This is a genomic window from Streptomyces sp. NPDC096323, assembly GCF_040302845.1.
Lineage (GTDB): Bacteria > Actinomycetota > Actinomycetes > Streptomycetales > Streptomycetaceae > Streptomyces.
Window position 1 is genome coordinate 1 of sequence record NZ_JBEOSI010000019.1, and the last position, 56285, is coordinate 56285.

Annotated in this window: 41 protein-coding genes and 5 pseudogenes; 30 read left to right on the forward strand and 16 right to left on the reverse strand. The window is 70.2% G+C overall.

All coding sequences use genetic code 11. The annotated features are described in order from the left end of the window. Positions 1–1128: 1128 nt before the first annotated feature. From ABTX18_RS34920 to ABTX18_RS34930, 3 genes and pseudogenes are all read right to left on the reverse strand, one after another. Positions 1129–1593 (reverse strand): annotated as a pseudogene (locus tag ABTX18_RS34920) (SDR family oxidoreductase); the annotation flags it as partial. A gap of 42 nt (positions 1594–1635) precedes the next feature. Next, positions 1636–2892, reverse strand: a complete 1257-nt coding sequence (locus ABTX18_RS34925) for an MFS transporter (protein ID WP_352126820.1) — start codon at positions 2890–2892, stop codon at positions 1636–1638. 43 nt (positions 2893–2935) lie between these two features. Further along, the gene (locus ABTX18_RS34930; protein ID WP_352126821.1) at positions 2936–3472 is read right to left on the reverse strand and encodes a cyclophilin-like fold protein; all 537 of its coding nucleotides are present in this window, start codon (positions 3470–3472) and stop codon (positions 2936–2938) included. A 622-nt stretch (positions 3473–4094) separates the two neighbouring features. On the opposite strand from ABTX18_RS34930, the gene ABTX18_RS34935 reads away from it, so the two are divergent. Both ABTX18_RS34935 and ABTX18_RS34940 read left to right on the forward strand, forming a co-directional pair. After that, the gene (locus ABTX18_RS34935) at positions 4095–4433 is read left to right on the forward strand and encodes an alpha/beta fold hydrolase (RefSeq protein ID WP_352126822.1); all 339 of its coding nucleotides are present in this window, start codon (positions 4095–4097) and stop codon (positions 4431–4433) included. Between the two features lie 552 nt (positions 4434–4985). Then, positions 4986–7145: a cellulose binding domain-containing protein gene (locus ABTX18_RS34940; protein ID WP_352126823.1), complete on the forward strand. Its 2160-nt coding sequence runs from the start codon at positions 4986–4988 to the stop codon at positions 7143–7145. Positions 7146–7442: 297 nt separating this feature from the next. On the opposite strand, the gene ABTX18_RS34945 is transcribed toward ABTX18_RS34940, so the two are convergent. Next, a complete protein-coding gene (locus ABTX18_RS34945; protein ID WP_352126824.1) occupies positions 7443–8303 on the reverse strand; it encodes an SDR family oxidoreductase in 861 nt (286 codons plus the stop codon). Between the two features lie 59 nt (positions 8304–8362). Between ABTX18_RS34945 and ABTX18_RS34950 the strand changes: the two are divergent. Next, positions 8363–8778, forward strand: a pseudogene (locus ABTX18_RS34950) (TetR/AcrR family transcriptional regulator); the annotation flags it as partial. 386 nt (positions 8779–9164) lie between these two features. Here ABTX18_RS34950 and ABTX18_RS34955 read toward each other — a convergent pair. The 3 genes from ABTX18_RS34955 to ABTX18_RS34965 form a co-directional block, all read right to left on the reverse strand. Next, on the reverse strand, positions 9165–9755 hold the full coding sequence (locus ABTX18_RS34955) for an N-acetylmuramoyl-L-alanine amidase (protein WP_352126826.1): 591 nt from the start codon (positions 9753–9755) through the stop codon (positions 9165–9167). Between the two features lie 119 nt (positions 9756–9874). Next, a complete protein-coding gene (locus ABTX18_RS34960; RefSeq protein WP_352126827.1) occupies positions 9875–10720 on the reverse strand; it encodes a GH25 family lysozyme in 846 nt (281 codons plus the stop codon). 403 nt (positions 10721–11123) lie between these two features. Then, positions 11124–11729 carry a class I SAM-dependent methyltransferase gene (locus tag ABTX18_RS34965; protein ID WP_352126828.1) on the reverse strand — a complete coding sequence of 202 codons (606 nt, stop codon included), beginning with the start codon at positions 11727–11729 and terminating at the stop codon, positions 11124–11126. Between the two features lie 636 nt (positions 11730–12365). Here ABTX18_RS34965 and ABTX18_RS34970 point away from each other — a divergent pair. Then, entirely contained in the window at positions 12366–12851 is a 486-nt protein-coding gene (locus ABTX18_RS34970; RefSeq protein WP_352126829.1) for a potassium channel family protein, read from the forward strand. Positions 12852–13568: 717 nt separating this feature from the next. Here ABTX18_RS34970 and ABTX18_RS34975 read toward each other — a convergent pair. Further along, positions 13569–13793, reverse strand: a pseudogene (locus ABTX18_RS34975) (helix-turn-helix domain-containing protein); the annotation flags it as partial. 1 nt (position 13794) lies between these two features. On the opposite strand from ABTX18_RS34975, the pseudogene ABTX18_RS34980 reads away from it, so the two are divergent. Further along, positions 13795–14022, forward strand: a pseudogene (locus ABTX18_RS34980) (MBL fold metallo-hydrolase); the annotation flags it as partial. 100 nt (positions 14023–14122) lie between these two features. Beyond that, on the forward strand, positions 14123–16777 hold the full coding sequence (locus tag ABTX18_RS34985; RefSeq protein ID WP_352126830.1) for a SpoIIE family protein phosphatase: 2655 nt from the start codon (positions 14123–14125) through the stop codon (positions 16775–16777). Between the two features lie 664 nt (positions 16778–17441). Here the strand turns inward: ABTX18_RS34985 and ABTX18_RS34990 are convergent. Beyond that, the gene (locus ABTX18_RS34990) at positions 17442–17906 is read right to left on the reverse strand and encodes a hypothetical protein (RefSeq protein ID WP_352126831.1); all 465 of its coding nucleotides are present in this window, start codon (positions 17904–17906) and stop codon (positions 17442–17444) included. Between the two features lie 58 nt (positions 17907–17964). Next, positions 17965–19203: a phage baseplate protein gene (locus tag ABTX18_RS34995; protein WP_352126832.1), complete on the reverse strand. Its 1239-nt coding sequence runs from the start codon at positions 19201–19203 to the stop codon at positions 17965–17967. Positions 19204–19259: 56 nt separating this feature from the next. On the opposite strand from ABTX18_RS34995, the gene ABTX18_RS35000 reads away from it, so the two are divergent. Further along, a complete protein-coding gene (locus tag ABTX18_RS35000; RefSeq protein WP_352126833.1) occupies positions 19260–19694 on the forward strand; it encodes an SUKH-4 family immunity protein in 435 nt (144 codons plus the stop codon). 290 nt (positions 19695–19984) lie between these two features. On the opposite strand, the gene ABTX18_RS35005 is transcribed toward ABTX18_RS35000, so the two are convergent. Continuing rightward, positions 19985–20779 (reverse strand): TIGR03084 family metal-binding protein, encoded by a 795-nt coding sequence (locus ABTX18_RS35005; RefSeq protein WP_352126834.1) that lies wholly within the window; start codon positions 20777–20779, stop codon positions 19985–19987. 253 nt (positions 20780–21032) lie between these two features. Between ABTX18_RS35005 and ABTX18_RS35010 the strand changes: the two genes are divergently transcribed. The 6 genes from ABTX18_RS35010 (at position 21033) to ABTX18_RS35035 (ending at position 27892) form a co-directional block, all read left to right on the forward strand. Beyond that, positions 21033–21593, forward strand: coding sequence for a DUF5987 family protein (locus ABTX18_RS35010; protein WP_352126835.1), 561 nt, complete (start codon positions 21033–21035; stop codon positions 21591–21593). Next, positions 21590–23242: an FAD-dependent oxidoreductase gene (locus tag ABTX18_RS35015; protein WP_352126836.1), complete on the forward strand. Its 1653-nt coding sequence runs from the start codon at positions 21590–21592 to the stop codon at positions 23240–23242. The genes ABTX18_RS35010 and ABTX18_RS35015 overlap by 4 nt, the downstream gene beginning before the upstream one ends. A 5-nt stretch (positions 23243–23247) precedes the next feature. Continuing rightward, positions 23248–24342, forward strand: coding sequence for a carboxymuconolactone decarboxylase family protein (locus ABTX18_RS35020; RefSeq protein ID WP_352126837.1), 1095 nt, complete (start codon positions 23248–23250; stop codon positions 24340–24342). Between the two features lie 864 nt (positions 24343–25206). Beyond that, positions 25207–26190: a ParB/RepB/Spo0J family partition protein gene (locus ABTX18_RS35025; protein WP_352126838.1), complete on the forward strand. Its 984-nt coding sequence runs from the start codon at positions 25207–25209 to the stop codon at positions 26188–26190. Positions 26191–26209: 19 nt separating this feature from the next. Further along, entirely contained in the window at positions 26210–27055 is an 846-nt protein-coding gene (locus ABTX18_RS35030) for a helix-turn-helix domain-containing protein (protein WP_352126839.1), read from the forward strand. Between the two features lie 87 nt (positions 27056–27142). Further along, a complete protein-coding gene (locus ABTX18_RS35035; protein WP_352126840.1) occupies positions 27143–27892 on the forward strand; it encodes a helix-turn-helix domain-containing protein in 750 nt (249 codons plus the stop codon). A 377-nt stretch (positions 27893–28269) separates the two neighbouring features. Here ABTX18_RS35035 and ABTX18_RS35040 read toward each other — a convergent pair whose 3' ends face one another. After that, a complete protein-coding gene (locus tag ABTX18_RS35040; protein WP_352126841.1) occupies positions 28270–29628 on the reverse strand; it encodes a carotenoid oxygenase family protein in 1359 nt (452 codons plus the stop codon). A 67-nt stretch (positions 29629–29695) separates the two neighbouring features. Here ABTX18_RS35040 and ABTX18_RS35045 point away from each other — a divergent pair. The 12 genes and pseudogenes from ABTX18_RS35045 to ABTX18_RS35100 form a co-directional block, all read left to right on the forward strand. Further along, positions 29696–29872: pseudogene (locus ABTX18_RS35045) on the forward strand (TetR/AcrR family transcriptional regulator); the annotation flags it as partial. A 9-nt stretch (positions 29873–29881) separates the two neighbouring features. Continuing rightward, the gene (locus tag ABTX18_RS35050) at positions 29882–30349 is read left to right on the forward strand and encodes a TetR-like C-terminal domain-containing protein (RefSeq protein WP_352126861.1); all 468 of its coding nucleotides are present in this window, start codon (positions 29882–29884) and stop codon (positions 30347–30349) included. Positions 30350–30580: 231 nt separating this feature from the next. Further along, entirely contained in the window at positions 30581–32539 is a 1959-nt protein-coding gene (locus tag ABTX18_RS35055; protein WP_352126842.1) for a CRTAC1 family protein, read from the forward strand. After that, complete coding sequence (locus ABTX18_RS35060; RefSeq protein WP_352126843.1) at positions 32536–33531, forward strand: enediyne biosynthesis protein; 996 nt, start codon at positions 32536–32538, stop codon at positions 33529–33531. Before ABTX18_RS35055 ends, ABTX18_RS35060 begins: the two co-directional genes overlap by 4 nt. Then, the gene (locus ABTX18_RS35065; protein ID WP_352126844.1) at positions 33528–39416 is read left to right on the forward strand and encodes a type I polyketide synthase; all 5889 of its coding nucleotides are present in this window, start codon (positions 33528–33530) and stop codon (positions 39414–39416) included. Before ABTX18_RS35060 ends, ABTX18_RS35065 begins: the two co-directional genes overlap by 4 nt. Positions 39417–39418: 2 nt before the next feature. Continuing rightward, positions 39419–39892, forward strand: a complete 474-nt coding sequence (locus ABTX18_RS35070; RefSeq protein ID WP_352126845.1) for an acyl-CoA thioesterase — start codon at positions 39419–39421, stop codon at positions 39890–39892. After that, positions 39889–40437, forward strand: coding sequence for a flavin reductase family protein (locus tag ABTX18_RS35075; protein WP_352126846.1), 549 nt, complete (start codon positions 39889–39891; stop codon positions 40435–40437). The genes ABTX18_RS35070 and ABTX18_RS35075 overlap by 4 nt, the downstream gene beginning before the upstream one ends. A 205-nt stretch (positions 40438–40642) precedes the next feature. Next, positions 40643–41641 carry a DUF1702 family protein gene (locus ABTX18_RS35080; RefSeq protein WP_352126847.1) on the forward strand — a complete coding sequence of 333 codons (999 nt, stop codon included), beginning with the start codon at positions 40643–40645 and terminating at the stop codon, positions 41639–41641. Between the two features lie 2 nt (positions 41642–41643). Continuing rightward, positions 41644–42630: a DUF1702 family protein gene (locus ABTX18_RS35085; protein WP_352126848.1), complete on the forward strand. Its 987-nt coding sequence runs from the start codon at positions 41644–41646 to the stop codon at positions 42628–42630. Further along, positions 42627–43997 carry a cytochrome P450 gene (locus tag ABTX18_RS35090; protein ID WP_352126849.1) on the forward strand — a complete coding sequence of 457 codons (1371 nt, stop codon included), beginning with the start codon at positions 42627–42629 and terminating at the stop codon, positions 43995–43997. The genes ABTX18_RS35085 and ABTX18_RS35090 overlap by 4 nt, the downstream gene beginning before the upstream one ends. A gap of 321 nt (positions 43998–44318) precedes the next feature. Then, the gene (locus tag ABTX18_RS35095) at positions 44319–45593 is read left to right on the forward strand and encodes a cation:proton antiporter (RefSeq protein ID WP_352126850.1); all 1275 of its coding nucleotides are present in this window, start codon (positions 44319–44321) and stop codon (positions 45591–45593) included. Positions 45594–45838: 245 nt separating this feature from the next. Next, positions 45839–46615 carry a DUF6008 family protein gene (locus ABTX18_RS35100; RefSeq protein WP_352126851.1) on the forward strand — a complete coding sequence of 259 codons (777 nt, stop codon included), beginning with the start codon at positions 45839–45841 and terminating at the stop codon, positions 46613–46615. A gap of 113 nt (positions 46616–46728) precedes the next feature. On the opposite strand, the gene ABTX18_RS35105 is transcribed toward ABTX18_RS35100, so the two are convergent. Together ABTX18_RS35105 and ABTX18_RS35110 are read right to left on the reverse strand one after the other, a co-directional pair. Beyond that, entirely contained in the window at positions 46729–48237 is a 1509-nt protein-coding gene (locus ABTX18_RS35105) for a 4-hydroxyphenylacetate 3-hydroxylase family protein (protein ID WP_352126852.1), read from the reverse strand. Next, entirely contained in the window at positions 48237–50012 is a 1776-nt protein-coding gene (locus ABTX18_RS35110; protein ID WP_352126853.1) for a non-ribosomal peptide synthetase, read from the reverse strand. The genes ABTX18_RS35105 and ABTX18_RS35110 overlap by 1 nt, the downstream gene beginning before the upstream one ends. Before the next feature lie 249 nt (positions 50013–50261). Between ABTX18_RS35110 and ABTX18_RS35115 the strand changes: the two genes are divergently transcribed. From ABTX18_RS35115 to ABTX18_RS35135, 5 genes are read left to right on the forward strand one after another with little or no spacing between them, the layout of a single operon-like run. After that, positions 50262–50933 (forward strand): O-methyltransferase, encoded by a 672-nt coding sequence (locus tag ABTX18_RS35115; RefSeq protein ID WP_352126854.1) that lies wholly within the window; start codon positions 50262–50264, stop codon positions 50931–50933. A gap of 27 nt (positions 50934–50960) precedes the next feature. Continuing rightward, entirely contained in the window at positions 50961–51872 is a 912-nt protein-coding gene (locus ABTX18_RS35120) for an acetylating acetaldehyde dehydrogenase (protein WP_352126855.1), read from the forward strand. Beyond that, positions 51869–52915, forward strand: a complete 1047-nt coding sequence (dmpG, locus tag ABTX18_RS35125; protein ID WP_352126856.1) for a 4-hydroxy-2-oxovalerate aldolase — start codon at positions 51869–51871, stop codon at positions 52913–52915. Before ABTX18_RS35120 ends, dmpG begins: the two co-directional genes overlap by 4 nt. Beyond that, positions 52912–53940 carry a beta-ketoacyl-ACP synthase III gene (locus ABTX18_RS35130; RefSeq protein WP_352126857.1) on the forward strand — a complete coding sequence of 343 codons (1029 nt, stop codon included), beginning with the start codon at positions 52912–52914 and terminating at the stop codon, positions 53938–53940. Before dmpG ends, ABTX18_RS35130 begins: the two co-directional genes overlap by 4 nt. Positions 53941–53972: 32 nt before the next feature. Then, positions 53973–54212, forward strand: coding sequence for an acyl carrier protein (locus ABTX18_RS35135; RefSeq protein ID WP_352126858.1), 240 nt, complete (start codon positions 53973–53975; stop codon positions 54210–54212). A 39-nt stretch (positions 54213–54251) separates the two neighbouring features. On the opposite strand, the gene ABTX18_RS35140 is transcribed toward ABTX18_RS35135, so the two are convergent. Both ABTX18_RS35140 and ABTX18_RS35145 read right to left on the reverse strand, forming a co-directional pair. Further along, positions 54252–55031: an SDR family NAD(P)-dependent oxidoreductase gene (locus ABTX18_RS35140; protein ID WP_352126859.1), complete on the reverse strand. Its 780-nt coding sequence runs from the start codon at positions 55029–55031 to the stop codon at positions 54252–54254. 3 nt (positions 55032–55034) lie between these two features. Continuing rightward, entirely contained in the window at positions 55035–56186 is a 1152-nt protein-coding gene (locus ABTX18_RS35145; protein ID WP_352126860.1) for a pyridoxal phosphate-dependent aminotransferase, read from the reverse strand. Positions 56187–56285: the final 99 nt, after the last annotated feature.

Below are 56285 nucleotides of genomic sequence, written 5' to 3' on the forward strand. Positions count from 1 at the left end.
CGTCCTCGTAGACTTCCAGGCAGTCCTCGATGACCACGTCGAACCCGTTCCGGTCGAGGAAGGGCAGGAAGAGGTCCGTGGTCTGGACGGGGCTGTAGCCCTCCAGGCCGCCGCGCACGATCAACGCCCGTCGTCTGGCATAGCTCATGTGCTTCATCGGTCCTCTCGACACGGCCGGGAAAGGCGGACTGCACGTCGCTCCGAAATTTTGCGCGAAAACAAGTAACACTGGCCGGAGTGAACTGTAGAAACCGGCCCGGTGGGCGTCAAGGGATGGCGCGCGCCCATTCGGCAGGCCTGTGTGTTCCGGCCGTCCGCGCGGTCGGCGTATGGGAACGTGCCCATCCGCACCCGGAGTTCGGGAAGGCGGAAGGGGCGGGGCCGCGTCGGCCGTCCTCCGTCGTAGGCGGGGACCACCGGTCCGAGGCCGAGCGCTGTGCGTGCCGATCCGGCCCTTCGTGCCAGCGCGATAAAAGTTTCGAAACATTGCTCTTGCGCTTCGTGCCCTTGTCCAGGAACCGTATAGACATCTCCGACGCGAGACGCAGCCGACGGGAACGGCAGCCGATGTCTTGCGAGTTCTGACCTTCCGGCTGCCCGCGGAGGCTGCCGGCGTCCCATTGGCTCGCGTTTCACCACGACGGTTCTGACGCTGTGGAAGGCCGGCGGGGAGCTGCTGGAGGATGCCGAGCGGGTGGTGAGTGAACTCGCCGGCAATGCGACCACCCACGGCCGGTGCGATCTGACCGTTCGCCTGCGCCTGGACGCGAAGGGGCTCCTGGCACGTCACGGTCATCGAGCGTGGGGGGCGACGAACCTGGGAGCGCTGCCTCCCCACCGGCCGATGACGAGCACAGCAGAGGCATGCACATCATTCAGGCGCTGGCCGCGCGCATGTATGTGACTCGGCAGAGCCGTAGCAGGCGCACGGTGGTCGTCCTCACCGCGGGTATGGGTGGTGCGGACATCACCGCGCATGCGTGAGGGCTCGCAGGTCGGAGTCCACGACGGCAACCCGAGCCCTTGGGCCACCGCGTCGGACAGCCTCCCCTTCTTGCCGCTCACCGCCCTCGCCCTCGCCGGCACCCGCGACCCCAGGGCCCGGTCGGCGAGGGCGGAGCCGAGAGGCTATCGGGCGGTATAGCCGCCGTCGACGGGCAGGGCGACGCCCGTGACGTAGCTCGCGCCGGGACTGCACAGCCACAGGACGGCCTGGGAGATCTCCTCGGCGCTGCCGAGGCGGTCGATGGCCTGGCCCGCCGCGGCCCGATCGCGGTCCAGTTCGCCCTTGGCGGCCATGGCGTCGACCATCGGGGTGGCGATGATGCCGGGGCAGACGGCGTTGATGCGGACGCCGCGGGAGCCGTATTCGAGGGCGGCGCTCTTGGTCAGGCCGATCACGCCGTGCTTGGTGCCGTGATAGGCGGCGCGGCCGGGGTTGCCGACGAGGCCGCCGAGGGAGGAGCAGTTGACGATCGCACCGCTGCCCTGGTCGCGCATGTGGCGCAGTTCGTGCTTCATGCCCGCCCAGATGCCGCGCAGGTTGATGCTCTGGACGCGGTCGAATTGCGCGGCACTCTCGTCGAGGGGCGGGCCGTGGTGGGCGGGCCGTGGTCAAGGATCCGAGGGGGCGGGTCAGTGCCGTGGTGGCACCGGTGCGGTGGCGTCGTCGGGTACGAGGGCGGGGGCGGCGCCCTGGGCCACGATCCGGGCCTGCCGTCGGGTGCCGCCGAGGGTGAGGGCGATGAGCGGCAGGAGTGTGAGGGTGGCGGAGAAGGCGCCGACCAGGGCGGGTCCGGTCAGGCCGAGGGAGGTGTGCATGGCTGTCCCGGCCAGGGCGGAGCCGGCGGCGATGCCGGTGTTGTAGGCGGAGGTGGTCAGCGCCGAGGTGAGGGTGGGGGCGTCGCCGGCGAAGCGGACGGCGAGGGCGGTGACGACGGGGTTGACGGTGAACCCGGCCAGGGCCATGAGGAAGACCAGGGCGACGGCGGTGACGGGCCCGCTCGACAGCGGGATCAGCAGGAGCAGTGCCAAGGCGGTCACGGTGGCGGCGGTGATCGTGGTGGCCATCGGGTGGCGGTCGCCGAGCCGGCCGCCGATGGCGGTGCCGCCCAGGGCGCCGAGCCCGAAGACGATCAGGACCAGTGGAACGGCCCTGGCCGGAACACCGGCGCGGTCGGTCAGCAGTGGGGTGATGTAGGTGTACGTGGCCAGGACCCCGCCCATGATCAGGACGGCGGCGGCCAGCGCAAGCCACAACCGACCCTGCCGCAGCGCCCGGACTTCGGCCCGTACCGACATCTCGGCCCGCCGCTCCGTCCGGGGGATGAACCGGCCGATGAACACGGCCGCGAGTCCCGCGAGGGCGGCCAGGGCCCAGAAGGGGCCGCGCCAGCCGGTGTACTGGCCGACGAAAGAGCCGATCGGGACGCCGACGACGTTGGCCAGGGTCAGGCCGCCCATCATGACGCCGACGGCCCGGGTCGCCCGGGCGGGGCCTGCGGCGGCGGTGACGATGACGAAGCCGACGGCCCAGAACGCGCCGGTGGCCAGCGCGGTCAGCACCCGGGCGGCCAGGATCACGGTGAAGGAGGAGCTGAGCGCGGCGACGACGTGCCCGAGGGCGAATACCGCAAGGGCCGAGACGAGAGTCAGGCGCCGGGGCAGGCGCAGCGCGGCCAGAGCCATGGCCGGCCCGCCGACGATCATGCCGAGCGCGAAAGCGGTGATCAGCAGACCGGCGTGGGAGACGCCGACGCCGAGGTCACCGGCGATCTCCGGGAGCAGTCCGGCGATCACGAACTCGGTGGTGCCCATCAGGAACGTGCCGACGGCGAGCACCCACACGACTAGGGGCAGCTTGCCCGTGGGGGTGCCGACTGCGGAAGGCATACGGGTTTTCTCTTCCTCTAGGGATTTCAGGCAGCCGCCCGGGTCAGGCCGCGGCTTCGATGGTGATGCGCGGCGCACCGCCGAGCTGGTCGGCGCTGACGTCGAGGTGACCGAGGATGAGCAGGTCGGCCGAAGGGGCGGGCCCGTCCTGGTAGAAGAGGGCCAGATTGCCCCAGGGTGCGTAGTAGGCGATGTCGCCGACCTTGGCCGAGACCGGCTCGGGGGCACCGGAGGTGTTCAGCTTGCGCGGCAGGTCGGCGACCCGCTCTGTGCCGTGGAAGTCCTCCAGGCCCAGGGTGAGCGGGAGCAGGGCGGCGAAGTCGCGGGCGGCGGGGCTGTCGTTCAAGGTGGCCTCGATGGGGCGGCCGTCGAGGGTGACCCGGATGTCCATGGCGGTGCTCCCTGATGAGGGGGATGGCGGGGTGGGGGCCGTCGTGTCCTGCTGCCCCGGGGACGCCGAGGCGGAGGATGGGGCGGCCGGGGTGGATTCCTGCGCGTCGCCGGAGCAGGCGGTCACGGCCAGCAACAGGACGGCTGCTGGAGCGGCGCGGACCGGACGGCGGCGGACTGCGGAGTTCATGGAAGGGATCCTCGGGATTGTCATGCGGGCATGGGCTCGGCGCCGTACCGGAAGGCCCCGCGCACGTCGCCTGGGGCATAGATCATTGCTCCGCGCATCAGGGATTCCTTACGTACGAGAGCGGAGGACCGTCCGGGTCCACGTGCCGACGTCCCCCGCCCCGCCGACGGAGCGGAGGAGAACGCCATGGCATCCAGGTAACCCGTACTTCGCGCGCGCAGCGAGTCACTGACAAGGGGTGTACCAGCAGGACGTCCCTCCGTCGGCGACCAGGCCGTACCGTCGAGGTGTGGACACCCGGCAGCGGCCGGCAGATCAAGGGATCGTGACTTCAGACCTCAAAGATCGTTCGACCTCGCGTGATCGACCCCGGCATGCCGCTCAAGACGCCTCTCCCCGCCGAGACCGCTCCGTCACCGGGCGAGGCACGTGTGCGGAGGCATCGCTGGCAGGGCTTCTCCTGCGAATCACGTGTGGTCCGCGCCTCCGCCCCGTGTTTCCCGCCCGTGCTGATCATCGGCGGGGCATTCCAGCGCAAGGAATCGTGGGGGCGCTGCGAGGGCGTGTTCCTCGAAAGCATGGACGTGCTGACCGTCGACCCGCCCGGCTGGGCGCCGCCGACTTGCTGCCCGAAACCTACGGCGCCGACTTTCTTGCCGACGCCATCTGCCACATGCTCGACGAGTGCGGTGTCGGGCTGGTCAACGTGCTGGCCGGCTCCTACGGAAGCGCTATCGGCTACGAGATCGCCCGGCGTTACCCCGGCCGGGTCGGGCGCGGTCCTGGTCGGCACGCCGAGATCCGCGATGCCGACCACATGCTCATCCTGGAACGGACCGCGGAGACCGCCGACTTGATCACCCGTTTCCTCGCCGGCAAGCCGCTGGACGGTCTGCCCTACCGCCGCAGCATCGAACGAGTGGCACCGGCCGTTCGCCTGGCACCGAGCCCAGAGCGCTGATTCAGAGGTCTGAGCTTGGAGGGGTGTCACGGTGGCAGGTGACGTCCGGCGACCGGTTCTATCGCTCGTCGGCGTGGTGCTCGGGGGAAGCCTGACGGCGTTTGCTCAGCGTGCCACTCAGCGGTCCGCCGAGCGGACCGAGCAACGCAGGCAGGTGGCAGAGCGGAGAGCCGTCGGGCGGAACAGCCGCAGGTACTCAAGGAATTCGTCGCGAGGGCGCAGGCTGCCCCGTAAACGATCTTCAGTAAGACGCGGGCGGGGCCGTAGAAGGCCACGTGCTGGGCAAGCATGGGTGGAAGCCGGACAGGTCGGTGGAGCCGTCCGCTCACCGTTCGGCCTCCGCCCGCCTGGTGGCCCGCGCAGGCCGAACGCCTCGCCGCGCGGCGGCAGGTGACGGGAGATGGGATTGCCCTCGTCCGCACCATTGACGCGGTCATGCCTCCCTTGCATCATGGGAGCGCTCCCATAGCTGCGCGCACCGATGGCACCCATCGACCACTCACACCGGGCGTCCTGCCGACCGACGCGGCGCTCGCCCGAGGAGGACACGTCATGCCGCTCGCACACCTCCCCGCCACCGGCTGGTTGGGCCGGCCGCCCCGCACGGCCGGACGAATCGCGGGCAGGCGCCCCGCCGCAGCGCTCGTCTGCGCCCTGGCCACGGTCGCCGCCCTCGCCGCCGCACCGCCGGCGCCCGCCGCGACCGGCCGAGCCACCGCGGACCCGGCCGCAGCGGCGACGGCCGCCGACGAGGCGTCGGCCGTCGAGGTCTCCGTCAACGCGGGGCTGGGGCTCGGCACGATCGACAAGGCGGCGTTCGGGGTCAACCACGCGCTCTGGGACTCGCACATGAACGACCCCGGGGTGACCGGCCTGCTGGGCGAGGCGGGTGTCGGCATGATGCGCTACCCGGGCGGCTCCTACGGCGACATCTACCACTGGAAGGACCACACCGCCCCGGGCGGCTACGTGGCCCCCGGCACCACCTTCGACGAGTTCATGGGCAGTGTCCGCGCCTCCGGCTCCCAGTCGATGATCATCGCCAACTACGGCACCGGCACCCCGCAGGAGGCCGCCGACTGGGTCCGGTACGCCAACGTCACCCGCGGCTACGGGGCGAAGTACTGGGAGATCGGCAACGAGATCTACGGCAACGGCCAGTACGGCAGCGGCTGGGAGGCCGACGACCACCCGGACAAGAGCCCGCGTGAGTACGCCCGCAACGTCCTCGCCTACGCCGGTGCGATGAAGGCGGTCGACCCGACGATCAAGATCGGCGCCGTGCTGACCACGCCGGGCGACTGGCCGGACGGCATCATCGGCCCGGGCGACTCGGCCGACTGGAACCACACCGTGCTGTCCGCGGTCGCCGGGACGATCGACTTCGCCATCGTGCACTCCTACCCGGGCGGCGCCACCGCCGACGAGGCGCTGAACCGGACCGCCCGGCTCCCCGGACAGCTCCGCGAGGTCCGCAGGCAGATCGACCGGTACGCCGGGGAACGCTCGTCGAAGATCGGCATCGCGCTCACCGAGGTCAACTCCAACGTCCAGATGAACAGCCGCCCCAACGGCCTGTTCGCCGCGGACACCTACATGACGGCACTGGAGAACGGTGTCTTCAACGTCGACTGGTGGAACGTCCACAACGGACCCACCAAGGTGGAGACGGTGGACGGCGACACCGACTTCAACGACTTCGGCCTGCTCTCCAGCGGTGGCTGCGTCGGCGATGTCTGCCAGCCGGCCGTGAACACGCCGTTCCACCCGTACTACGGCATCAAGTCGCTGACCGAGCTGGGCCGTCCCGGTGACACGATGGTCGCTTCCTCCACCGACAGCGACCAGGTCTCCGCGCATGCCGTGCACCGGGCCGACGGCACCCTGAGCGTGATGCTGATCAACAAGGACCCGCTGAACTCCCGCACTGCGGAGATCAGTTACGCCGGATACACGCCCACCACCCAGGCGCCGGTCGTGCACCGTTACGGCCGCGGCGACACCGATATCACCCGGGTGGCCGCCACCGCCGGGGGAGACCAGGTGCTGCCGCCGTACTCGATCACCACGATCACCGTCGCCCCGCACGCCGCCGCGGCCTCGGTCGGCGCGCCCGGCGCACCGAGGGCCACCGCCGTGGACAGCTCGACCGCCACGCTGAGCTGGACGGCCCCCGCGAACGGAAAGGCGGTGCGCTACGAGGTGTACGAACAGCTGGGCACCAACGCTCAGTTGGTCGCCACCTCAACCTCTGCCTCGGCGACGCTGCACAACCTGCCGCCGGGCTCGGAGCACACGGTCAACGTCCTCGCCCGGGACGCCGACGGCCGCCTCTCGCGTCCCTCCGAGCCGCTGACCTTCGCCACCACGGCTCCGCGCGACAGCAGCTGCCTGGTCAACTACCGGGTGGACAGCGGCTGGGGCAACGGATTCGTCGCCACCGTCACGGTCTCCAACGTGGGTGACGCCCCGGTCAACGGCTGGACCCTCGACTTCACCTGGCCGTCCACCGGCCAGTCCGTGCAGAGCTCCTGGAACGCGAACGTCACCGGCTCCGGCACGCGCGTCCATGTGACCGACAACGGCGCCAACGCCGAGCTTGCCCCGCGCGGCGGCTCCACCGCCACCTTCGGCTTCGTCGGAGCCAACGACGGCGCCAACCCCGCCCCGACGGCGTTCACCCTCAACGGCACGGTCTGCCGCACCTCCTGACCCACCGCCTGCGGCCTGACCCACCGCCTGCGGCCCGGCCCGCCCCCGGCGGGCCGGGCCGCAGGCGCGCGGGAGGATTGTCGCCCGCACCCCGGAGGGGGCGGGCGTCGAGCCGGTACTTCCTTCTCGACGGGGAAGCCTTCCTGTGGAACCAGACCGCCGGGTCGCGCGACCGTACGTGCGCCAGGTGCCGGTGTCCGAGGCCGGGACCGGGCTGCCGTCCGGCCTCGGGCTGATGGCAGACGACGAGTGCGCCGCCGTGCGGCGGCGGAGCGGATTCCCAGGCGGCGGTGGCTTCTATTCGGCCCAGGCCCGCTCCAGCTGGGTGCGGAAAGCGGCGGGCTCTCGTCCGATCAGCTCGGCGAGCGCCGAGTCGACGGCGGTGAACTCGTCGTTCCGTGCGGCGGCGAAGATGCTGAGCAGCAGGTCGGCGATCGGGGCCGGGGTGCCGTGCGCCAGGAGCTGCTCGCGGAAGGTGTCGTCGGGGACGACGGTGCGGGTGAAAACCCGTCCGGTGGTCCGGGACGCGATCTCGGCGACCGTGTCGAAGTCGAGCGCCGCCTGGCCGGTGAGCGGCGGGGTGGGGCCCTCGAAGCGGGTCTTCCCGGCGAGGATCACGGCGGTGCCCTCGGCGAGGTCGTCGTGGCTGGTCCAGGCGACGGGGCCGTCGGCGGGGAGGGCGATGTCGCCGGTGTGGCGGGCGGACTCCAGGAACTGCAGGGCGCTGGAGGCGTAGAAGCCGTTGCGGAGCGCGGTCCAGGGCAGGCCGGTGGCGCGCAGCAGGTCCTCGGTCTGGGCGTGGTCGCGGCATGCCTGGAAGCGGGAGTCGCGGGCGGCGCCCATCTGGCTGGTGTAGAGAATGCGGCCGACGCCGGCCTTCACCGCGGCATCGATGGCGGCGCGGTGGCCGCTGACGCACTCCTGGCCCGTGCGGTCGAGGGAGACGAGGAGAAGTTGCTCGGCGCCCTCGAAGGCGTGCACGAGGGAAGCGGGGTCGTCGAAGCTGCCCTGCCGGACGCGGACGCCGCGGTCTGCGAGGTCCTGGGCCTTGCGGGGGTCGCGGACGCTGACGCCGACGCGGTCGGCGGGGACACGCTCCAGGAGGCGCTCGACGGTGCGGCGGCCGAGCTTTCCGGTGGCTCCGGTCACGATGATCACTAGGTTCTCCGAACACTGGTTCCGGTGGAATCACCCCAACGATAACATTGGAAATACCGATGGCATCAAATTCTCGATACCATCGGTTCATAGCTGGGTGCGACTCCACCGGCAGCCCTCGGCGCCGCATCGTCGAGGCGGCCGTCGAGCTACCGGAAGACGGCGGCCCTGACGCGGTGAACACCCGCGCGGTCGCCGCCGCAGCCGGAACCCAGCCGCCGGCGATCTACCGCCTGTCCGGCGACAAGGAGGGGCTCCCTGAGGTCGTCGCCGAGCACGGATACGCGCAGTTCCTGGAACGAAGCGCCCGCAGCTCGACCCCGCCCCGCAGGGCCGACGGTCCCCGCCAGGGAGACCGGACCCGCCGCGGCGGCCCGCGCGCTGCGCGCCGCCCTCGCCGACGCCTCCGATGTGCTGAGTGACGCCGAGCAGCCTGCTGCTTGAGTGGCTCACGCGCCTGGTGGCCGACGGCGGCGGCGCCTACTTGATCGGGCGTCAGGTGCCGCGGCTGCCGACACCCCCTGAGGCAGGCCCCGGGCCGGGCTCTGCGACGACATCGACGAGCTGGAAAGCGACCTGCCACCGCACGTCGCGAAGCAGGATCAACGCCGCGGCCAAAGCTGGGAGTGCCGCCACCTCGCCATCCGCCGAGTGCCACGCCGAAGATGCGGGCCGGCAGCATGCCGCCCATCGACTCGCTCAGCAAGTTGCCGATCACCGCTCCGCAGTGGTCCAAGGCCCCCGTCCGGCCGCCGGCGGGCCGACCACCTGAGCGGCCACGGTGGTGAGGCCGATGGGGGCGCCGGCGGCGATGAGGAGCGGTGGCGGGGGCGCAGCCCGCGGCGAGCACGCCCAAGCCGGTCAGACGGCCGCTTTGACGTACGTCATGTACTTGGCCCAATCCCAGGATGGGCCGGGATCGGTGTGGTCCGTTCCTGGCACCTCGTAGTGTCCGATGATGTGGGTTCGGTCCCTGGGTACGCCGTACCGGGTGCAGATCGCGGCGGTGAGCTGCGCCGACTGTCGGTACATCACATCGGTGAACCAGCTGGGGTCGTCGACCCACCCCTCGTGCTCGATGCCGATGCTGCGGGTGTTGTAGCTCCAGTTCCCCGCGTGCCAGGCGATGTCCTTCTCCCGGACGAACTGGCCGATATAGCCGTCCGCAGAGGCAAGCATGTAGTGCGCCGACACCTTCCGCGCGGGGTCCTGGAAGATCCGCCGGGCGTCCTGGAAGTACTCCTGGGTGACGTGGATGACGACCCGGTCGATGGCATAGCTGGTGGGCCGGTTGGAGACGGTGTAGTTCGAGGTGCTGGCGGGGATCCAGTGGGTGGTCGGGTAACTTGCGGCGCGGGCTGTGCCGGCGGTGAGGGCGCCGAGCGCGGTGGCGCCGGCGGCGACGGCCGCGCCTTTCAGCAGGCCGCGCCGTGACGGGTTCGAGATGTCCATGGGGGCTCCGTAACGCAGTCAGGGGAGTGTGCGCGTTCGTGCCGTGCAGGCCCAGGCGGAGTGGGCCGCTCGACGGTTGTCGGCGGCCCACCTGCTTTGGGCATGTCACCAGCCCGCGGTCACGGCGTGTTGTTGGCCAGGGCCAGGAGCCGGTCGCGGGTGCCGTTGAACTTGTCGTGGTCCACGTTGCCGGAGATGCCCGACACCGTGCCGGTGCTGGCGTACTGCCACACCGTCCAGGCCGGGAAGCCGGTCGGGACCGTGGGGCTGGCGGCGGTGGTCCAGTGGGCCACCCAGAGCGGGCTGCGGGTGGCCATGCCGCTCCAGCCGCCGGTGCAGGTGTTCCACCAGCTGGGGCTGGTGTAGATGACGATGTCTCGCGTGGTCCGGGTCTTGTACGTGTTGTAGAAGTCCAGGATCCAGTTGCGCATCGAGGTCTGGGACAGGCCGTAGCAGTTGCCCTCGATGTCCAGCACGCCGGGCAGCGTGAGGTTGTCCTTGGACCAGGCGCCGCCGTTGGAGGCGAAGAAGTTTGCCTGGGTCGCCCCGCTGGAGGCGTCGGGCCGGGCGAAGTGGTACGCACCGCGGATCACACCGGCGTAGTAGGCGTTTGTGTAGTTGGCGCCGAACGTCGGATCCTTGTAGCTGGTGCCCTCGGTGGCCTTGATCCAGGCGAACTGCTTGCCGGCGTTGCGCACCGAGGTCCAGTTGATCGTCCCCTGATAGTGCGAGACGTCGATGCCCTGGACGCCGTCGGTGGCAGCCATCGGGCTGACCGAACCCGGGGCCGTTTGCGTGTTGTGCATGGTGACGCCCAGGTAGCCCGTGCCCAGCGGGATCTGGCCGCCCTGGGACTGCGCGGCCTGGGCGGTGCTGCCGGCCAGCAGGCCGAGGGTGACGGTGAAGGCGCCGAGGGTGGCGGCGGCGCGGCTCAGTGGGGTTGAGCGAGATCTGGAGATGTGCATGGGGGACCTCCAAAGGTGTTGGCGGTACGACCAAGTCCGGAGGGTGCAAGGTGAGTTGTACACGTCAAAACTACGCGCGTAAAGTGACGCCGGATCCCCAAGGGTGCGACGAGCGAACTGGCCCATCAGGAGCGTGTACAGGTCGCGCCTCGGGCCAACGAGAAGCGGCGACCACCGACAGCGGTCACAGTAAAGGCAGCTGACCTGCCCGGACCGAGTGCCACGCTGGGGGATGAGCAAGGTCGCTTTCGTTACCGCCAAGGCCCGGTAAGACCGCCGCGGGCGGGCCGGTGGAGCTGGGCGAAGGCTGCATCGTCACGGAGAACGCGGTCCTGCATGGCACCCCCCGGCCCCTGCCCCCGCAGGCCCGGTGGACGTGGGCGTCAAGACGTTCCGCAGGTCCTCACCGGCGGTGGATGCTGACGGCATAACCGCCGCCGCCGTAAGGATCGGCGTCCCAGGTGGCGAAGCGGTCGACGAGAGTGAGACCGGCACCGGCGCAGAAGTCGTCGTAGTCCGACAGGGTGAGGCCGGGCAGCACCGGCAGGTGGGCTTCGTCCAGGCCGAAGCCGGCGACCAGCAGGCCGCCCGGACGCAGTGCCGCGGACAGGCGCTCAGCCACGGCGGCCTCGGTGCCGGGGGCGAGCAACGGGAAAATATTGCCCGCAGCGACGACGAGGTCGAAGCCCTCCGCGACGCCGACCTGGGCCGGCACGAACTCGGCCAGATCGAGCTGGAACCAGGGCAGTCCGGGCGCCTGCTTTCGCGCCACGGCCAGCATCGACGGGTCAAGGTCCACCCCGACACAGTCGTACCCGAGCTCCGCGAGCCGGATCATGACGCGCCCGGTACCACAGCCGGCGTCCAGCACCCGCGCTCCGGCAGGCACCAGAGCCGCGCAGAACCCTGCCTCACCGTGCACGTTCTTGCCGCTGCGGGCCAAATCCGCGAATCGTGCGGCGTAGTCCTCGCCGGACGCCTTGCCTGCCAAATCCGACCAACGGCTCATGAGGCAACTATAGGAGGTCCGCATGACGCCAACGGAGCCCAGGCATCCAGGAGCCCTCGACGCGGCGGCCCGGGCGCTGCGTCGTCCCCCCCGGCATCATCGAAGAACTGCGTGAGCAGACCCACCGCTGGTACGCAGCGGGGAACACGACGGCAGAGGTGTACCTCACGTGTACCTCACCGATGCCATCAACGCCTGCGCGGGCGACCCGTGCGGTCCACGGGGCAGGTCGTCCAGGGCCGCTGCTTCGACAGGGGAACCCTGCCGCTTACCTGGAAGCCCGGTTCGCGACCGCTTTGCAGCAACCGGAATATGGTCCGCGAACTCCCACAGTGTCCCGGCGCTTTTGACCAGCCCGGGGCGTCAGCAGGATGATCTACCGGCAGAGCAGAACGTGCAATCAGGGCGACGTACGGGGAGATCGTGGTGCGGGCGGCTGCCCGCACCCTCGGTGACCCGTACTGGTGAGGGCCGAAACCGCGCTGTGAGTGATCGTCGGACTGCTGTTCCCGGAGTGGTCCATCGGAGTATTCGACTCGGCCGTGCAGCGCAATCGGCGTGGGTCGGTCACGCCCTCCCGCGCTTGCGGCGTTACCGTCGCCGGAACCTTTCCGTATTCCGGTCGAGGGACCTCCCGTGCAGCAATCGTTCTTCCAACTGCTCGGCCGTTTCCTGAGCGACCCGCGATGGCGGGCCTTTCACTTCCGGGCCGCGTTGGCTGTCACCTCGGCCACCGCCCTGGTGCTGCTCACCGGCGCAGCGCTGGTCGTGCCGGTCGAGCGGGGGGCGACGGGTGCAAACATCACTTCCTTTCCCAAGGCCATCTGGTGGTCCATCGAGACGGCGACGACGGTCGGTTACGGGGACCTGTATCCCGTGACCGCGTGGGGCCGCGTCATTGCCACCGTGACCATGCTGGCCGGGATCACCACCTTCGGCATGGTCACTGCGGCCCTCGCCACCTGGTTCGTCGGCCGGGCGGAGAAGGAAGTCCGTGACGCGCGCACGGCCATAGGGCGCTATACCCGCGAAGGCGAGGAAGCCGTCAGTGCGGAACTCCGGATCCTGCACCAGAGGTTCGACCGCGTGGAGCAGTTGCTGAACCGTCACGGTGAACGCTGAGGGCCCCGCCCGCCTCACGTCCGATCACACACGGCCGGCTCAGCTCCGGCGGTCGACCGCTGCACCCGCATCGGCAGCACGGAAAGTCACACGCGATCAGAATCTCAAGGTGCACCAGTCGGCTCCGCAGGCCACCGCGTTGTACGCCGTTCCGCATTCGTCAGGTCCCCACGGCCCATGACGCCAGCCTGACCCCAACACCTCACCCACGTCGGGAGACCTGAGAAGCAGCGCCCAGGAAGAGATCAGCAAGGCCGAAGCCGCGATCGCACGACTGCACCGCCCGCCCGTCCCGCTCGGCTGCCTGCCGCGGCAACTGGGCGAGCCCTTCCGGGACATGACGGACCTGGAGGAGTAGGACCGCCCGGCAGCCCGTGACTGCGCCCGCATTCTGACGGATGGGCCTATCCGGCCCAGCTCGCGATCGTCTGGTCGCCGGCGTCCGCTCTGCGTTTCCTCCCGCGTGGTTGATGCCAGTGCTGCGGCCGCCGCAACCGGGACCGTGTTGGGGAGGGCCTGGTAGGCGGCGAGCTGGTAGGCCGGGTTCAGCGAGCATCTGTTCGGCTCGCTGACGCCGCTGGGCGTGAGCGGGAAGACGGCGCCCGCCCTGAGTGCGGTCGGCAAGGCAGGGCATACCCCTGCGCACGAGGGATCGAACAGGCTTGACCTGGATCGTGCCGACCGGTCCCAGCGCGGGGGCACGGAGGCGGGACTGGCCGTCGCGGGCATCAGGCCCAGCAGGTGCGCGATGCGGGCCGGTCCCCACCGCCGTACGAGACGGACCTTGATGATCCGGCGTCCGGTCCGGGTCGGCGTGCGCCTGGGGCTGTGGTGGGGGCGGCTGGGACGGTCGCTCATTTCCGCCTCGCCGAGTTCCCGGTAGCGGCCGGCCCACCGCTGTGCCGTGGTCGGCGAGACCTGGAACCGCTCCGCTGCCCGGCGCGTGCTGCTGTGCGAGGCCGAGAGTACGCAGGTCCCGGCCGAGGGCGAACAGGTGCACCCCACGCCAGAGGACGCCGGCGACACGGCCAGCGCCGCTCGGGCGGGCCGGTTGATCGTCACGCACATCGGCCGCTTCCTCACACCGCAGCAGGCGGTGGCACGCGCCTCTGCCCGGTTCGACGGCCCCGTGGACTACGCCGCCCCCGGTGCCGCCTTCTCAATCGATTAGGCCGCGACTGCCCAGGCTTTCGACGAGGGGGCCGCCTCCGAGGAAGGCTCCGGCGCGTACGAGTGGGACGACGGGGGCCCGCTGAGGCAGACTGGGGGTCATGGCCGACCCTCAAGCCGCAGGCGCGCCGTCGCGTTGGTTCGCGCAGGGACCGCGGAGCGTGGCGGAAACGCGTCGGTTCGTGCGCTCCGCCCTGGACGGCGTCGCATCGGACGTGGTCGAGACCGCTCAGCTCTTGACCAGCGAGCTGGTGACCAACGCGGTGCTGCACGCCCGGACGGAGGTCGAGGTTTCAGTCCGGGTGGACGGCGGCACGGTGCGGGTGGGGGTGGGCGACCGTCGGCCGGACCGGCCGGTCGTGGCGTACGCGTATCCGCCGTACGCCGGTACGGGGCAGGGACTGGTCCTCGTCGGGCTCTTGGCGTCCCGGCACGGCGTCGACGTGGTCGAGGACACCAAGACGGTTTGGTTCGAGCTGGTGCCCGCTGAAACTTCCGCCGGCAACGGTATGCCCCGGTGGTCGGGCGGGTGGGAAACGCCGGCGCCACCTGCGGACCCCTGCCCCGGCGCGACCGTGACCCTGGTCGACGTACCAGCAGCGCTCTACTCGGCTTCCCAGCAGCACCGGCACACTCTTCTGCGCGAGGTCGTCCTCGCGCTGGCCGCCGGAGAGGACCTGGGTGTGCCACCGGGCGAACTCGCCGCGGCCCAGGACATGAACCATCTGATCAGCACGTGTGTGACGGCCGCACTCCAACAGGAGTCCGGCGGAGCGGAGATCCGGTCCCTGCCCTTGCCTGTGCCGTCGGACGCCGGGCCCGCCGCGCAGGCGCTGAGCACGGTCCTCGACCTGGCCGAGGCGAAGGCCCGTGACGAACGGTTCCTGACCCTGCCGGCGCTGCCGCGCAGCCGCATCTTCCACCAGTGGCTGTTCGACCAGATCGTCGGTCAACTCGCCGGCGAGCCTCCCACCGCGTGGACGGTGGTGCCCCGGGAACCCGGCGCCAGCCCGTCGGAACTGGTTCCGTGGGACGCCGGCCAGGTGCGGGCCAGCAGGGTTCCGACGATTGCCGCCGACGAGCGGAACACGATCATCGCTGCGAACGGGCCCGCGGCGGACCTGCTCGGCTGGCAGCCCGACGACATCGTCGGACTGCCCCTCACCACCCTCATTCCGGAGCATCTCCGCAGACGCCACCTCGAGGCGTTCACGTCTCTGCTGCTCAGCGGGGAGCCCCGCATTCTGGGCCGCTCGGTACCGCTTCCCGCCCTGCACCGCGACGGCTGGCTGGTCCCCGTCCGCCTGTTCATCCAGTCCCGGGAGACGACTGACGGCCGCACCGTCTTCGTCGCGCAGCTCACTCCCAGGGCCACCGCGGCGGTCACCTCGACCCGCCCTCCCGGCGGCCGGGCCCGCTCCGTGGCAGCCCGGCAGACGGCCGGCCCCACCCCGTCGGCCGCACCGCACACCGGGGGAGCCGGCGCCGGGATGCCGCCGCTGAAACGGCTTTCCCTGCTGGCAGAAACCGAGGCCGCACTTAGCAGGGCCACGAATCTCGACGAGGGTGTGGAACAGGTGGGCCGGGTGCTCACCGCACGGCTGGCCGACTGGTGCGCGGTGGACCTGCTGACCGGGGAGACCGCCCAGGTGGACCGCGTCTGCGTCGTCAGCCGCACCCCCGAGACGGCCTGCCCCGATGCGTACACGCGCCGGCTTCCGCCCGTGTCGGAGTCCGCCCGCGGACCCCTCGCCCGTGCGCTACGCGGTGCAGGCCCGCTTCTCCTCGGCGAGCCATTGGCGACGAGCCATGCCACGAGTGCACTGGACGCCCACTACCAGGAACTGTTCCGCGGCATGGGGACGCGCAGCGCCATTGTCGCCCCGCTCCGGACGCGCGGGAAGATCATCGGCGCGCTCACCGTGGCCCGAGGCGGTGTGGAACGTCCCTTCACCGAGGACGACCTGCCCGTGATCGACGATCTGGCGCGCGCCCTCGCCCTCGGCATGGACAACGCTCGCCTCTACCAGGAGACGCGGAACATCGCCGAGCGCCTCCAGCTCTCGCTGCTGCCTGTACTGCCCGAGATCGACCACCTCCAGATCTCCGCCCGCTACGCAGCGTCTTCCACCACCACCCAGATCGGCGGCGACTGGTACGACAGCTTCGTCCTGCCCAGTGGGGACACCACACTGGTGATCGGCGACGTCACCGGCCACAACCTCGACGCGGCCATTGCCATGAGCCAGTTGCGCAGCATGCTGCGTGGCATCGCTGTGGACCGCCAGGAGCCCCCCGAGACGGTCCTCCACCGCCTGGACATGGCGAACCACACCCTCTACCAGGAGGCCACCGCCACCTGTATCTACGGACTCGTCAAGGGCCCGGAGGCCGGCCCCTGGGAACTGGTGCACTCCTCAGCCGGCCATCTGCCGCCCCTCCTTGTCACCGAGGACGGCCGCGCACGCTATCTCGAGGACGGCGCGGGCGTGCTCCTCGGAGTGGACCCCGACCTGCCCCGCCGCCGGGCCCGGGACGCGATCCCGGCCCGCTCGACCGTCCTTCTCTACACCGACGGCCTCATTGAACGCCGCGACGAGTCCCTGACCGACGCCATGGACCGCCTCCGCCGCCACGCCGCCGACCTGGCCGGCGAACCTCTCGACGTGTTCTGCGACGAACTCCTCATCGGTCTGGGCGCAGACAGCGACGACGACATCGCGATCCTCGCGGCCCGCCCCGTCCCGCCTACGTAGGCTGCCGGTACGCCGGGTAGCTTTCCGCTGTGACGGAGCAGCCGCCGTCCCCATGCGTCGATGCCCGACCGGTGTTCTGACGGCACACGGCCGGTGCCATCATGGAGCCGAAGAGGCGAGCCGTCGACCGGGAGGCCGAGGCGTTGCCCCGGCCTGGCTCGGGGCCGAGTGGGCGCCCGCGACCGACAGGACGAGGCTGCTACCGGCGGGCGCCTGCGGTGGCGTGCACACGCACAACGGTGTCCGGCTGCTGGACCGACAGAGCCGGCCGCACGCTTCCCGCACTGCCCAAGGGGAAGCGACCCGGCCAGAACGCCGCGCGCTCTCCTCCCCGTGCTTCCGTAGCGGCTGCAATGCGTGCACCTGCCGTCCAAGCAGCTGGTTACGCGGTTCGCGCACGTGGCGGCTCGAAAGTCTGCCAGGAAGAACACAACGACGATGCTCGGCCGGAACACCCCAGCCGATCGTCTGAGGCCTTGGTCGTCGGGTTCTGCCCCCCTTTGTCGCCTGGCGGTTCCTTCGGGGTCTGCCTGTATGGCGAGCACCGGCCGCATGCGGGCGGGCCGGGCAGATCGTGGAGTCGTTGGACACGGCCCTCAGCCTCTGCGCATCGCCCTCCGTCCGGCAGTTCGTCACGTTGAACGGTCGGACGGAGGCGTGGGCCTCAGGCGAGGACGGCCGAGTAGCTGTCCAGAGTGACCCAGGTGATGTCGTTGGTCGCCGTACCGCCGAACACCGTGATCCGGCCGGAGGTGTGGACCTCCACACGGCAGGAGTTGATGCCGGCGGAGTTGTTGCGGGGACAGACCGCACGCACCACCTTCGGCACCGTGATCGTCGTCGGCATGGTGCCGATCACGGTGTCGGCCGTGAACTGGCCGGTGAATCCGCCACGCATCTGAAGGAAGTCCGTGCCGGCGATCTTCACGACGCGGACGGCCGGGACGTCCACGGCAGCGGTGACTCCTGCTGCCAGGGTGAGCGGCTGCCAGTCCTGGACGACGCTTATGCCGCCGGGGACGTCGGCCGCGGAAGCGGGGGTGGCGAGCAGGGGGGCACCGATCGCTGCTGCGGGGACGGCGACGGCCGCGGTGAGCAGTGCGCGGCGGCTGGTGCTGGTTCGGGGCATGGCTGATCCTCCGGGATCGTAAGGAAGTCGAGGGGGGCGCGGGCGCGGAGACAGACCGTCAGCGCCAGGCCGCCGAGAAGTTGTCCAGGCCGATCCAGGAGATCCTGTTGTCGGCGGTCGGACCGAACACGGAGAGTTCGCCGCGGGCGTTGGCCTCCACACGGCAGACGCAGCGGCCACCCTGGTTGTTGCGGGTGACTTCGGCCCTGACGGTACGGCTGGGGGTCAGCGTCGGCGGGAGCTGGGCGAACTGGCCCTCGACGGTGATGTCGCAGTCGAAGCCGCCGCGAAGCTGGAGGTAGGTGGTCCCGGCGAGGGACACCAGGCGACCGCGCGGGCTCATCACGCCCGTCTGCGGAATTGCTCCGGAAACGCCCGTGAACGCGGTCCAGTCCGTCAGCAGCTTCACTCCCTGCACCGGCGCGTCCGTTGAGAGAAAACAGATCGTCGCCTCGCGCGGGGTGGTGAGGCTTCCGTTGAAACCGAACAGCAGCCGTGCCTCGTCGCCCATCGGCTCGATGCACATGCCTTCCGGTTCCCGGAGGTCGAGACCGGGCACGGCGGTGATGTGCTGGGGCCCTGCGGCGAAGGAGCCGTCCGCCCAGGACACGGCGGTGATGTGGGTGTTGTCCGCGCTCGGGCTGCCCGTGTAGATGTAGAGATACTCGCCGAGCGACGCGAACCCCTGGGGGGTGGGAGTGTCGAAGTCCGAGAAAAATTCCCCACTGCCCGTACGCAGCTTGATCGTTCTCGTCGCGGTCCAGGTGACATCGCCGGTTATCGGGTCAATGGGGTACTGGCTGAAGAAGACCTCTTTTGCGTTGTTGATGTATCGGATAGTGAGGCGGTTGTAGACGGGATCGACGTTGGGGGACGTTTGCGTAGCGTCCGGCAGGGGGCGAAAAGGCGCCGAGACTTCGGGCGAGGACATGGTGAACGTCTGCCCGGGACGGTAGGGGACCCGGGCCACGCGGGTTCCGTAATGACCAGACATCGGCCCTGCGTCCGTCCAGAGATAGGTCGTGCCGCCGATGTGCTGCGCGCCTATCTGGTTTCCGTGGCCGAAACCAGCGAGGTGCATGTTGTCGATCGGCCGCCCAGTCTTGCGGTCGATGCGGTAGACGCACAGGTTCCCGTCCGTCAGCGCGTCGCGCACCTGCACCACGAAGAGCTCGTGCGTGACCGGGTCGACAGCCATGGACTGCCCGGCCCGCGTATGTGTCTCATGGTTCAGCGGCGTGCCGCTGAGAATGCGGCCCCAGGGGCCGGTCAGGTCTATGAGATCCGAATGAGCCACGAAGAAAGTCCCTCCCATGCGGCCCGGCGTGGTCCGCACGGCGAGATCCTATGTGAGTGGGCTCCCGGGTCAGTGACGCGCGTAGCGCCTGGCGGCGCCTCCAGCAGGGCGGCGAGTGCGGGCCGGCGCAGCCGGAAGCGGTCCTGATCGTCGACGAGAGCGGGTGGGTCGTCTTCGGGACCAGCGGCCTGTTTGGACACATCGCCATCGAAGTGGCCTCGCGCCGCATCGTGCACATCCCCATGGCCGAGTCTTCGGCCACCAATCACGTGAACAGGGACCTCGAAGCCTTCCACTGGTGCGTCGCGGCCACCATCGCCCGCCTCCCGTTCTGCGAAGAAGGCGAGGAGGACAGATTCGACGCGGCGGCGGGCGACCTCCGCGAGCTCCTGGCCACCCTCGACGACACCGCCCTCGCACACAACGGGCTATGGGAGCCCCTGTGGTGCGACGACGTCGCGATGGGCGGCTACGCGAACTGGGAGGACTGAAGCACGTCAGCCGTCCAGCTCGGCGGCGGGCTGTCGGTGGTTGCCGTGCGGCTTTTCGCAGGCATGCGTGCCCGGGCGCGCTCGCTGACCCCCCTGGAGACGTGACGGGAGTATCGGCGGGGGAGGGGGAACGGAGGCGCGGGAGAGGCCGGCTGGAATCTCAGGGAAGGTTTCCGTGAGATGCACCGGGGTTTGGCGGCCGCTGACTGACGTCCCGTCGTCAGGGGCTCGGGCGTACTTCGGCAACGTCGTGGGGCTTTGTCGTTCCGTGGGTGGTGGGTGGTGTTGTGTTAGGTGGTTTGGTTGGGTTTGGGGCCGGTTCCGCTGGGGCCTCGGTAGGCCTGTGCGATGGGTAGCCATTGTTTGGCTTGGGTGCCTTGGGCGTGTATGGCGAGGTCGGTGTGGTGGCGGCGGCGGGATACGAGGAGTGCGAAGTCGGCTGCGGGTCCTGTGATCCGGTCGGTGGCGTTTTCGGGTCCGAAGGTCCAGGTGGTTGTGTGGGAGGGGGCGGTCAACTCGAAGCGGAATTCGTGGGTGGGGGGGAGGAGTTTGTGTGCGTGGTAGCCGAAGTCTCTTGTGTGTACGCCGAACCAGGCGAGGTGTCCTACCCGGTCTGTGTATTTGCGTTGCACGCCGAGTGCGTCGGCGATGTCCTGGCCGTGTGCGAAGACTTCCATCATGCCGGCTGCGGCGAGCACGGTTGGTGGCAGCGGGTTGACCAGCCAGGGCACGGTGCTTTTCTGGTCGGCTGCGGAGAGCCCGGCTACGGAGGCGGCGAGTTCTTCGCGCCAGCGTGCTCTTGCGGCTTTGGGGCCTGCGGCGAGGAACTGGGTGAGTGCGCCGTCGACGGCTGCCTGGAAGCCGTTTTTGGCTTGTGCTGCGTATTGCGCGAAGCGTTGTGGGTCGTGTGCGGAGGTGGCGGCGAGGTGGCAGACGAAGGCGAGGTGGGCGACTTGGTGAGCCACGGTCCAGCCCGGGGCGGGTGTCGGGGTCTGCCATTGCTGGTCGTCGAGGCCTTCGAGGAGTGCGTCGATTTCCTCGCCCTCGGCCACGAGGTCTGCGTATACGTCGAGTGATTGCGTCATAAGCGGTCCTTCCCGGGTGTACGGGCGTGGCGCACGCCGGTCGGTGCGGCAGGAGGAGTCTGTTGCCGGGTCCTGTGGTCTGTCTTCTCGTGCGTTGCCCGGTGCGGATGGTCTTCGTGCGGTGGGGGGCCGGCGGGCAGTCACGAAGATGCGTGAGTCATCGCGCGCGCCCAAAATCGTGCAGGCCGCAGCAACTCAAACGCAGGGACACAGACCGCTATACGGCATTTTGCCGCGTCCGAGGGAGTTGGCCATGCCAGATCGGGATTGCCCGGAGTCGAGAAACGCCGTGCTGGAGGCGTTCGCCGACACGCTTATCCCTGGTGAGAAGCGCTATCCGCAGGACCGTGCGGTGGCCGGGGTGAGCGAGGGCGGGGGTGCGGTGGCGTCGGGTGCGATCGAGGTTCTTGAGACGCCGGAGGGCGGGATGGCCCCGGCACTTGGTGATCTGGCCCGTCTGCTGGGCGAGCACGCGGTCCGGTTCCGTGCCGAGCAGGGGCTGCCCCGCGATGACAGTGAGCCGTTCGTCGGGCTCGGTTATGACGAACGGCTGGCGCTGGTGGGTGAGTTGCTCGCGCCTGAACATCCGGAGCACGCGATGTGGGCCGGTCTGGCGATGTTCAGTTTCATGGCTTTCGATACGGGTGCGCACATGCATACCGCGGATGCGATGGCGGCGGGGCATCCGGGGCTGGCGATCCTTGGTTTCGCTCCGCCCGGCGAGGACGGGCTGTGGCGTTTCCCGGCTTACTCCTATGGCCGGCAGCTGGCTGACATACACCCTGACACCGATCCCACTGGGAGCCCCGTGTGAACGCGTACGAGTCCACGGACGTGTTGATCGTCGGCAGCGGCTTCGGCGGCTCGATCACCGCTTATCATCTCGCCGCCGGCGGTGCGAAGGTGACGGTGCTGGAGCGCGGGCCCTGGCTGAACGCGGAGGACTTCGATCACGATTTCAAGTTCGGTTCCTCTTCCACCCGGGTGTTCGACTTCGTGGTCGGTGACGGGATGAGTGTGCTCGGCGGTAACTGTGTGGGCGGGGGCAGTGTCGTCTATTTCGCGACTATGCCGCGTGCGCCGCGTTTCGCTTTCGAGCGGCACGGGTCGATCGGCCGGCGGATGTGGCCGTCGGTGATCGACCGTGACAGTCTTGAGCCCTGGTACGACAGGGTGGCCGAGGCTCTGCCGGTCACTCCGACCTCGTGGGAGGATGTGCCGTATATCGGGGGGGTCTTCGCCGCGGCGTGCAAGGCGGCCGGGCACACCGCGAATCCTTCGCCGTCGGCTGTGGACACCGCTTTGTGCACCAACTGCAACTGGATGATGTCCGGCTGCCGGTTCGACGCCAAGCGGTCTCTGCTGTTGAACTACCTGCCGGCCGCCCTTTCGTATGGTGCCCAGATCAGGCCTCTGCACGAGGTGCAGAAGATCACTGGGCTGGATTCCGGCGGCTACCGGGTGCATTACAACACGGTCCACGAGGTCGACTACCGGCAGCAGACCGGCTCGGGCACCATTGATGCGAAGGTCGTGATCCTCGCGGCCGGCACGGCGGCCACCCCGGTGATCCTGCAGCGCTCCGAGGCCGGTCTCGGCCCGATGCCGCACGCGGTGGGCCGTTACTTCTCCGGCAACGGCGAACGGCTCAACACCGCGGTCCTCGATGACGACAAGGTCAGGAAGCTGCTCGGGCTCTCCCGCGACGAGGCGAACGCGTACGGCGCCTACCAGATCGGCCGCGGCCCGGTCGTGGCGTCCTGGGACCGTCTGGACGGGGAGCTGCCGGAGTACGAGCGGTTCTCTTTGGAGCAGCTGTACTTTCCCCCGGGCTTCGGGACCATACTGGCGCAGGTCCCCGACGCGAAGGGTCCGACCTGGTACGGGCCGGAGAAGAAGGAGATGCTGCGCAGGTGGCGCTCGTGGCTGACGGTGTTCACGATGTCGGAGGACGACAACGAGGGGGTCTTCGGTCCGCCGCCGGCGACCGGTAACTCGGACCGGCTTTCGCAGCAGTTGCTGGGCTTCGGCTCCCTTCGCTACCGGCCCACCGCGAACACGCTGCGCGGGTGGGAGACTTCGGACGCGGCGGTGCGGCAGATCCTTGAGCGTGACGGGCTGTCGCGGGTGATGCCATGGACCAACGACGTGATCGGGGCGTACACCGTGCATCCGCTCTCGTCGTGCCGGATCGGCGACGACCCGGCCACCTCGGCGCTCGATGACCGCCATGAGCTGCGCGGGCACCCGGGTATTTTCGTCACCGACGGTTCGGCCGTGCCGGGGGCGCTGACGGTGAATCCGGCCTTCACGATCGCGGCACTCGCCGAACGGGCGGTTCCCGGGATCGTGCGGGCACTGCGTGAACGGGGAGTCGAGGTCCGCTACGGTGCGCCCGCTCCGGATGGCGGGTCAGCGGCCCGGCGTGGTACGGCGGCAGCCGCTCGCACGGTTTTGGGGTGAGGGGCGTGACGCCGGTCTCCGCGCGTGCCATGCGTGGTCTCGCGCTCGCTCAGATCCGCCATGTCACCCCGGTGCGGCCGGGCGGGGCGGACCAGCTCACCGCCCAGGTGTACCGGCAGATGGAGCGGGAGTTCGGCATACTGGCGCCGCCGGTGGTGCTGCACTCTCCCGTCCCCGAGGTGATGACCGGTGTATGGCTCATGCTCCGGGAGACGCTGATCGCGCCGGGTGTGGTGGGCCGTGCGGTGCGGGAGGCGGTGGCCGCGGCGGTCTCGGCGGTGAACGCGTGCCCGTACTGCGTGTCCGTCCACAGCGCCACGCTGCGCGGCCTGGCCGGTGGCCGGGCGGCGCGGAGCATCGCGGCGGGGCGGGGCGCGGAGGTGGCCGGGACGCGGCTGCGCGAGGCGGCGCTCTGGGCTACGGCGGCTGCCGCGCGGCCGGGGGCGGGCGAGCGCCCGCATGTGCCGTTCAGTGCGCGGGAGGCTCCGGAGTACGCCGGTGTGGCGGTGCTCTTCCATTACCTCAACAGGATGGTGAACACCTTCCTGGAGGACGCGCCGATGCCGGCGGGCGCGCCCCGGGCGGGGCTCGGCGTGGTGCAGCGTGTGCTCAGCCATGTGATCCGCGGGTCGAGCCGGAGGATCGGCGAGGCGGGAGCCTCACTGGATCTGCTGCCGTGGGAGCCGGTGCCGGCCGATCTCGCCTGGGCCGGGCCGAACGCGATGATCGCGCAGGCCTTCGCCCGGGCGGCCGGCGCGGTGGACCGGGCGGCGCGGCAGGTGGTGGCCCCGGGTGTCAGGGACTTGCTCGAGGGGGAGCTCACGGTGTGGGACGGGCTGCCGCGCGGGCTCAGCCGCGGCTGGGTGGAATTGCCGCTGGCGAAACTGGCGCCGGCCGACCGCCCGGCGGGCCGGCTCGCTCTGCTCGTCGCGTTCGCTTCCTACCAGGTCGACGCCACGGTCATAGGGGCCTACCGCAAGGACCGGCCGGACGACGCCGGCCTGGTGGCCCTGGCTTCCTGGGCGGCGCTGTGCGCAGCGCGCCGGGCCGGTGGCTGGCTCCCGGTGGAACCCGCCACGGACGGTGAGTACGGAGCTTGATTCCGAAGCCGGACCGGCCCGCCCGCGGGGCGCGGTGTGCCGCCCCGGACCGGGCTGCGGGCGGGGCGCGGTGTGCCGCGCCGGATCGGGCTGCGGGCGGGGCGTGGTGTGCCGCGCCGGACTGGGCTGCGGGCGGGGCGTGGTGTGCCGCGCCGGACTGGGCTGCGGGCGGGGCGCGGTGTGCCGCGTTCGTGGTGGGCGGGCAGCGCGTAGCGGGTTTCATGCCGGGCCGCGGCTGCCGTCCTGCCGGGGAGGTCTCGGGGCGGGGCGGCTGAGGCCCCGGCCGCGCCCGTGCGCCGGCCGTGCCGGTATCCCGGAGTCCGGGTGCTGGGACGGCTTTTGGCGTCCGGTGTCCAGGGCGGTTCGCCCCTGAGGACGCGGGCCCGGGGTCATCGGGTCGAGCATGGTCTCCCCTTCTTCACGGCCCCGGGCGATTCGGACCCGGGCACATGCCTTTGGCCAAGGCTGCGTCTGCCGCACGGGATGCGCATCTTATGGCGTGCCGTACCGCAGGATGCCGCCACAACGGCAAGTAGCCGAAGTAGCGGGATTCGTTGCCAGAGGTGATCTGGTTCTTCTAGCTTCGCCCGGTCGGAACGGTGGCGTGGAGACCGGTGTCACGGGGAGAAGGATCGTCATGAGCTCGGGGACGTGGATAGCGGCCGATGCGCCGCACGTGCAGCCGGTCCGGGCCGGCCTGCCCGCCGATTCATTCGGAAAGGGCCGGCCGGAGTTTCCGTTTCGGACGGGGCATTTACCGGGGGCCGGGTAACGAGTACGTTCCCGGATCGGAACTTGCCGCTGCTTCGATCAGGCCCGCCCGGTGTGGTGACAGACCCGCAACTCGTTTTGGAGGGACCCGTGATGGGAATCGCTGCAACAATGAGGGACCAGCCGCCGTACTTCACCCGGCCCGTATATGTGAAAGACCTCTCGGTTGCGGATTCTCCGCGGCTTAACGGGGTCAATGAAGCTCACGCGCAGCACCTTGCCGAAGTGTATGCATCGCTGCCGCCGATCCTGGTGCACCGACCCTCGATGCGGGTGATCGACGGAATGCATCGCGTCAGGGCGGCGGTCATTCTGGGGCTGGAGACGGTCGATGCCCAGTTCTTCAACGGCTCCGACGGTGAGGCGTTCATCCAGTCGGTCACCCGGAACATCGCTGACGGTCTGCTCCTGTCGCTCGCCGACCGCGGCGCGGCTGTCCGCCGTATCCTCGCCGGCTTTCCCGCCATGTCCGACCTGAGCATCGCCGTCTACACCGGCCTGGACCCCGGGGTCGTGACCGAGGTCCGCCGGCGGGTGGCTGCCGGTGTTCCGGAGTTGCCCCTCCTGGCCGGTAAATTGCCTGCTCCGGCCCTTGCGGCGGAGTGCGGGCGGGCTGCCGGTCCCGCGTCCGGGACCTCCGGGAGGCCGCTGAAGCCGGTTGCCCGGGAAGCGGTGCTGTCGTCGCTCGGCACGCCTGGGGGCGTGCGCCGGGACCAGGGGCAGACCACCGGTGCCCAGCCGCGGATGGTCCCGGCGCGGACGCCCGCCGCCCGGGATGCCCAGGGGTGCCCCGCCCAACCCGCCATGGCGCGAACCTCGCGGGACCGTTTGCGGACCCTGAGCAGCAACCCGTCCCTCAGGAACTCGCAATCCGGGCGGGAATTCCTCCGCTGGCTCCACGGCCATTTCGTCACCGATGAGGCGTGGAAAGAACTCATCGAGACCGTTCCTCCGCACTGTGCGGAGACCGTTGCGGAAATTGCAATGAAGTGTTCGGACGCCTGGCGGCGCTTTGCCGAGGAGCTGTCGGACAGGACGAGGGTTCAGTCGGTGCCCGCGGGCCGTTCCCGCGGTTGAAATCTTCGAAGGGTGTTTCATGACCACTGCCTCCATGGAGATGGCGATCCTCCAGGTCATCGAATATATGCATGGCCGTCTTGATCAGGACCTGACCACCGATGATCTGGCGAGGACTGCACGGTTCAGCAAATTCCACTTCTCCCGGATGTTCAGGGAGGTGACCGGGACTTCCCCGGGGCGGTTCCTGTCCGCGCTCCGCATCCAGGAGGCGAAGTGCCTTCTGGTCGGGACCGGCCGGAGTGTGGCGGATATCAGCGCCCAGGTCGGGTACAGCAGTGTGGGGACATTCAGTTCACGATTCAAGGAATGTGTGGGTCTGTCGCCGAGCCGATTCCGGGAACTGGACGGGGACTTCCGCGGCATGAGCGCTCAGCCGCCGTCGGCGAGCGGCTCGGGTGCGGCGTCCTCCCTCTGTGTCCAGGGCCGGGTCGTGCTGCCCGCGGACCGGCCCCTGGGCCAGGTGCTCGTCGGGCTGTTCGCGAGCCCCATCCCGCAGGGCAACCCCGTTCAGTGCACCATCATGGACGGGCCCGGCCCGTTCGAACTGCGCGACGTCAGGCCGGGCACCTGGCACCTGATGGCAGCCTCCGTCCCCTATGGGAGCCCGTCGGCCCTGGCCGGACGCGGACGCGGGGCCCCGGAGAACCTCTCCGTGGGACGGTACGGGCCCGTCACGGTCCGGCCGGGGGTGCTGCTGATGCCTGCCGACATCGTCCTTCGCCCGGCGAGCCTGCTCGATCCGCCGGTGCTGATCGCCGTGCCCGGCAGCAGCGCGGACATCATGTCCGGGGCAACGAGCCGCCGGCCCGTGCCGGCCGCGATCGGTGCGCATATGGCACAGCCGTCGGCAGCCGGTCTGTGACCCGTTGCCCGTGCGGCCGCCCCGGCGCCTGGGCGTAAGTCGTCAGCATCCTGATTCTGCTCAGGTTGATCCCCCACTGGAGGCCTCGTGCAAGACGCTGTGCACCGTGCGATCGAGACGATGTGGAACCATTACGCCGAGCCGGTGTCGTTGTCCGACCTCGCCGACGCCGCGCTCCTCAGCAGATTCTACTTCTCCCGTGTCTTCCGCCAGGTGACCGGCACCTCCCCGGGCCGGTTCCTCTCCGCGATCCGGCTGCACCAGGCCAAGGGGATGCTGCGGGACAGCGAACTGGGCGTCACGGACATCTCGTACCAGGTGGGTTACAACAGCCCGGGCAGTTTCACGTCCAGGTTCACCCGCAGTGTCGGGCTGGCGCCGACCCGCTACCGTGACCACGCGCGGCTGAGGAACTTCGGCCCGCTGCCCAAGGCGCCGGCGTCCGATCCGCGCCGCGGCACCGTGGTCGGGACCGTGCACAGGCGTGGGGTCGTCCCGCTGCGCAACGTGTATGTCGGGGTGTTCGCCAGCCCGATCGCAGAGGGCAGACCTGTCTCCTGGGACGTGCTGGGACCCGAGCGGCCGAGGTTTCAGCTGCACGGCCTCCCGGAGGGCACCTGGCACATCCGGGTGGCCGGACTGGACGGCTCGGACCAGGAGTACGGGGCGCAGCACCGCATGCTGATAGGGACCTGCCCCTCGATCACCGTCCGGGGCGCGCAGGCCATCGAGCTCGACATCTCCCTGCGTCACAGCAGCGTCTTCGACCTGCCGGTGCTCTTCGCGCTGCCGGAGTTCGACTGCCGCGACCGGGCCGTCATGGCCGGCGCCTGCTGAGCGTTCCCGTAAGAGCGGGGACCGCAATGGTGTGGGGGAGTGGGTGGCTGCCCCGGGGCGCCTGGTCATGAGCCGATGAGTTTTGGCCCGCCCGGACGCCGGACACGCCCGGGGACGCCGGCCCGCTCCCGCCCGGCCCGCTCCCGCCCGTGCCGTTCCGGCCCGGCCCGCTCCCGCCGTTCCGGCCCGTGCCGTTCCGGCCCGTTCCCGCATGGCCGGGGCCGGCTCCGGGCGGCCGTCCGGCCGCGTTGCCGGCCGCGTTGCCGGCCGCGCGGCCGGACGCCGCGGCCGTCGTCTGTGACGTGTCCGCGGCCGGCCGGCGGCTGTCGGCCACGTAAATGATCCTCACCGGCTGTGGGCGGCGGTGTGCTGCGTTGTCAGCCACCGGCCGTCCACTGTGCGTGGAGGCCGTGCGGGATGCGCACCGGCAGGCCGACGGCCGCGACCGGCGGCCCGGTGAAGTCCGCGGTGTCGATGACGACGAGGTCGCTGCGGTGGGTCGCGGTGTCGTGGACGGCACTGAGCAGATAGCCGTCCGCCTCGGGGGCGTCGGCGGAGCGGGGTACGAAGACGGCTTCGCCGCCTTCGCGCCCCTGCCCGAAGTCGTGTCTGTCGACACGGCCGGTCACCAGGTCATGGCGCAGCAGGGCGGGCCCGGCCAGTGCGGCGCCCTGCCCGGGGTGCAGAGCGACCGTGAAGGCGTAGCGGTAGGGGGAGCCCGTGTACCGGTCGTCGATATGAGGGAACTCCTGGACCTCACTGCTGAGCTGGGATTCGGTCACGGTGCCGCTGGGCCGGTCGAGGGTCCAGCGCCACAGGGTGGGCGAGGACTCGCTGGGATGCAGGGGGTCGCGGTCGAAGGCGCGCTCGTGGCGGATGACGTCGATGATGATGTGGCGGCCCCGTCCGTAGGCGTTGACCGGGTGGAAGACGAAGCAGGGTGCGATGTCCATCCACCGCACGTCGGCGTCCCTGCCCTCGCGGGGCAGCACGCCGAGGCGGGCGCCATGGCTGTCGTCCCAGGTGTAGGGGAGGCGTGAGCCCGCGGCAGCCGCCCGGGCGCTGTAGGTGACCGGCAGGTCGTAGATGATCGCTTCACGGTCCGTCAGCGAGAAGGCGTGCATCATCGGTGTGCCCTTCACCGTGATGTTCTCGCATCGGCGTACCCGGCCGGACGCGTCCAGCGTCAAGTGGTCCACGCCGGGGCGGCCCGGCTCGTACGCCACCGCGTGCATCTCCTGGGTCAGCGGATCCACGACGGGGCGGGCGCCGAAACCGCCGGGCAGGGTGCCGTCGAAGTCGACCCGGTCGAGCGTCTCGAGCCGCTCTCCGAGCCGGGTGGGCAGGGCTCCGCCGCCGCCGAGCGCGAACGTGTGCCCGGCGTGCCGGACGAGGCCGCAGTTGGTGTTGTCCGACAGGCCCGGGCGCGGTCCGGGCGTGGGGAGCTCACCGAGGGCACGTGCCACCCGGTCCGTGCGCACCCAGCGATTGCGGTACCACTGCGCCCGGCCCTCGCTCACGCGCAGGCCGTGCACCATCGCGTCGCCGGCGAAAAGATGGTCGCGGGCCGGGTCGTGGCCGCCCAGCGTGTTGGGGCCGATCTGCACAAAGGTGCCGTCGAGCTCGGCGGGCAGTTGCCCGCGCACCGCCGGGAAGGGGAGGGTCACCTCTTCGGTAACCGGCTGATAACCGGTGCTCAGCAGATGTGTCGTGCTGTTCTGGTGATGTGTGGGCATTGCTGCCATCCTCACGAAATCACTGTTACGTAACATCGTTACGTCAGGGTCGCATCGGCATGACAGGATGTCAACTGTGAGCCCACGGACAGTGAACCCAGCTCTTGGCGTACAACTCCTCGAAGCGGCAGCGCAGTTGCTTGCCGAGGAAGGACCTGCCGCACTTTCGACACGCCGTCTGGCCGCGGCGGTGGGTACCTCCACGACAGCGGTGTACACGCATTTCGGAGGGAAGAACGATCTGGTCAGAGCCATGGTCCAGGAAGGATTCCGGCTGCTGGACCGACGTCTGCGGGAGGTGGGGGAGTCGCAGGATCCCGTCGCGGACATCTGCGCCCTGGGGGCGGCCTACCGGTGCAACGCGCTGGAGCACCGGCACCTCTACGGTGTGATGTTCGGCGGTGCGAGCCTCGGTGGCTTCTCGCTGACCACGCAGGACCGCCAGCACGGCCGCTACACACTGAACGTCCTGGTGCGGGCGGTGGAGCGCGGCATGGAACTGGGCAGGCTGGACGCCAGTGACGAGTACCTCGTGGCCCATCAGCTGTGGGTCGCGCTGCACGGTCTGGTGACCCTCGAACTCGGGGACTACCTGATCGAGCCGTACGGCGCGGACGTCTGTTTCGAGGCCCAGATGACCGGCCTCCTGGTGAGCGTCGGCGCGGACCGGGACACGGTGACCGCCGCGCTGAGGAGGCGTTGCGGCGGTACGGAGAGCTGAACGGCCCGGCGCCGGCCCCGGCCCGGCCATCGGCGCAGCCTCCTTCGAGAGTGCTGTCTTGCGCCGACATCGAGTAGTCCGCCGGGGTGCCGCCCGCTTCAAGCAATATCGGAGAGGCAGTGCGCGCCGTCGTCACTCATTCTCGGAACGCGAACCCACGCCGGACAGCCGTCCAGCTCTTTGTGGTAAGTGAGGGGGAGTGCGATGAATCAACGCGAGCGGTTTCGCAAAATGACGCCAGGTGTGGTGACCGTGCTGGTCGCCGCTTCCCTGTTCATTTCGGTCCGGAGTTCCGTCGCCGTGGACGGTGGTGATCAGTCCGCCGCCCAGTACAAGTTCCAGGAAATGCCCATCGCGCTGCCGCCTGGTTACAACTCGCAACCTATGAATTCGGTTCGCAAGGTAAATCCGGCCTATCAGAAGATACGGTCCTGGATTTCGTCGGTGGGCGCCGGTATCGCGGTCAACGACCTGGTCGGCAACGGGAAGGCCGACGGCATGTGCATCGTCGACACCCGTACCGACCAGGTCGTCGTGACGCACACGCCGACCGCCGTGAAGCAGGACCGCTTCACTCCGTTCGTCCTCGACGCGGCCCCGCTTCCGATGGACGAGGCCATGGCGCCCACCGGCTGTGCTCCGGGCGACTTCAACGGTGACGGCAGGATGGACCTGCTGGTCTCCTACTGGGGCCGCACCCCCATCGTCTTCATGGCCAAGCAGAGCGCGACGACCCTGTCGCCAGACGCGTACGTCCCCCGCGAGGTGATGCCGGCGCAGAGCGCCGACGGCGCTTACCACGGCCCTCGCTGGAACACCGACGCGCTCTACGTCGGCGACCTGGACGGCAGCGGACACCCCTCCGTCGTGGTGGGCAACTACTTCCGGGACTCCGACGTGCTCGACCCGGACGGTCTGCACAACGTGGGCATGAACGACTCGCTGTCGAACTCGAAGAACGCGGGCGGCGACCATGTCCTGCGCTGGACGGGTGCACGCACCGGCGACGAACCCACCGTCTCCTTCGTGGAGGAGAAGGACGCCATCCCCTACAACGCGTCCACCGGCTGGACCCTCGCGGTCGCCGGGGCCGACCTGACGGGCGACGACCTGCCCGAGCTGTACATCGCCGAAGACTTCGGCCACGACCACCTGCTCTACAACCGGTCCACCCCGGGGCACATCAAGTTCACCGAGGCCACCGGGAAGCGCACGCCGACCACGCCCAAGTCCTTCGTGCTCGGCAAGGGCTCGTTCAAGGGCATGGGTGTCGACTTCGCCGACGTCGACCACAACGGCCGCTTCGACATGATGGTCAGCAACATCACCGCCGCCTGGGGCCTGGAGGAGAGCAACTTCCTCTGGATGAACAACGCCGGCAACGAGGCCGAGATGGCCCGCAAACTGGCCGCCGGCGAGGCGCCCTTCACCCAGGAGGCACAAGAACACGGCGTCGCCTGGACCGGCTGGGGCTGGGACACCAAGATGGCCGACTTCCTCAACAACGGGGAACTGTCGATCCTCCAGGCCACCGGCTTCGTGAAGGGCAAGATCGACCGCTGGCCCTGGCTGCAGGAGATGGCCATGACCAACGACAACCTGCTGTCCAACCCGGCCATGTGGCCCAACGTCCAGCCCGGTGACGACATCGCGGGCGACGACATACTCGGCTTCTACGCCAAGACCGACAGCGGAAAATACGCCAACGTGTCCAAGCAGCTGGGTCTGGACGTGGAGATCCCCACCAGGGCGCTCGCCACCGGGGACACCACCGGGACCGGCACCCTCGACTTCGCCGTCGCGCGACAGTGGGGCCCGCCGGCCTTCTACGCCAACCAGGCACCCACCAAGGGCCAGTACCTCGGCCTGCGCCTGTACCGGCCCGCCACCGGCTCCGACAAGGACACGGGCAAGGGCATCGCGAACATCGGCGCGCCCGCCTACGGCGCCACCGTCAAGGTCACCACGTCGGCCGGCACCCAGGTCTCCCACCTCGACGGCGGCGGCGGCCACAGCGGATTCCGCAGCTTCGACGTGCACTTCGGACTCGGCTCGCACCAGGGGCCGGCGACGGTGGAACTGTCCTGGCGCGACGCGGACGGCGAAAGGCACCGCACCACCCAGAAGCTCACCCCAGGCACCCACACGTTCATGCTGACCGACACCGCGCAGGAGGTTGCCAACCGATGACCGACATCGCTTCTTCCCCAGCCGGTTCCCCACCGTCGGCCAAGCGTGATCCGCGCTACCTCGCACTGCGCAACTTCGCCATCTCGATGTCCGTGTTCAACATCATCGGCTACAGCGTGCTCGGCTTCGAGCAGCCGTGGTTGTGGCCCATCATCGCGGTCGTCACCGCCTACACCACCGAAATCGCCCTCGAGGTGCTGAGCGCATGGTCCCAGCGGCGCCCGCCGCGCTACAGGGGCAGGGGATTCCGCGGAGTCTACGAGTTCCTCCTGCCCTCCCACATCACAGCACTCGCCGTGAACATGCTGCTGTACGCGAACAACCAGATCCTGCCCGTGATCTTCGGGGTGTTCGTGGGTGTCGCGGGCAAGCACGTGCTGCAGGCCCCCATCGCCGGCCGCATGCGGCACTACATGAACCCCTCCAACTTCGGCATCACCCTCTCGCTGGTCTGCTTCGGATCATGGGTGAGCATCGCTCCGCCCTACGAGTTCACCGAGAACGCCGACACGTTCTTCCGGGTGGCGATTCCGCTGATCATCGTCACCGCCGGAACGATCATCAACACGGCGCTCACGAAGCGGACCGCGCTGATCGTCGGCTGGCTCGGCGGTTTCGTCATCCAGGCCCTGATCCGGCACTGGTTCTGGGACGTCGCCCTGGCCTCCGCGCTCGGGCCGATGAGCGGTGTGGCCTTCGTCCTGTTCACCAACTACATGATCAGCGACCCGGGTACCACCCCCACCAAGGGCCGCAACCAGTTCGTCTTCGGGGCGTCGGTCGCCGTCGTCTACGGCATCATGATGCTCTTCAACGTCGTCTACACCCTCTTCTTCGCCACCACCGCTGTCTGCGCACTGCGTGGCATCGGCTGGTGGGTCGCCCACCTCGTCCAGCGCCGCAAGACCCCGATCACGCCCGGGGGCGATCACGCCAGGGGTTCCAGCCCGGAACCCGGCAACAAGACCACGATCGAGGCGGTGGCCGCATGACGTCCCCCTCCCCTGCAAGCCCCGCCCAGATCGCCGTCGTCGGCATCGCCTGCCGCTACCCCGACGCGGACACCCACGAGCAGCTGTGGCAGAACGTCCTGGCCGGCCGGCGGGCCTTTCGCCGGCTGCCGGACGAGCGCATGCGCGCCGAGGACTACTACTCGCCCGACCCCGCGGCTCCCGACCGCTTCTACTCCACCAAGGCCGCGGTCCTCGACGGCTTCGAGTTCGACCGGGTCAAGTACCGGGTCGCGGGCAGTACCTTCCGCGCCACCGACATGACGCACTGGCTCGCGCTCGACACCGCCGCGCGGGCCCTGCAGGACGCCGGGTTCCCCTTCGGGGAGGGCCTGGGCGACCTCAGCACCGGCGTCATCATCGGCAACACCCTCACCGGCGAGTTCAGCAGAGCCAACCTGATGCGGCTGCGCTGGCCCTATGTGCGCCGCACCGTCGGAGCGGCACTGCGCGAGCAGGGCTGGGACGACACCGCCCTGGCCACGTTCCTCCAGGACCTCGAGGAACGCTACAAGCGCCCCTTCCCGCCGATAGGCGAGGACTCCCTGGCCGGCGGCCTCGCCAACACCATCGCCGGACGGATCTGCAACCACTTCGACCTCAAGGGCGGCGGGTTCACCGTGGACGGGGCCTGCTCCTCGTCCCTGCTTTCCGTCGCCACCGCGTGCGACGCCCTGACCGCCGGACGGCTCGACGTCGCCGTCGTCGGCGGGGTCGATCTCAGCATCGACCCCTTCGAAGTGATCGGCTTCGCCAAGACAGGGGCTCTCGCCACCGGTGAGATGCGCGTCTACGACCGCGGATCCAACGGCTTCTGGCCCGGTGAGGGCTGCGGCATGCTCGTGCTCATGCGCGACCAGGACGCCGTCGCACAGGGCAAGTTCCGGTATGCGAGCGTCGCCGGCTGGGGCTACTCCTCCGACGGCCGCGGCGGGATCACCCGTCCCGAGGCCAGCGGACACCGGCTCGCCCTGCAACGCGCCTACGCCGCCGCCGGGTTCGGCATCGAAACGGTCGGCTACTTCGAGGGCCACGGCACCGGTACCGCCGTGGGCGACGCCACCGAACTGCGCGCCTTCTCGGAATCACGCCGGGCCGCCGACCCCGACACGGCGCCCGCCGCCATCAGCACGGTGAAGGGCAACTTCGGGCACACCAAGGCAGCAGCCGGGGTCGCCGGGCTCATCAAGGCAATCCTCGCCGTACGCCACCAGGTCATTCCGCCCGCGACCAGCCATGTGGACCCGCATCCCGAGCTCACCGGCGACCGGCCGGCCCTGCGCGTACCCAGCGACGCGGAACTGTGGCCCAAGGACGCCCCCATCCGTGCGGGTGTCTCCTCCATGGGCTTCGGCGGCATCAACGCGCACGTCGTGGTCGAACACGCCGACGGAGTACGCAAGGAGGCCGTCGGCCGGGTCACCCGGCAGCTCGTACGCTCCCGGCAGGACACCGAACTGCTGCTGCTCGACGCCGGGACGACGGCCGAGCTGCGCGGCAAGGTCACCCACCTGGCCGACTTCGTCCCGAAACTGTCCTTCGCGGAACTCGGCGACCTCGCCGCCACACTGCAGAGCGACCTGGACGGCCGGCCGATCCGGGCCGCCGTCCTGGCGGCCACACCGCAACAGGCCGAGCAGCGCCTGACCAAGCTGCTCACGCTGCTGGACGGCGGAGCACGATCGGCCCTCGACATCGAGGCAGGAGTGTTCCTGGGCGGCGCGACGCCCCATGCCCGCATCGGATACCTCTTCCCCGGCCAGGGCGCCGGCCGGCGCGGCGACGGCGGTGCGCTACGCCGGCGCTTCGCCTTTGTCGACGAGCTGTACGGTGCGCACCCGCTGCCCGCCGACGGCGACCTGGCCGACACCGCGGTGGCGCAGCCGCGGATCGTCACCTCCTCCCTCGCCGCCCTGCGCGTGCTCTCCGCCCTGGGTATCGAGGCGGTGGCCGCGGCCGGACACAGCCTCGGTGAGGTCACCGCCCTGCACTGGGCGGGAGCGACGGACGAGGCCTCGGTGCTGCGGATCGCCGCGGAGCGCGGCCGGATCATGGCGGCGGCGAGCGCGGGCGGCGGGGCAATGGCGGGCATCGCCGCTGCCGCCGACGACGTCGAACCGCTGCTGGCCGGGGAACCGGTCGTGATCGCCGGCTACAACGGTCCCGGACAGACCGTGATCTCCGGGCCGGCGGACGCCGTCCGGCGAGTCTGCGCCGCCGCCTCCGCCCGGCAACTGGGCACCGCGGCGATCAACGTCTCGCACGCGTTCCACTCCGAGGCCGTCGCCCCTGCGGCCGAAGCGTTCGGGACCTACCTGGGTACCCAGGAGTTCATCGCGCCCACGCGCCGCGTGATCTCCACCGTGACGGCCGACGAGGTCACGGCCGCCACCGATGTGCCGGAGCTGCTGACCCGGCAGGTGCGCGAACCGGTGCGCTTCGCCGAGGCCGTCCAGACCCTGTCCACCGAGGTGGACCTCCTGCTCGAGGTCGGCCCGGGGAAGATCCTGCGGGGCCTGGTCGCGGACATCGCCCCCGGCGTGCCCGTCGTCTCGCTCGACGCGGACAGCACGTCCCTGTCCGGACTGCTGACCGCGGCCGCGGCCGCGTATGCCCTCGGCGCCCGCCTGCGGCATGCAGAGCTGTTCCGGGACCGTTTCACCCGGCCGCTGCCCCTGGACAAGGAATTCAGCTTCTTCGCCAGCCCGTGCGAGTCGACTCCCGAGATCGATCTGCCCCTCGCCGACGTGCGCGTGGACGCACCGCCTGCCCCCGCTCCGGCCGACGAGACCACGGCAGGCACCGGGGCCGGGGGCGGCGCCAGCCTCCCGGTGGTCCTGCGCCTGGCCGCGGAGCGTGCCGAACTGCCCCTGGAGGCGGTCAACCCGCACAGCAACCCACTGGACGAGCTGCATCTGAGCTCCATCACCGTGACGCAGATCATGAACCGCGCCGCCCAGGAACTCGGCATCACCGCACCCATGGTGACCACGGCGTTCGCCACCTCCACACTGGCCGAACTCGCGGAACTGCTGGACGGCCTGGGCGAGAGGGACAAGGACGATGCGGCACAGCCCCAGGTGCCCCACGGAGTGGCCCCCTGGGTACGGGCCTTCGCCATCGACCTGGTGCCGGCCGAGCCGGGCCCGGCGACCGCACCCGAGTTGGCCGGTGACGGGGACTGGGAGCTGTTCGCACCCCAACGGCACCCGCTCGCACCCGCGCTCCACGAAGCGCTCAACAGCGCGGGGCTCGGCGGCGGCGTGCTGCTGTGCCTGCCCAGGCACTGCGACGAGAACCACACGGCACTCATGATCGCCGCCGTTCGCGCCGCGCTCTCCCGCACCGGCGCCACCCGGTTCGTCGCCGTCGGCGACCGGCGGGGCGCGGCGGGCCTGGCCAAGACCCTGCACCTGGAGGCACCGGGCATCACGACCACGGTGCTCACCCTGCCACTGCCGGACGCGATGCCGGCACAACGCGCACGCGAACTGAGCGCCCGCATCGTCACCGACGTCTCGGCGACCAGTGGATTCAGCGAGGTCCGCTACGGGGCGGACGACCGCCGCACCGTGCCCGTGCTCCGCGCGCTGCCACTTGCCTCCCCGGCCGACGAGCGCGCGGAGTCCGGGACGCAGCAGGCGCTGGGCACCGGGGACGTCCTGCTGGTGACCGGCGGGGGCAAGGGCATCACCGCCGAATGCGCCCTCGCCCTCGCCACGGACACCGGAGCCGGTATCGGCCTGCTCGGCCGCTCCGACCCGGCCACCGATCCGGAACTGCGGGCCAACCTCCGCCGTATGACCGCGGCCGGTGTCAACTTCCGCTACGTGAGCGCCGACGTCACCTCCGGCGACGAGGTCAAGGCGGCGGTGGAAGAGATCCGCGCCGCACTCGGGCCGGTCACCGCCGTGCTCCACGGCGCGGGCCGCAACGAACCGCACACCCTCGCCAGCCTCGACGAGGCGTCGTTCCGCCGCACCCTCGCCACGAAGATCACCGGACTGGAGAACGTGCTCACCGCGGTGGATCCGGCCGGCCTGCGTCTCCTCCTGACGTTCGGCAGCATCATCGGCCGGGCCGGCCTGCGCGGCGAGGGGGACTACGCCACCGCCAACGACTGGCTCACCGAACTGACCCAGCGCGTCCAGGACGACTACCCCGCCTGCCGCTGCATCGCCCTGGAGTGGTCCGTCTGGTCCGGGGCCGGAATGGGCGAGCGGCTCGGCGTACTGGAGTCGCTGGTCAGGGAAGGGATCGAGCCGATCCCCACCCAGGACGGCGTCGCCATGCTCAAGCAGTTGCTCGCCGAGCCGCAGACACCGTCCGCCCTGGTCGTCATGGGGCGTGCCGGCGGCCTGCCCACACTGACCCTGCAGACCGCCGACCTCCCGCTGCTGCGCTTCGTCGACCGCCCGCAAGCCCACTACCCGGGCATCGAACTGGTCGTCGACTCCGAGCTGAGCGCCTCGGGCGACCCCTACCTGGCCGACCACGAACTCGACGGCGACCTGCTGTTCCCCGCGGTCCTCGGCATGGAGGCCATGGCCCAGGCGGCCACGGCCCTCACCGGGTTCGAGGGCGCACCGACGCTTGAGGACGTGGAGTTCCTGCGTCCGATCGTCATACCGCCAAACGGGCAGACGACCATCAGGGTCGCGGTGCTGGCCGTAAGCACCGGGGCCGTGAAAGCCGTCATCCGCAGCAGCGAGACCGGCTTCCAGGCCGACCACTTCCGCGCCACGCTCCGCTACGACTGCCCGGAACCGCAGGACACCGGGCCCGCACCCGTCCCCGACGACGCACCGCGCATCGCGCTGGACCCCGCCCAAGACCTCTACGGACCGGTCCTCTTCCAGGGGGCGCGCTTCCAACGCCTCGCCGGCTACCGGCAGCTGGCCGCCCGCGAGTGTGTCGCCGAGATCTCGGACGTGGCCACGGCCCCCTGGTTCGCGCGGCACCTGCCCGCCGATCTCGTACTCGCCGACCCCGGGACGCGGGACGCCCTGATGCACTCGATCCAGTGCTGCGTGCCGGACGCCACACTGCTCCCCGTGAGCGTCGAACGCCTCCACCTGATGGATCCCACCGCCGCCCGCGGCGGGAAGCAGGTGACGCTGCACGCACGGGAACGCTCGCGCACCGGGGACACCTACGTCTACAACCTCGACGTCCGCGACGAGCAGGGCACGCTCGTCGAGCGCTGGGAGGGGCTGGTCCTGCAGGCCGTCCGCAAGCAGGACGGAACCGGGCCCTGGCAACCCGCTCTGCTCGGCCCGTACCTGGAACGGCGCGCCGGACGGCTCCTGCCCGAGGCCGTGCGCTGCGTCGTGCGGCCCGACGGCGACGCACCCGCGACAGGACTGGCCGGGCGCCGCACGCTCACGGCGGAAGCCGCCGGCTGGGCCCTGGGCCGCCGGACGGTGGTGGCCTATCGTCCCGACGGCAGGCCCGAGGTCGCCGGCGGGCCGCAGATTTCCGCCTCGCACGGTGCAGGGGTGACCTTCGTAGTGACCGGCGAGGCGCCGGTGGCCTGCGACGTCCAGCCGGCCGGGCCCCGTTCCCCCGACGAATGGGAGGGGATGCTGGGACCGGAGGGCGCCTCCCTGGCCCGGCTGATCGCGAGCGAACACGACGAAGAGCTGTCGGTCGCGGCCACCAGGGTGTGGAGCGCGGCCGAGTGCCTGCGCAAGAACGGCCGCGCTCTGAGCGCACTCACGGTCGACAGCACACCCGGGGCGGACAAGCACTGGGTGGTGCTGCGCTCGGGCACGGCCACGATCGCGACCTTCCCGACATACCTGGAAGGGGTCGGCGAGCCCGTTGTCTTCGCGCTCATGGCACAGACCGTGGAGAGGAACGACTGACGATGCAGCCGTACTACGAATACCGCCACCTGGTCGGTTTCGAGGAGACCAACCTGGTCGGCAACGTCTACTACGCCCACTACCTCCGATGGCAGGGCCGGTGCCGTGAGATGTTCCTGCGGGACCACGCGCCCGAAGTCCTCGCGGACATCCAGGACGACCTGAAGCTGTTCACCCTCAAGGTCGACTGCGAGTTCTTCGCGGAGATCACAGCGTTCGACGAGCTGTCCATCCGTATGCGCCTCGACGACCTGACCCAGACCCAGGTGGCCTTCAGTTTCGACTACGCCCGCGTGCGACAGGACGGAACCGAAGACCTCGTGGCCCGGGGACAGCAACGGATCGCGTGCATGCGCGGCCCGAACACGCAAACCCGGCCGGCCAGGGTGCCCCAGGCGCTGCGCAACGCACTGGCGCCCTTCGCGGCGGGGCAGCACGGACAGCTCATCGATACGACGAGCGGAGCCGGGACATGACCGCCGTCGACCGGCTGACCATGCACCACGGCCCCCTGCCCGCAGCCGACCCGCCACCGGACCGCGTACGCGGCGAACTGCGCGGTGTCCTGGGACGCTTCGCCACGGGGGTCACCATCCTCACCACGGGCCGGGACACCCCGCAGGGCATGACCGCGAACTCCTTCACCTCCGTCTCGCTCGAACCACCACTGATCCTGGTGTGCGTGAAGCGCACGGCAGCCCTCCACGACGCGATCCTGACGGAGAAGACGTTCGCGGTCTCGATCCTCGCAGGCGATCAGCAGGACGTGGCCAAGTACTTCGCGGACCGGAGCCGGCCACGGGGTTCCCGTGAGTTCGAGACGGTCGACGCCACACCGGGACAGCACACCGGAGCCCCGGTCCTGGCCGGTGCGCAGGCATGGCTGGAATGCAGTCTCGCGGCGGTCCACGACGGCGGCGACCACTCCATCTTCCTGGGCTCGGTGCTCGACATCGGGCGCGCGGAGAGCGATGACCCGCTGCTGTACTTCGGCGGGGGCTTCCACCGGGTCTCCGCCTGACGTTCACTGTTCCCGGCCGGTGGGACACGGCCGGGGACGCTGCCGCGTGCGGCGCCGGACCCTTCCCGGCGCGGCGGCGACGCCGCACTCCGGAAGTGGCCGGCCCGCCGGGACGGTGGCGATGATGCCTGACAGAGGTGTCCGAGGCGGAACCGGCCGGCCCCGACCGGACCGTGGAGACCGACAGCCAAGGGAGAGTTGCCAGATGGCCACACCACTCGGCGCGCTGCGCAGGCTTGTGCTCGCCCCTTCGCTGCACTCGGTCGGTTTCGCCGGCCGGAAGTTCCCCGTCACACCGACTCCGGCCACGGCCCGGCTGGAGATGATTCCCCAGTCGGTCGTCGTCGGCTTCGAATGGGGCATCGAGAACCGCGGGATCGCGGAGGTCGAACAGCGGCTGGCGATGGTCGAACCCGAGATGCGGGGATTCGCGTACGAGGGGGCCGCCATGGCGTTCACCGTGCGCGATGCGGTACGCGGACACCGGACCAGGGAGCTGATTCTCGGCTCCGGCCGGCCGCACTTCTTCCTGGCCTACATCGGAATCGGCTTCGCCATGGCGCGGCTGCCTCGTCCGCTGTGGCGCAACGTGCTGCCCGATCTCAGCGACATCCCCTTCCACCCCACGATGAGCTGGCTGGCCGTCGACGGATACGGCTTCGACCGCGCGTACTTCGACACGGCACGGTGGGTCGACAGGCAGTACCGGCCCGCCCCGTATCCCTGGGACGGGCATCCCGGGTACTTCCCGCGAGCCGTGGACCAGGGGATCGGACGTGCGCTGTGGTTCATCCACGGCGGCCGGCCCCCCGCGGTGGCCGCGGCCGTGGAGCGTTTCACCGAGGACCGGCGGGCCGACCTGTGGAGCGGCGTCGGTCTCGCCGCGACCTTCGCGGGCGGCGCGACGGCCAAGGAGCTCGGCGGCCTGCGGGACACGGCCGCCCGCGCCGGCTACGCCGCGGACCTCGGGGTCGGCGCGGTCTTCGCGGTCAAGGCCAGGCACTACGCGCAGTTCGTGCCCCAGCACACGCTCACGGCCGCGCTCGAGCTGACCGGACGGGGCATCGAGGAGGCCGTCGACCTGGCTGACCGCACCGAGGCCGAGCACACCGGCACCGACCCCGTACCGCAGTACGAGCTGTGGCGCCGGAACATCCGCGCGCAGCTGCTGAGCGCGGTCGTCGCCCCTTCCCACGAGGAGTAGAAATGGCGAATCAGTTCGGCCGGCTCCGCAGCCGCCTGCTGACCCCGAGCATGAACGAGACGAAGCTGTCCACCCGCGGATTCCACGTGAAGAGTCCCGAGGCACGCCAACGGCTCGAAACGGTCGGCGAGTCCTTCCTGACCGGCTACTCCTACGCTGCCGCGGCCTCCTCGACCGCGGATGCCGAGGTCCGGCTCGAGACCGTACCGCCGGAGTTCAGAGGGTTCGCGTACGAGGGCGCCGCGATGGGGATGGCGGTGCGCGACGGGCTGCCGATCGGCGGCAGCCGGCACGTGGAGCGCTTCCTGGCCGGCAAGGCCTCGAAACACACGTACATGGCCTATGTGGGAGTGGGCTGGGCCATGGCCCGGGTGCCCCGGTTCCGCTGGTCCCGGATGTACACCGCCGACCCGCTGCTGCGCTGGCTCGTGCTCGACGGCTACGGCTTCCACCAGGCGTACTTCCGCACCGACACCTACGTGCACGGGCAGTACCAGGACCCCGGCTTCGCCTGGCCCGGCGCCAAGCGGTCCCCCTACGACAACAGGGTCATCGACCAGGGGATCGGCCGCGCCATATGGTTCGTCGGCGGGACGGACGTCGAGCGGATCACCGCACTGCTCGATGCGTTCTCCGAGGAACGGCACGCCGACCTGTACGCGGGGGCCGCACTGGCCGCCACGTACGCCGGAGGCGTCGGCAAGGCGGAACTGCAGCTGTTTTCGGAGCGGGCCGCCAAGCACCGGCAGTGGGTCGCCCAGGGATCCGCGTTCGCGGCCACCGCCCGCCTCGAGGCAGGGCTGGGCAACGAACACACCGAGCTGGCCACCGAAGTGCTGTGCGGCATCACCCCCGAGCAGGCCGTGAACGTCTGCCAGGAGGCCCGGCCCGCTCCCTCCTCCGCAAACGCGGGCACACCGGCCTACGAGGTCTGGCGCTGCCGGATCGCCGAGCGGCTCGCCGCCGGTGCGGGGGACCGGGCAGAGTGACCGCCACCCAGGCCCGAGCGGCCGGAACCCGGCGGCGCCCGCCCGGCCCCTCCCGCCTCGCCACCTTCAAGCTGCTCAACATGCTGCTGCGCGACCGGCTCGCGCTCATGCGCACGGCCGCGGACGGCTACGGCGATGCCGTGCGGGTGGCGATCGGCCCCAAGACGCTCTACTTCTTCAACCACCCCGACTACGCCAAGTACGTGCTCGCCGACAACCCGGCGAACTACCACAAGGGCATCGGCCTGCACCAGGCCCGCCGGGCGCTCGGCGACGGACTGCTGACCAGCGAGGGCGAGCTGTGGCGGGAACAGCGCAGGGTGATCCAGCCCGCCTTCCAGGCCAAGCGGATCGCGGCCCAGGCCACGGTCGTGGCCGAGGAGGCGGCGCGGATGGTCGGCCGGCTGCGCGCCAGAACCGGGACCGGGCCGGTCGACGTCACCGCCGAGATGACCGAGCTGACCCTGGGAGTCCTCGGGCGCACCCTGCTCGACGAGGACCTCAGCGATCACGCCTCGCTCGGCCACGACTTCGAGGCCGTACAGGACCAGGCGATGTTCGAGGTCGTCACCCTCGGGGCGGTCCCGCAGTTCCTGCCACTGCCCCAGCAACTCCGCTTCCGCGCCGCCCGCGCCCGGCTGCAGAAGGTGACCGAACAGCTGGCGGCGCACCGCGCCTCGCGCGCCGGCGGAGACACGGACGACGTGCTCTCCCGGCTGCTCGAATCCGTGCACGCCGAACACGACCCCCGGGTGGCGCGGCGCAGACTGCGCGACGAACTGGTCACCTTGCTGCTGGCCGGCCACGAGACCACGGCCAGCACCCTCAGCTGGGCCTTCCATCTCATCGACCAGAACCCCGAGGTGGCCGAACGGCTGCGCGACGAGGCCCGAAGCGTGCTCGGCGACCGGCTGCCGGAGTTCGGCGACCTGCAGCGGCTGACGTACACGACGATGGTCGTGGAGGAGACCATGCGGCTCTACCCGCCGGTGTGGATGCTCTCCCGGATCGCGCAGGGCCCTGACGTCATCGCCGGTTACGACATCCCGGCCGGTGCCGACGTAGTCGTGTGCCCCTACACGCTGCACCGTCATCCCGACTTCTGGGAGCACCCCGAGCGCTTCGATCCGGAACGCTTCGGCCGGCAGCGGCGCGCCCAGCGTCCCCGCTACGCCTACATCCCCTTCGGCGCCGGACCGCGGTTCTGCGTGGGAAACCACCTCGGGATGATGGAGGCGGTCTTCGTGATCGCGATGGTCATGCGTGAACTGCGCCTGGTGCTGCCCAAAGGCGCGCCCGTGGTGCCCGAGCCGATGCTCTCGCTCCGGGTGCGCGGCGGCCTGCGGATGTCCGTGCAGGCCGCCTGACCGATACCCGACCCCCGCCCACCCGCACCGGCGTGCCCGCGCCCGGCTCCCACACCCGGGGCCGAACCGCCCGCCCACGCCTGCCATGCCCTGAGGCTGTATCCGGAAAGTCCCGCCCGGCCCGCGACGCCTGGCACACACCTTGGCGGTCCGGCCGAGTGCCCGCGTACGCCCCGTACGCGGGCACTCGGCCCGACCGCCGAGAAGTGGGACCTCCCCCGCTCGAGCGAAGCCGAGAACGCGGGGAAGCACCAGAGCCGCGGGCTGCTCCACGCACATCCTCCGGACACGTCCCGGGGCTGTTCCCGGAGGAGCCCTGCCATGTCCAGCCCTCTCCCGCTCGTCCTCATCGCCGTCCCCGCCGTGGTGCTGGCCTGCCAGGCCGGCGGCTGGGCCGCCCGCCGTCTCGGCCAGCCACCCGTCATCGGAGAGATGGCCACCGGCATCCTCCTCGGCCCCTCCCTCCTCGGCTGGCTCGCACCCGGCGTCCAGCACCTCCTGCTGCCGCCGGCCGTCCTGCCCTACACCTCCGTACTCGGCAACCTCGCCCTGCTCGTCTTCCTCTTCCTCATCGGCCTCGAACTCGACCTGCGCTCCCTGCGCGCCGGCCGCCGCGCCGTCGCCTTTGTCGCGACCGGCAGCATGGTGCTGCCTCTGGCGCTCGGCGCCGTCCTCGCACTGGCGATGTACCCGGCCTTCGCGCCGCCCGGAGTGCGGCGCCTGTCCTTCGTCCTGTTCATCGCCACCGCGATGTCCATCACGGCCTTCCCCGTCCTCGCGCGGATCCTCACCGACAAGGGCCTGGCCACCACCCGCCTGGGCACCTTCGCGCTCGCGTGCGCCGCCGTCGACGACGCGCTCGCCTGGTGCCTGCTCATCGCGGTCACCTCCCTGGCCACAGCCGGCTCCCCGGTGGAGGCTCTCCTCGCCCTCGCCCTGGCCACCACGCTCACCGTCGCACTCGTGGCCGGGCGCCGTCTCGTGAAACGGGCCCTGGAGCGCGCCGCCCGCACATCCGACGAGCTGGTGACGGTGCTGCTGGTCTCCGGGCTGCTGCTGGCCGCGTGGGCCACCGACCGGATCGGAGTCCACCCCGCGATCGGCGCGTTCCTGGTCGGCGCGACCCTGCCGCGCGGGGTCCCGGCCGTCGAACGCAGCGCGGCCCGTCTTCAGGCCGTGGTCGTGCCGGTGCTGCTGCCGCTGTTCTTCGTCGACATCGGTCTGCGCACGGACCTCGCCGCTCTTCCCAGCGGCCAGTGGGGCTGGGCCGCCCTCGTTCTGGCCGTCGCCGTCACCGGCAAGTGGCTCGGCGCGGCCGGAGCGGCCCGGCTCGCCGGCTGCGACTGGCGATGGTCGGCACTCATGGGCACCCTGATGAACTGCCGCGGAATCACCGAGATCGTCGTCCTGGGCATCGGCCTCCAACTCGGCGTCATCTCCGCGAACATGTTCACGATCATGGTCCTCATGGCCATCGTCTCCACCGCCGCAACCGCGCCGCTGCTCGACCGGCTCACCCGCAACGCCCCTGACCTCACCGCCCCGCCTCCGGCCGGTGAAACCGTGCCACCCGGGGGTCCGCAAGCGACCCGGTGACCACGGGCACGTCAGCAATCCGGAAGAAGCAGACCGGGCGGCCCTGGAGCAGTGTGGTGCAGGAAGTGTAAAGGCCGGCACCGTTCCCTCCCGCGGCGGACCGGAGGTTTTCCGGCGGCCCCGGGTCCCGGTGCGCAGGGCTGCCGGCCCCGACGGCCGCACCATGTGCACCGCCGAGCCCCGGCAACCGCTTCTGCCACCCCTGAGATCTCCTCAGTTGAGAGACAACCAGGAAGGAACTCTGTATGGATCACTCCGGTATGCCTGGGATGGAATCCACCGCCTCGGCGGTGGACACTCTGGGCGCTGTTCTCTTCATCGGCTGGGCCGTCGCGATGTGGGCCGCCGTCGCCGTGCTCGCGGTCGGAAACCGCAGATCGGTGAAGCCGTGGATGTACAAGTTCGCCGTAGGGCTCATCGGTGTCGGCGTGGTGGGCCAGATCGGCCACTTCCAGGAACATGTCACCCAGGCCGGCTACTGGATCGCCAACCCGTACTCTCCCGCGTGGATGACTCCCTGGGCGGACAGCTTCGCCCGGGGGATGGGCCAGATCGACCCCGGCAAGCCCGCCCTCGGAATGGAGATCCTGCACCTGACCGGGAACTTCATCTTCCTGGCCGGACTGGTCGGCGTCGCGCAGATCACCTACCGGGTGGCCGGAGAGCTGAAGGCGCGCAAGTGGGCCAGGATGGGTGTCTTGATGCAGAGCATCCACGGCCTCGAGCACATCGTGCTGACCGCTTCGGTGATGATGGGCGCGAGCCGGGCCATCGGTCTGTCCACCTGGTTCGGTGCCATCGAGCCGGGCCCGGCACTGGTGACGTACCGGGTCTGGTGGCACTTCGTGGCCAACGCCGTGGGCACGGTCATCCTCGGGTTCGCCGTCTACCACCTCTGGAAGGAGAGGCGGGCGGTCAAGGAGGCGTTCGGTGTCCCGTTGCACGCCGAGGCCGCGACTGCCCCGGTGACCGGCTCCCAGGACAGTTCCACGAGCGCACGCGAACCTGTGGGCCGTCTCTGAAGACCCGGCGGGCATGAGAGGCAGCGGTTCCGGGCCCGGTCGTGGCCCGGTCCGCTGTCGCCCGCGGGGCCGGGTGGCCGCCCACGGCGGCCACCCGGCCCCGCGGGGAGGACCTACTCCCGCGCGAGGTCGGGTGCCAGCCAGCCGTCGAGGTCGTATTCGGACAGGCAGCGATCGACGAACGCCCGGTACCCGTCCATCTGCCCGCTGCCGATCTGGCCGCGCAGCAACTCGATCCTGGTGTTCTCGTGGTTGCCGGAGTAGTTGCGCTCGTAGAGGTCGTGCCGGCCGCCGAACTCCGTGCCGATCGTGTCCCAGAGCAGCTTCATCACCTTGACCCGCTCGACGGAGTCGACGCCGTGCGAACCGCGCAGGTAGGTGTCCAGGTACGGCCGGATCTCCTCGTTCCGGAAGTCCTGCGCGCCGGAGGGCAGGTAGATCAGACCGCTCGCGACGTCCTGCAGCACGATCTCCCGGACCCGGTTGTAGCCGACCTGGGAGAACCACCGGTACGCCATGATGTAGTCGGGGTTCGGCAGCACCGCGCCGTCCCGCCACTGGACCGGGTTGCGCGCCGCGGCGTCGGACAGCCCCCAGAACAGGTTCCGCCACGCGAGCACCTCGCCCAGCCTCGCCTGCACGCCGTGGAAGTCCGCGGCTCCGGTGATGTCCAGGGCCTTGGCCAGCAGGCCGGCCATGAACTCAAGCTTCACCGCGAGCCGTGTGCTGCCGTGGAACATGGCCCGCTCGACGAACCCGGAGTGCCCGCTGAACATGCCGACCTTGTTGACGTCCCCGTAGATGAACACGTTCTCCCACGGGATCAGTACCTTGTCCAGGACCAGGATGGAGTCGTTCTCGTCCAGCCGGGAAGACAACGGGTAGTCGAACGGACTGCCGGTCGCCTCCGCCGCGGCGGAGTACGACTGACGGCAGATCAGCTTCAGCCCGGGCGCGTTCATCGGCACAGTGGCCGCGATGGCGAACCTGCGGTCCTTGACCGGCAGGCCGGTGTGGGTGACGAAGTTGTAGTGCGTGAGCGCGGAGTTCGTCGCGACGACCTTCGCCCCGCTCACGATCACGCCGCTGTCGGTCTCCCGTTCGACGTGCACGAACACGTCACCGACCTCGTCCGGTGGCCGATGCCGGTCCACCGGCGGGTTCACGATGGCGTGGTTCCAGTACAGGACCTTCTCCTGCGACTCCCGGTACCAGCGCCGTGCGTTGTCGGCGAAGGGGTTGTAGAAGTCCGCGTTCGCGCCGAGCGTGCCGAGCAGCGAGGCCTTGTAGTCCGGGCTGCGTCCCATCCAGCCGTAGGTCAGCCTGGACCACGCCGCGATGGCCTGCTGGTCGGCGACCAGGTCGGCCGCGCTGTGCGGCGTGGTGAAGAACCGGTGGGTGTAGCCTCCGGGGCCGCCGGCGTCGGTCGCGGTGGTGAGCACGTCCCGCTGTTCCGGATCGTGCAGCGCGTCGTAGAGCCGGGCGATCATCCGGGCCGGGTTGCGGAACGCCGGATGCCGGGTGACGTCGGGAACCCGTTCGCCGTAGATGTAGACCGCGCGGTCGTCACGGAGGCTCTCGAGGTATTCGGCGCCGGTCAGCGGCCGGGTCGCTCCCGTCATCAGGGCGCCGCCGGAGCCGAGTGCGCGGCCTGCTTGCTGTCGATGTACGCCGCCAGCTCGGCCACGGTCGGGTGGTCGAACAGCTTGTTCACCGAGACTCCGACGCCGACCGCGGCGCCGATCCGGTTGCACAGCCGGATCGCCTGCAGCGACTGGCCGCCCAGGTCGAAGAAGCTGTCGTCGATCCCCACCTCGGGCACCTTGAGCAGGGAGCTGAACATCGCGCACAGCTCCTGCTGGAGCGGCGTCTGCGGTGCCCGCGAGGCGACGACCTGGTCGAAGTCCGGTGCCGGCATCGCCTCGCGGTCCAGCTTGCCGTTGGCGGTCAGCGGCAGTGCGTCGAGCCGGACGAACGCCTTCGGTGTCATGTAGCCGGGCAGCTTGGTGCGGGCGTGGGCGCGTACCGCCGCGAGGTCGAGCGTGCCCGTCCCGTCCACGACGTAGCAGACCAGTTGCTTGGTCCCGTCCTCGCTCTCGCGTGCCAGGACCACGACTTGCGTCAGCCCCGGATGGTCGGCCAGCGCCGCCTCCACCTCGGCCAGATCGACCAGGAAGCCGAGGATCTTCACCTGGCTGTCTTCCCGGCCGACGAACTCGACCGTGCCCTCGGCGGTCCGGCGGGCCATGTCACCGGTCCGGTACATACGAGACCCCGGCAGGCCGAACGGATCGGCCACGAACCGCTCGGCGGTCAGGCCCGCCTGGCCCTGGTAGCCGCGGGCGACGCCCTCGCCCGCCAGGTAGATCTCGCCGATGGCACCGTCCGGAGCCGGTACGAGGCCCGCGTCCAGGACGCGGATGCTGATCCCGGTGAAGACGTCGCCGACCGGCACGGTGTTGCCGAGCTCCGTGTCGCGGGTCATCGCGTAGTGCGCCGAGAACACGCTGCCCTCCGTCGCGCCGTACAGCGCCCGGACCACGATGCCGGGGCAGGCGTCGAGTACCCGGCGGACGGCCACCGGCGAGATCACGTCGCCGCCGGTGAGCACTTCACGCACACCGGCCAACGTCGCCGGGGCCTCCTCGGCGAACACCCGGAACAGACCGGCGGTCATGTGGAGCCCGGTGATCTCGTACTTCGTGATCAGCTCACGCAGGACCGAGGGCTCCAGCCGGCCAGGAGGCGCGACGACCACCTGGCCGCCGTGCAGCAGCGGCATCCAGATCTCGTACGCGGACACGTCGAAGGCGTACGGCGCCAACTGCAGCACCCGCGCGTGCCGTTCGGCGTCCCACTGCGGATCCAGCAGCAGCCGTACCACTTCCCGCTGCGTCACCGCGACGCCCTTGGGCCGGCCGGTGGAACCCGACGTGTGGATCACATAGGCCAACTGATCGGGAAGGACCGGAACCTGCGGATCCTCGACGGCCTGAGCGGCGGTCTCCGGGTCGCGCATCGCGAGAACCGGCACGCGGCCGGGAACGCCGGCCAGGCGCATCGCGTCGTCCACCAGCAGCAGCACGGGACGGGCGCTGTCCACGATCCACTGCCGCCGGTCGGCGGGGTCCGCTTCGTGGACCGGCACGTAGACCCCGCCGGCCTTCAGGATCGCCAGGAGCGCGACCACCAGATCGGCGGACCGCGTCATCAGAACCCCGACGCGGTCCTCGCGGCCGACCCCGAGCGTGATCAGACGACGCGCAAGCCGGTTGGCCTGCTGGTCCAACTCCTGATAAGTCAGAGCGCTCCCCGTCACAGCCTCGGACACGGCTGTCGCATGCGGCGTCCTGGCCACCTGCTCGGCGAACCGGGCGGGAATAGAAAAGGCTGTCATATGCCACTCTCCGCATAGCTCTGTGTATTCGGCTGTCGTCATGAAGCGGCTGTCGTCATGAAGGAACATGCGCCGTACGAGACCCGCTTTTCTTCATAACCATGCCCAAGGCGCCGGACCCGATCGCCTCCGCGCTTGCTATACACCGATTCCGCTTGTTCCGATGCGCAACTTCGGAGACGTTGTCGCTGTTCTTTCCTGGCACGATGAATGCCGCCCGTCCCCCATCGGTGCCACGAGGAGGAACCGGTGCTCGTTCATTTGGTGCTAGACGACGAGATCCAGCGGTACGTGCAGGACGTGTCGCTCCGCGAGGACGACATCGCACGCGAGTTGCGGGCGGCGACCACCTCGCAGGTGTTCGAACACAACATGTCGGCCTCCCCCGAACAGGGGCAGCTTCTCGGCTTCCTCGTCGGGCTGATGTCGGCCAGAACCGTCGTCGAGGTCGGGGTGTTCACCGGCTACAGCACGCTCTGCATGGCCCGCGCGCTCCCCCCGGACGGCCGGCTCATCGCGCTCGACTTCAACGAGGAGTGGGCCGAGATCGGGCGCCCGTTCTGGGAGAGGGCCGGCGTCGCCGACCGTATCCGCCTCGAACTGCGCCCAGCGGTCCAGACCCTGGACATGCTGCTGGCCGAAGGCGCGGCCGGAACCGTCGACTTCGCCTTCATCGACGCCGACAAGGAGGGCTACCCGCTCTACTTCGAGCGCTGCCTCGAGCTGTTGCGGCCAGGCGGTCTGATGGTGATCGACAACGTCCTTCTGGCCGGCAACGTCGCGCGACCGGACTTCAGCGACCCGGAGACCGACTCCATGCGTGCGCTGAACTCCACGCTGCTCGAGGACGAGCGAGTCGAGCTGAGCATGCTTCCCATCTTCGACGGCGTCACGCTGGCGTACAAGCGCGCCCGCGACTGAGATGTCCTCTCGCGTCAGGAGCGACGAATGACCTACAACGGCTCCCGGGCAGCGGCCGGCAGGCTGTCCGTGGCGGTGCTCGGCACCGGCCTCATCGGCATCGACCTGGTGGCCAAGACCATCCGGTCCGGCCTGCTCGACCTGGGGCTGGTCGTGGGCCGCGACGAAGCCGCTCCGGGACTGCGGCGGACGGCGGCGCAGGGCGTGCCGGTCTCAGCCGGGGGAGTGCAGGCACTGGTGGACGCCGAGCACCCCTTCGACCTGGTCTTCGACGCCACCAGCGCGGCCGCCCACGCCGAGCACGTGGACAAACTCCTGCCGCTGGGCACGACACTGATCGACCTGACACCCAGCCGGAGCGGGCGGATGATCATCCCGACCGTCAACCCGGCGGACATCCACGCCCATCGTGACCTGAGCATGGTGAGCTGCGGCGGGCAGGCGTCGGTGCCGGTCCTGCACGCGATAGCGCAGGCCCACCGGATCGACTACATCGAGGTGGTGACGACGTGTGCCACCCGGAGCATCGGACGCGGGACGCGCATGAACCTCGACGAGTACGTCGAGACCACGCAGGAAGCGATCCGCAGCTTCACCGGTGTCAGGAACGTCAAGGTGATGCTCAACATCAGCCCCGCCCGGCCACCGGCGACCTTCCGGGTCGCGATGTCCCTGCTGGGCCCGGACCTCACCACCGAATCGGTGTCCTCGCTGGTGGCAGGAGCCGCGGACGAAGTCCGCTCCTACGCCGGAGGCTTCACGGTGAACGCGTGCACCGTGAATGACGGCAAGGCGTTCATCTCCGTCGAGGTCACGTCGTCCGGGGACCGCATCCCGCGGTACGCCGGGAATCTCGACATCATCAATTCCGCCGCGATCCTTGTCGCGGAGAGCTACGCGGCGGAACGGCTCCCGATGGCAGGCGTGGGGAAATCATGACCGAGGCGACGAAACCGGAGACCCCGGGCAAGCCGATCCAGATCCACGACCCGAGTCTGCGCGACGGCCACCACGCCGTCCGCCACCGCCTGGGCGCGGACCAGCTGCGCGCGTACGCCAGGGCGGCGGACGCCGCGCGCGTTCCGGTGGTCGAGGTCGGCCACGGCAACGGGCTGGGCGCCTCCTCTCTTCAGGTCGGCCTCGCCAAGCTCGACGACGACGAGATGCTGTCGATCACCAGGGAAGCCCTGACGAACAGCAAACTGGGTGTCTTCCTCCTTCCGGGCTGGGGCACGGTCCAGGACATCAAGAACGCCCTCGCGCACGACGTCGACCTGGTCCGCATCGGTACGCACTGCACCGAGTCGACCCTCGCCGAACGGCACCTCGGCTTCCTGCGCGATGAGGGTGTCCAGGCGCACGGCGTCCTCCTGATGAGCCACATGGCGACCCCGGACCAGCTCGCCGAGGAGTGCGCGCGCATGGTCGGCTACGGCGCCACCGGGGTGGGCATCCTCGACTCCGCCGGCCACTACCTCCCGGGCGACGTCACCGAGCGCATCCGGGCCATCCGCGACGCCGTCGACGTACCGGTGATATTCCACGGCCACAACAATCTGGGCATGGCCGTGGCGAACTCCGTCGCGGCAGCCGACGCGGGAGCCGACATCCTGGACGCGTGCGCGAGGGGTTTCGGGGCCGGCGCGGGCAACACCCAGCTGGAGGTGCTGGTCCCGGTGCTGGAACGGCTCGGGTACCAAACCGGCATCGACCTCTACGGGCTCCTGGACGCTGCGGACATCGCCGAACGGGAACTGATGCCCGCGCCGCCCACCATCGACTCGATCTCCGTCATCAGCGGTCTGGCCGGGGTGTTCTCCGGATTCAAGACCCGGGTGCTCGACATCGCCGCGCGCGAAGGCGTCGATCCGCGCGATGTCTTCTTCGAACTGGGCAGGCGCCAGGCGGTCGCGGGTCAGGAGGACCTCATCATGGACGTCGCGCTGGCGCTGAGGGGCGCCGGACTCGGGGAAGAGCCGTGACCGGTGGCCCGGGCGGGGCCGCGGACCGGGCGGTGGTCTGCGGGATCGGGTACCGGCTGCCGGACCGGATCGTCACCAACGCCGAGCTGGGCGCGCGTCTGGACACGCCGGAAGACTGGATCATGGAACGCACCGGGATCTCCCGGCGCCGCTGGGTGGAGCCGGGCGAGGCGACATCCGACCTCGCGGTCCGGGCGGGCCGGGCAGCCCTCAAGTCCGCCGGCGGCGGACAGATCGACGCCCTCGTGCTGGCGACCACCACCCCGGACCAGCGCTGCCCGGCGACCGCGCCGGAGGTGGCCTCACGCCTCGGCCTGGGCGCTGTCGCGGCCCTGGATGTCTCCGCCGTGTGCACCGGGTTCCTCTACGGCCTGGCGACGGGGGCCGGCTTCATCGCGGCGGGGCTGGCCGACCGCGTCCTGGTGATCGCCGCGGAGGCGTTCTCCACCCTCCTGGACCCCGACGACCGGACGACCCTGCCGATCTTCGGTGACGGGGCCGGTGCGGTGGTGCTGCGGCGCGGCCGGGCCGACGAGCCGGGCGCGGTCGGCCCGCTGGTCCTGGGCAGCGACGGCGAGCGCAGCGAGCTGATCACGGTCAGGGCCGGCGGCGCCCGGCAGCCGCTCTCCGGACCGGCCCCCCAGGACGGGTCACAGTACTTCCGGATGCGGGGACGCGAAGTGTTCCGGCAGTCGGTCGAGAGGATGAGCGCCGCGGGGACCGAGGCGCTGAACCTGGCCGGCTGGCAGCTGGGCGACGTGGACCGCGTGGTCACCCACCAGGCGAACGCGCGCGTCAGCGCGGCGCTGGCCCAGCGGCTCGGCCTGCGCCGGAACGCGATGGCACAGAACATCCGCGACGTGGGCAACACCGCCGCCGCCTCGATTCCGGTCCTGCTCGCCCAGGCGACGGCCGACGGGAGCATCGAACCGGGTCACCGGCTGCTGCTCGTCGCGTTCGGAGGCGGCCTCACCTGGGGCGCCACGACGCTGACCTGGCCGCACCTCGAACTCCACGATGCGTAGGGCATCGGAGCCACCGGACACCGGAGGACGCAATGTACGAGCGGCTGAAGGCAATCATGGTCGATGTCCTGCTGCTGGATTCCGACAGGGTGCGACCGGACGCGACACTCGAACAGGCGGGCGTGGACTCGCTCACCGTCGTCGAGCTGTCGTTGGTGCTCAGCCAGCACCACGGCATCGACATCTCCGACGACGAACTGATCGAGCTCGAGACGGTGGCGGACATCGCCGCGCTCATGGAGCAGCACCCCGCCCCTGATGCCCCCCGCTGACGCCTGTGGTGGGGCGGTGGCAGCCGCCCCACCACAGGCTCAGGTGCGCAGATAGGAGGCGCCGTTGAGGTCGAGAACGGTGCCGCTGGCCCACTCGGCCTGAGCGGAGGCCAGGTAGAACACCCCGGCGGCGATCTCATCCGGCTCCGCGACGCGGCCGAACGGGCTCTGCGCCCTGATCTCGTCGCCACCCGGCGGCTTGAGCCACTGCGTGGTCATATCGGTGGCCACGAACCCGGGCGCCACCGCGGACACCGCGATCCGGTACGGCGCCAGCGCCAGCGCCAGCGACTGGGTCAGGGAGTTCAGACCCGCCTTGCTGGCACCGTACGCGGGCACGTCCGGCTCGCCCCGGAACGCGCCCCGCGACGAGACGTTGACGATCCGCCCGCCACGGCCCTGCTCCTTCATGTGCCTGACCGCGCACCAGGTCACGTTGGCCGCGCCGACCAGGTTGACCCCCAGCGTCGCGCGCCACTGCTCCTGCCAGGTCGCGTAGTCGACCTCGGTGATCGGGTGCGCGGTGAAAATGCCGGCGTTGTTCACCAGGATGTCCAGACCGCCCAACCGGGCGACGGCCCCGTCCACTGCCGCGAGTACCGCCTCGCTGTCGGTCAGGTCGGCCTCGACGACGACGTGCCCGCTGCCGTCGAGTCCGGCCACCAGTTTCCCGGCGGCCTCGCCCGGCACCCGGTCCAGGATCGCCACCCGGTCGCCGGCCTGCGCGAACCGCTGCGCGATGGCCCACCCGATACCGCGGGCCGCCCCGGTCACCAGGACCGCGCGCCCTGCGTTCGGCTCACTCACGTTCTCGGCCATGAGTCAGACCCCTCTCGCCAGCCTGTCGGCGGCATCGGCTATGACCTCGTCAGGAAGGGAGAAGCACACGCGAATGTAGGGACGATCCGGTGGATTCAGGTAGAACGCTTCGCCGGGCACCGATCCGACGAGGCTTCGCCGGAGCAGGACTTCGGTCGCTTCCACCCCGGTCGCCACTCCCAGCTCCGAGCAGTCGACGAACAGGAAGTAGGAGCCGTCCGGCTCGTTGGGCGACAACCCGGCGGCGGCAAAGCCTTCCGTCAGGACTCGGCGCTTTCGGTCGTACATCGCGCGCAGGCCGCGGTAGTAGTCGTCGCCCAGCCTCAGTGCCCGCGCGCCGAGCTCCTGGAGCGGAGCGGGCGGGCAGACCACCAGCGCTTCGGCCGCGACCCTGACCGCGTGCATCAGCCGTTGCGGGCCGCAGGCGTAACCGAGCCGCCATCCGGGAACACTGAACGATTTCCCCAGCGACGACACCGTCACCGTGCGCCTGCCGAGATCGCCGACGGTCGCCGGGGCGATGTGCGGGGTCGGGCCGAAGTAGATGTCCTCATAGACCTCGTCGGTGATGACGAGCAGATCGTGCTCCTCCGCGACGGCCGAGATCGTCATGAGTTCGGCCGTGGTGAGCCGTCGCCCGCTCGGGTTGTTCGGCGTGCAGACGATCATCGCCCGGGTGCGGTCGGTGACAGCCGATCGCAGCGCTTGTTCGGTGACCTCGAATCCCGGGCCGAAGAGCCGGACCGGCTCCGCTCGCAGACCCAGCACCCCGAGCGCGGTCGGATAGTTGCCGTAGAAGGGTTCGAACAGGAGGACGCCGTCCCCCGGGTTGAGCAGCGCTGTGAGCGTGGCCATGAGGGCGCCGGTCGCGCCGACCGTGGCGACGATCTGAGTCGCCGGATCGACGCCGAGCCCGCTGTACTTCTTCAGCTTGTCGGCGACAGCCTCGCGAAAGACCGCGATTCCCTCGGGCTCGCTGTACGAATGGCCGATGTGCCCGAAATCCCGCGCGCCCTCCGCCAGCAGCGAAGGAGGCGGCGGAACCTGGCACAGTCCCTGCGCGATGTTGATGGCACCGAGTTCCCGGCAGCGCACCGTCATGGCGGTGATCGAGGACTCCTGCAGGTTCCGCATCCGGTCGGCGACGTCGATCATCAGGAGACCTCGGTGCTCAGCGTGTCCAGGAGCCGGTCGAGTTCCGCGACGGTGGGCGCGTCGAAGATCTCGTTGATCGATATCTCCACACCGACCGCC

Excerpts from the sequence above, each read along its gene's own strand:
- ABTX18_RS35030 (WP_352126839.1), top strand. The coding sequence starts at position 26,210 with ATGACCACTGCCTCCATGGAGATGGCGATCCTCCAGGTCATCGAATAT.
- ABTX18_RS35095 (WP_352126850.1), top strand. The coding sequence starts at position 44,319 with ATGTCCAGCCCTCTCCCGCTCGTCCTCATCGCCGTCCCCGCCGTGGTG.
- ABTX18_RS35050 (WP_352126861.1), top strand. The coding sequence starts at position 29,882 with ATGGTCCAGGAAGGATTCCGGCTGCTGGACCGACGTCTGCGGGAGGTG.
- ABTX18_RS34955 (WP_352126826.1), bottom strand. The coding sequence starts at position 9,755 with ATGGACATCTCGAACCCGTCACGGCGCGGCCTGCTGAAAGGCGCGGCC.
- dmpG (WP_352126856.1), top strand. The coding sequence starts at position 51,869 with ATGACCGAGGCGACGAAACCGGAGACCCCGGGCAAGCCGATCCAGATC.
- ABTX18_RS34985 (WP_352126830.1), top strand. The coding sequence starts at position 14,123 with ATGGCCGACCCTCAAGCCGCAGGCGCGCCGTCGCGTTGGTTCGCGCAG.
- ABTX18_RS35040 (WP_352126841.1), bottom strand. The coding sequence starts at position 29,628 with ATGCCCACACATCACCAGAACAGCACGACACATCTGCTGAGCACCGGT.
- ABTX18_RS35110 (WP_352126853.1), bottom strand. The coding sequence starts at position 50,012 with ATGACAGCCTTTTCTATTCCCGCCCGGTTCGCCGAGCAGGTGGCCAGG.
- ABTX18_RS35025 (WP_352126838.1), top strand. The coding sequence starts at position 25,207 with ATGGGAATCGCTGCAACAATGAGGGACCAGCCGCCGTACTTCACCCGG.
- ABTX18_RS35055 (WP_352126842.1), top strand. The coding sequence starts at position 30,581 with ATGACGCCAGGTGTGGTGACCGTGCTGGTCGCCGCTTCCCTGTTCATT.
- ABTX18_RS35005 (WP_352126834.1), bottom strand. The coding sequence starts at position 20,779 with ATGACGCAATCACTCGACGTATACGCAGACCTCGTGGCCGAGGGCGAG.
- ABTX18_RS35140 (WP_352126859.1), bottom strand. The coding sequence starts at position 55,031 with ATGGCCGAGAACGTGAGTGAGCCGAACGCAGGGCGCGCGGTCCTGGTG.
- ABTX18_RS35070 (WP_352126845.1), top strand. The coding sequence starts at position 39,419 with ATGCAGCCGTACTACGAATACCGCCACCTGGTCGGTTTCGAGGAGACC.
- ABTX18_RS35100 (WP_352126851.1), top strand. The coding sequence starts at position 45,839 with ATGGATCACTCCGGTATGCCTGGGATGGAATCCACCGCCTCGGCGGTG.
- ABTX18_RS34965 (WP_352126828.1), bottom strand. The coding sequence starts at position 11,729 with ATGAGCCGTTGGTCGGATTTGGCAGGCAAGGCGTCCGGCGAGGACTAC.
- ABTX18_RS34930 (WP_352126821.1), bottom strand. The coding sequence starts at position 3,472 with ATGAACTCCGCAGTCCGCCGCCGTCCGGTCCGCGCCGCTCCAGCAGCC.
- ABTX18_RS34925 (WP_352126820.1), bottom strand. The coding sequence starts at position 2,892 with ATGCCTTCCGCAGTCGGCACCCCCACGGGCAAGCTGCCCCTAGTCGTG.
- ABTX18_RS35075 (WP_352126846.1), top strand. The coding sequence starts at position 39,889 with ATGACCGCCGTCGACCGGCTGACCATGCACCACGGCCCCCTGCCCGCA.
- ABTX18_RS35065 (WP_352126844.1), top strand. The coding sequence starts at position 33,528 with ATGACGTCCCCCTCCCCTGCAAGCCCCGCCCAGATCGCCGTCGTCGGC.
- ABTX18_RS35135 (WP_352126858.1), top strand. The coding sequence starts at position 53,973 with ATGTACGAGCGGCTGAAGGCAATCATGGTCGATGTCCTGCTGCTGGAT.
- ABTX18_RS35105 (WP_352126852.1), bottom strand. The coding sequence starts at position 48,237 with ATGACGGGAGCGACCCGGCCGCTGACCGGCGCCGAATACCTCGAGAGC.
- ABTX18_RS35080 (WP_352126847.1), top strand. The coding sequence starts at position 40,643 with ATGGCCACACCACTCGGCGCGCTGCGCAGGCTTGTGCTCGCCCCTTCG.
- ABTX18_RS35085 (WP_352126848.1), top strand. The coding sequence starts at position 41,644 with ATGGCGAATCAGTTCGGCCGGCTCCGCAGCCGCCTGCTGACCCCGAGC.
- ABTX18_RS34960 (WP_352126827.1), bottom strand. The coding sequence starts at position 10,720 with ATGCACATCTCCAGATCTCGCTCAACCCCACTGAGCCGCGCCGCCGCC.
- ABTX18_RS35010 (WP_352126835.1), top strand. The coding sequence starts at position 21,033 with ATGCCAGATCGGGATTGCCCGGAGTCGAGAAACGCCGTGCTGGAGGCG.
- ABTX18_RS34990 (WP_352126831.1), bottom strand. The coding sequence starts at position 17,906 with ATGCCCCGAACCAGCACCAGCCGCCGCGCACTGCTCACCGCGGCCGTC.
- ABTX18_RS35060 (WP_352126843.1), top strand. The coding sequence starts at position 32,536 with ATGACCGACATCGCTTCTTCCCCAGCCGGTTCCCCACCGTCGGCCAAG.
- ABTX18_RS35120 (WP_352126855.1), top strand. The coding sequence starts at position 50,961 with ATGACCTACAACGGCTCCCGGGCAGCGGCCGGCAGGCTGTCCGTGGCG.
- ABTX18_RS34940 (WP_352126823.1), top strand. The coding sequence starts at position 4,986 with ATGCCGCTCGCACACCTCCCCGCCACCGGCTGGTTGGGCCGGCCGCCC.
- ABTX18_RS35145 (WP_352126860.1), bottom strand. The coding sequence starts at position 56,186 with ATGATCGACGTCGCCGACCGGATGCGGAACCTGCAGGAGTCCTCGATC.